General features: G+C 45.4%; 58 protein-coding genes (2 of these 58 running past the window's edge). 28 read left to right on the top strand and 30 right to left on the bottom strand.

Features of this window, described 5'->3' with window-relative positions:
* Nucleotides 1–676 carry the 3' portion of a GGDEF domain-containing protein gene (locus tag NL626_RS18165; protein ID WP_053303994.1) on the top strand. 422 nt of this gene lie to the left of the window's left edge, so only the last 676 of its 1098 coding nucleotides appear in the window; the start codon falls outside the window, past its left edge; the stop codon is at nucleotides 674–676.
* Between the two features lie 9 nt (nucleotides 677–685).
* Entirely contained in the window at nucleotides 686–1090 is a 405-nt protein-coding gene (locus tag NL626_RS18160; RefSeq protein WP_044129611.1) for a hypothetical protein, read from the top strand.
* A 94-nt stretch (nucleotides 1091–1184) separates the two neighbouring features.
* Here the strand turns inward: NL626_RS18160 and NL626_RS18155 are convergent, their stop codons facing one another.
* Both NL626_RS18155 and NL626_RS18150 read right to left on the bottom strand, forming a co-directional pair.
* The gene (locus NL626_RS18155; protein WP_025768751.1) at nucleotides 1185–1988 is read right to left on the bottom strand and encodes a Cof-type HAD-IIB family hydrolase; all 804 of its coding nucleotides are present in this window, start codon (nucleotides 1986–1988) and stop codon (nucleotides 1185–1187) included.
* A gap of 94 nt (nucleotides 1989–2082) precedes the next feature.
* The gene (locus NL626_RS18150; protein ID WP_253657609.1) at nucleotides 2083–2970 is read right to left on the bottom strand and encodes a LysR family transcriptional regulator; all 888 of its coding nucleotides are present in this window, start codon (nucleotides 2968–2970) and stop codon (nucleotides 2083–2085) included.
* Nucleotides 2971–3096: 126 nt separating this feature from the next.
* Here NL626_RS18150 and NL626_RS18145 point away from each other — a divergent pair, with 126 nt between their 5' ends.
* The 3 genes from NL626_RS18145 to NL626_RS18135 all read left to right on the top strand — a co-directional run bounded on the left by NL626_RS18145 (nucleotide 3097) and on the right by NL626_RS18135 (nucleotide 6374).
* On the top strand, nucleotides 3097–3963 hold the full coding sequence (locus tag NL626_RS18145) for an MBL fold metallo-hydrolase (RefSeq protein WP_253657608.1): 867 nt from the start codon (nucleotides 3097–3099) through the stop codon (nucleotides 3961–3963).
* On the top strand, nucleotides 3957–4577 hold the full coding sequence (locus tag NL626_RS18140) for a DsbA family protein (RefSeq protein ID WP_151515205.1): 621 nt from the start codon (nucleotides 3957–3959) through the stop codon (nucleotides 4575–4577). The genes NL626_RS18145 and NL626_RS18140 overlap by 7 nt, the downstream gene beginning before the upstream one ends.
* A gap of 117 nt (nucleotides 4578–4694) precedes the next feature.
* On the top strand, nucleotides 4695–6374 hold the full coding sequence (locus tag NL626_RS18135; RefSeq protein ID WP_253657607.1) for a pseudouridine synthase: 1680 nt from the start codon (nucleotides 4695–4697) through the stop codon (nucleotides 6372–6374).
* Between the two features lie 94 nt (nucleotides 6375–6468).
* Here NL626_RS18135 and NL626_RS18130 read toward each other — a convergent pair whose 3' ends face one another.
* The gene (locus tag NL626_RS18130; RefSeq protein ID WP_025768746.1) at nucleotides 6469–7809 is read right to left on the bottom strand and encodes an MATE family efflux transporter; all 1341 of its coding nucleotides are present in this window, start codon (nucleotides 7807–7809) and stop codon (nucleotides 6469–6471) included.
* 507 nt (nucleotides 7810–8316) lie between these two features.
* Here NL626_RS18130 and NL626_RS18125 point away from each other — a divergent pair.
* On the top strand, nucleotides 8317–9465 hold the full coding sequence (locus NL626_RS18125) for a GGDEF domain-containing protein (RefSeq protein WP_053308037.1): 1149 nt from the start codon (nucleotides 8317–8319) through the stop codon (nucleotides 9463–9465).
* Nucleotides 9466–9468: 3 nt separating this feature from the next.
* Here NL626_RS18125 and NL626_RS18120 read toward each other — a convergent pair whose 3' ends face one another.
* Entirely contained in the window at nucleotides 9469–9750 is a 282-nt protein-coding gene (locus tag NL626_RS18120; protein WP_154204117.1) for a hypothetical protein, read from the bottom strand.
* A gap of 132 nt (nucleotides 9751–9882) precedes the next feature.
* Nucleotides 9883–10167 (bottom strand): pyrimidine/purine nucleoside phosphorylase, encoded by a 285-nt coding sequence (locus NL626_RS18115; protein WP_005383244.1) that lies wholly within the window; start codon nucleotides 10165–10167, stop codon nucleotides 9883–9885.
* A gap of 328 nt (nucleotides 10168–10495) precedes the next feature.
* On the opposite strand from NL626_RS18115, the gene NL626_RS18110 reads away from it, so the two are divergent.
* Complete coding sequence (locus NL626_RS18110; protein ID WP_053304032.1) at nucleotides 10496–10999, top strand: DUF2850 domain-containing protein; 504 nt, start codon at nucleotides 10496–10498, stop codon at nucleotides 10997–10999.
* Between the two features lie 369 nt (nucleotides 11000–11368).
* Entirely contained in the window at nucleotides 11369–13915 is a 2547-nt protein-coding gene (locus tag NL626_RS18105) for a glycosyl hydrolase family 18 protein (RefSeq protein WP_253657606.1), read from the top strand.
* 168 nt (nucleotides 13916–14083) lie between these two features.
* Here the strand turns inward: NL626_RS18105 and NL626_RS18100 are convergent, their stop codons facing one another.
* Nucleotides 14084–14941: an alpha/beta hydrolase gene (locus tag NL626_RS18100; protein WP_017633823.1), complete on the bottom strand. Its 858-nt coding sequence runs from the start codon at nucleotides 14939–14941 to the stop codon at nucleotides 14084–14086.
* A 128-nt stretch (nucleotides 14942–15069) separates the two neighbouring features.
* Nucleotides 15070–15660, bottom strand: a complete 591-nt coding sequence (locus tag NL626_RS18095) for a TetR/AcrR family transcriptional regulator (RefSeq protein ID WP_047102492.1) — start codon at nucleotides 15658–15660, stop codon at nucleotides 15070–15072.
* Nucleotides 15661–15910: 250 nt separating this feature from the next.
* On the opposite strand from NL626_RS18095, the gene NL626_RS18090 reads away from it, so the two are divergent.
* Nucleotides 15911–16936, top strand: coding sequence for an acyltransferase (locus NL626_RS18090; protein WP_253657605.1), 1026 nt, complete (start codon nucleotides 15911–15913; stop codon nucleotides 16934–16936).
* Nucleotides 16937–17356: 420 nt separating this feature from the next.
* The gene (gene nhaD / locus NL626_RS18085; RefSeq protein ID WP_005383238.1) at nucleotides 17357–18787 is read left to right on the top strand and encodes a sodium:proton antiporter NhaD; all 1431 of its coding nucleotides are present in this window, start codon (nucleotides 17357–17359) and stop codon (nucleotides 18785–18787) included.
* 37 nt (nucleotides 18788–18824) lie between these two features.
* Here the strand turns inward: nhaD and NL626_RS18080 are convergent, their stop codons facing one another.
* The gene (locus NL626_RS18080; RefSeq protein WP_017821038.1) at nucleotides 18825–19220 is read right to left on the bottom strand and encodes a GFA family protein; all 396 of its coding nucleotides are present in this window, start codon (nucleotides 19218–19220) and stop codon (nucleotides 18825–18827) included.
* A 201-nt stretch (nucleotides 19221–19421) separates the two neighbouring features.
* On the opposite strand from NL626_RS18080, the gene NL626_RS18075 reads away from it, so the two are divergent.
* A complete protein-coding gene (locus tag NL626_RS18075) occupies nucleotides 19422–20030 on the top strand; it encodes a YitT family protein (RefSeq protein WP_005374427.1) in 609 nt (202 codons plus the stop codon).
* A 72-nt stretch (nucleotides 20031–20102) separates the two neighbouring features.
* Here NL626_RS18075 and NL626_RS18070 read toward each other — a convergent pair whose 3' ends face one another.
* The 3 genes from NL626_RS18070 to NL626_RS18060 form a co-directional block, all read right to left on the bottom strand.
* Nucleotides 20103–20921: a hypothetical protein gene (locus NL626_RS18070; protein WP_253657604.1), complete on the bottom strand. Its 819-nt coding sequence runs from the start codon at nucleotides 20919–20921 to the stop codon at nucleotides 20103–20105.
* Nucleotides 20922–21021: 100 nt separating this feature from the next.
* The gene (locus tag NL626_RS18065; RefSeq protein ID WP_005374431.1) at nucleotides 21022–21504 is read right to left on the bottom strand and encodes a methylated-DNA--[protein]-cysteine S-methyltransferase; all 483 of its coding nucleotides are present in this window, start codon (nucleotides 21502–21504) and stop codon (nucleotides 21022–21024) included.
* Nucleotides 21501–22868, bottom strand: a complete 1368-nt coding sequence (locus NL626_RS18060) for an AlkA N-terminal domain-containing protein (protein ID WP_215810137.1) — start codon at nucleotides 22866–22868, stop codon at nucleotides 21501–21503. The genes NL626_RS18065 and NL626_RS18060 overlap by 4 nt, the downstream gene beginning before the upstream one ends.
* 194 nt (nucleotides 22869–23062) lie before the next feature.
* Here NL626_RS18060 and NL626_RS18055 point away from each other — a divergent pair, with 194 nt between their 5' ends.
* The 3 genes from NL626_RS18055 to NL626_RS18045 all read left to right on the top strand — a co-directional run bounded on the left by NL626_RS18055 (nucleotide 23063) and on the right by NL626_RS18045 (nucleotide 24742).
* Nucleotides 23063–23266, top strand: a complete 204-nt coding sequence (locus tag NL626_RS18055) for a hypothetical protein (protein WP_017633816.1) — start codon at nucleotides 23063–23065, stop codon at nucleotides 23264–23266.
* Between the two features lie 327 nt (nucleotides 23267–23593).
* Nucleotides 23594–24037, top strand: coding sequence for a DoxX family protein (locus tag NL626_RS18050; RefSeq protein ID WP_005374434.1), 444 nt, complete (start codon nucleotides 23594–23596; stop codon nucleotides 24035–24037).
* 9 nt (nucleotides 24038–24046) lie between these two features.
* Complete coding sequence (locus NL626_RS18045) at nucleotides 24047–24742, top strand: pirin family protein (protein WP_206946709.1); 696 nt, start codon at nucleotides 24047–24049, stop codon at nucleotides 24740–24742.
* Between the two features lie 81 nt (nucleotides 24743–24823).
* On the opposite strand, the gene NL626_RS18040 is transcribed toward NL626_RS18045, so the two are convergent.
* Nucleotides 24824–25717 carry a LysR family transcriptional regulator gene (locus NL626_RS18040; RefSeq protein ID WP_005374436.1) on the bottom strand — a complete coding sequence of 298 codons (894 nt, stop codon included), beginning with the start codon at nucleotides 25715–25717 and terminating at the stop codon, nucleotides 24824–24826.
* Nucleotides 25718–25866: 149 nt separating this feature from the next.
* Between NL626_RS18040 and NL626_RS18035 the strand changes: the two genes are divergently transcribed.
* Nucleotides 25867–26220, top strand: coding sequence for a DUF413 domain-containing protein (locus NL626_RS18035; RefSeq protein WP_005374439.1), 354 nt, complete (start codon nucleotides 25867–25869; stop codon nucleotides 26218–26220).
* A 147-nt stretch (nucleotides 26221–26367) separates the two neighbouring features.
* On the opposite strand, the gene NL626_RS18030 is transcribed toward NL626_RS18035, so the two are convergent.
* Nucleotides 26368–26619, bottom strand: coding sequence for a DUF3081 domain-containing protein (locus tag NL626_RS18030; RefSeq protein ID WP_005374440.1), 252 nt, complete (start codon nucleotides 26617–26619; stop codon nucleotides 26368–26370).
* 374 nt (nucleotides 26620–26993) lie between these two features.
* On the opposite strand from NL626_RS18030, the gene nagB reads away from it, so the two are divergent.
* Nucleotides 26994–27794 (top strand): glucosamine-6-phosphate deaminase, encoded by an 801-nt coding sequence (gene nagB, locus NL626_RS18025; RefSeq protein ID WP_005374441.1) that lies wholly within the window; start codon nucleotides 26994–26996, stop codon nucleotides 27792–27794.
* A 90-nt stretch (nucleotides 27795–27884) separates the two neighbouring features.
* On the opposite strand, the gene NL626_RS18020 is transcribed toward nagB, so the two are convergent.
* Both NL626_RS18020 and gltS (NL626_RS18015) read right to left on the bottom strand, forming a co-directional pair.
* A complete protein-coding gene (locus NL626_RS18020; RefSeq protein WP_005374442.1) occupies nucleotides 27885–28751 on the bottom strand; it encodes a hypothetical protein in 867 nt (288 codons plus the stop codon).
* 154 nt (nucleotides 28752–28905) lie between these two features.
* Entirely contained in the window at nucleotides 28906–30132 is a 1227-nt protein-coding gene (gene gltS, locus NL626_RS18015; protein ID WP_025768732.1) for a sodium/glutamate symporter, read from the bottom strand.
* A 413-nt stretch (nucleotides 30133–30545) separates the two neighbouring features.
* Here gltS (NL626_RS18015) and NL626_RS18010 point away from each other — a divergent pair, with 413 nt between their 5' ends.
* From NL626_RS18010 to NL626_RS18000, 3 genes are read left to right on the top strand one after another with little or no spacing between them, the layout of a single operon-like run.
* Complete coding sequence (locus tag NL626_RS18010) at nucleotides 30546–30917, top strand: GntR family transcriptional regulator (RefSeq protein ID WP_213970792.1); 372 nt, start codon at nucleotides 30546–30548, stop codon at nucleotides 30915–30917.
* On the top strand, nucleotides 30914–31771 hold the full coding sequence (locus NL626_RS18005) for an ABC transporter ATP-binding protein (protein ID WP_213970791.1): 858 nt from the start codon (nucleotides 30914–30916) through the stop codon (nucleotides 31769–31771). Before NL626_RS18010 ends, NL626_RS18005 begins: the two co-directional genes overlap by 4 nt.
* Nucleotides 31771–32601, top strand: coding sequence for a hypothetical protein (locus tag NL626_RS18000; RefSeq protein ID WP_054576512.1), 831 nt, complete (start codon nucleotides 31771–31773; stop codon nucleotides 32599–32601). The genes NL626_RS18005 and NL626_RS18000 overlap by 1 nt, the downstream gene beginning before the upstream one ends.
* Nucleotides 32602–32701: 100 nt before the next feature.
* On the opposite strand, the gene gltS (NL626_RS17995) is transcribed toward NL626_RS18000, so the two are convergent.
* Complete coding sequence (gene gltS, locus NL626_RS17995) at nucleotides 32702–33937, bottom strand: sodium/glutamate symporter (RefSeq protein ID WP_005392050.1); 1236 nt, start codon at nucleotides 33935–33937, stop codon at nucleotides 32702–32704.
* Between the two features lie 862 nt (nucleotides 33938–34799).
* Between gltS (NL626_RS17995) and NL626_RS17990 the strand changes: the two genes are divergently transcribed.
* From NL626_RS17990 to NL626_RS17975, 4 genes are all read left to right on the top strand, one after another.
* On the top strand, nucleotides 34800–35594 hold the full coding sequence (locus tag NL626_RS17990) for a DUF4344 domain-containing metallopeptidase (protein ID WP_065275575.1): 795 nt from the start codon (nucleotides 34800–34802) through the stop codon (nucleotides 35592–35594).
* A gap of 24 nt (nucleotides 35595–35618) precedes the next feature.
* The gene (locus tag NL626_RS17985; RefSeq protein WP_031780806.1) at nucleotides 35619–36005 is read left to right on the top strand and encodes a thiol-disulfide oxidoreductase DCC family protein; all 387 of its coding nucleotides are present in this window, start codon (nucleotides 35619–35621) and stop codon (nucleotides 36003–36005) included.
* A 175-nt stretch (nucleotides 36006–36180) separates the two neighbouring features.
* Nucleotides 36181–37842, top strand: a complete 1662-nt coding sequence (locus NL626_RS17980; protein WP_021707578.1) for a methyl-accepting chemotaxis protein — start codon at nucleotides 36181–36183, stop codon at nucleotides 37840–37842.
* Nucleotides 37843–37964: 122 nt separating this feature from the next.
* Nucleotides 37965–38459, top strand: a complete 495-nt coding sequence (locus tag NL626_RS17975; RefSeq protein ID WP_020195057.1) for a peptidylprolyl isomerase — start codon at nucleotides 37965–37967, stop codon at nucleotides 38457–38459.
* Nucleotides 38460–38575: 116 nt separating this feature from the next.
* On the opposite strand, the gene NL626_RS17970 is transcribed toward NL626_RS17975, so the two are convergent.
* From NL626_RS17970 to NL626_RS17935, 8 genes are all read right to left on the bottom strand, one after another.
* Nucleotides 38576–39211 (bottom strand): DUF2268 domain-containing putative Zn-dependent protease, encoded by a 636-nt coding sequence (locus tag NL626_RS17970; RefSeq protein ID WP_213900001.1) that lies wholly within the window; start codon nucleotides 39209–39211, stop codon nucleotides 38576–38578.
* A gap of 68 nt (nucleotides 39212–39279) precedes the next feature.
* Entirely contained in the window at nucleotides 39280–40071 is a 792-nt protein-coding gene (locus tag NL626_RS17965) for a LytTR family DNA-binding domain-containing protein (protein ID WP_213966443.1), read from the bottom strand.
* A 15-nt stretch (nucleotides 40072–40086) separates the two neighbouring features.
* Nucleotides 40087–41109, bottom strand: a complete 1023-nt coding sequence (locus tag NL626_RS17960) for a sensor histidine kinase (protein WP_114320358.1) — start codon at nucleotides 41107–41109, stop codon at nucleotides 40087–40089.
* Nucleotides 41110–42456: a hypothetical protein gene (locus NL626_RS17955; protein WP_253657603.1), complete on the bottom strand. Its 1347-nt coding sequence runs from the start codon at nucleotides 42454–42456 to the stop codon at nucleotides 41110–41112. It lies immediately after the preceding gene.
* 45 nt (nucleotides 42457–42501) lie between these two features.
* On the bottom strand, nucleotides 42502–43287 hold the full coding sequence (locus tag NL626_RS17950; protein WP_253657602.1) for an outer membrane lipoprotein-sorting protein: 786 nt from the start codon (nucleotides 43285–43287) through the stop codon (nucleotides 42502–42504).
* Nucleotides 43280–44548: an ABC transporter permease gene (locus tag NL626_RS17945; RefSeq protein WP_213966440.1), complete on the bottom strand. Its 1269-nt coding sequence runs from the start codon at nucleotides 44546–44548 to the stop codon at nucleotides 43280–43282. Before NL626_RS17945 ends, NL626_RS17950 begins: the two co-directional genes overlap by 8 nt.
* Nucleotides 44536–45234, bottom strand: coding sequence for an ABC transporter ATP-binding protein (locus NL626_RS17940; RefSeq protein ID WP_253657601.1), 699 nt, complete (start codon nucleotides 45232–45234; stop codon nucleotides 44536–44538). Before NL626_RS17940 ends, NL626_RS17945 begins: the two co-directional genes overlap by 13 nt.
* Before the next feature lie 9 nt (nucleotides 45235–45243).
* On the bottom strand, nucleotides 45244–45912 hold the full coding sequence (locus tag NL626_RS17935) for a hypothetical protein (protein ID WP_253657600.1): 669 nt from the start codon (nucleotides 45910–45912) through the stop codon (nucleotides 45244–45246).
* Between the two features lie 392 nt (nucleotides 45913–46304).
* Between NL626_RS17935 and rodA the strand changes: the two genes are divergently transcribed.
* Nucleotides 46305–47387: a rod shape-determining protein RodA gene (gene rodA / locus NL626_RS17930; RefSeq protein ID WP_065275570.1), complete on the top strand. Its 1083-nt coding sequence runs from the start codon at nucleotides 46305–46307 to the stop codon at nucleotides 47385–47387.
* A 73-nt stretch (nucleotides 47388–47460) separates the two neighbouring features.
* Here rodA and NL626_RS17925 read toward each other — a convergent pair whose 3' ends face one another.
* From NL626_RS17925 to NL626_RS17915, 3 genes are all read right to left on the bottom strand, one after another.
* Nucleotides 47461–48177 carry a YebC/PmpR family DNA-binding transcriptional regulator gene (locus NL626_RS17925; protein ID WP_005374482.1) on the bottom strand — a complete coding sequence of 239 codons (717 nt, stop codon included), beginning with the start codon at nucleotides 48175–48177 and terminating at the stop codon, nucleotides 47461–47463.
* A gap of 135 nt (nucleotides 48178–48312) precedes the next feature.
* Nucleotides 48313–48522, bottom strand: a complete 210-nt coding sequence (locus NL626_RS17920) for a DUF3283 family protein (RefSeq protein ID WP_005374484.1) — start codon at nucleotides 48520–48522, stop codon at nucleotides 48313–48315.
* A 100-nt stretch (nucleotides 48523–48622) separates the two neighbouring features.
* Nucleotides 48623–50521 carry an ATP-binding protein gene (locus NL626_RS17915; RefSeq protein WP_017633805.1) on the bottom strand — a complete coding sequence of 633 codons (1899 nt, stop codon included), beginning with the start codon at nucleotides 50519–50521 and terminating at the stop codon, nucleotides 48623–48625.
* Nucleotides 50522–50589: 68 nt separating this feature from the next.
* On the opposite strand from NL626_RS17915, the gene NL626_RS17910 reads away from it, so the two are divergent.
* Nucleotides 50590–51345, top strand: a complete 756-nt coding sequence (locus NL626_RS17910) for an ABC transporter substrate-binding protein (protein WP_213903355.1) — start codon at nucleotides 50590–50592, stop codon at nucleotides 51343–51345.
* Nucleotides 51346–51413: 68 nt separating this feature from the next.
* Here the strand turns inward: NL626_RS17910 and ribA are convergent, their stop codons facing one another.
* Complete coding sequence (gene ribA, locus NL626_RS17905; RefSeq protein WP_017635221.1) at nucleotides 51414–52475, bottom strand: GTP cyclohydrolase II; 1062 nt, start codon at nucleotides 52473–52475, stop codon at nucleotides 51414–51416.
* 238 nt (nucleotides 52476–52713) lie between these two features.
* On the bottom strand, nucleotides 52714–52911 hold the full coding sequence (locus NL626_RS17900) for a PA3496 family putative envelope integrity protein (RefSeq protein ID WP_253657599.1): 198 nt from the start codon (nucleotides 52909–52911) through the stop codon (nucleotides 52714–52716).
* Nucleotides 52912–53272: 361 nt separating this feature from the next.
* On the opposite strand from NL626_RS17900, the gene NL626_RS17895 reads away from it, so the two are divergent.
* Genes NL626_RS17895 through NL626_RS17885 form a run of 3 tightly spaced genes read left to right on the top strand, consistent with a single transcriptional unit; the run spans nucleotide 53273 to nucleotide 55523 of the window.
* Nucleotides 53273–54121, top strand: a complete 849-nt coding sequence (locus tag NL626_RS17895; RefSeq protein WP_005374497.1) for an ABC transporter ATP-binding protein — start codon at nucleotides 53273–53275, stop codon at nucleotides 54119–54121.
* Between the two features lie 2 nt (nucleotides 54122–54123).
* The gene (locus tag NL626_RS17890) at nucleotides 54124–55056 is read left to right on the top strand and encodes an ATP-binding cassette domain-containing protein (protein ID WP_053350124.1); all 933 of its coding nucleotides are present in this window, start codon (nucleotides 54124–54126) and stop codon (nucleotides 55054–55056) included.
* Nucleotides 55056–55523, top strand: a complete 468-nt coding sequence (locus NL626_RS17885) for a hypothetical protein (protein WP_047102478.1) — start codon at nucleotides 55056–55058, stop codon at nucleotides 55521–55523. Before NL626_RS17890 ends, NL626_RS17885 begins: the two co-directional genes overlap by 1 nt.
* A gap of 289 nt (nucleotides 55524–55812) precedes the next feature.
* On the opposite strand, the gene NL626_RS17880 is transcribed toward NL626_RS17885, so the two are convergent.
* Nucleotides 55813–56142: the end of a replication initiator protein RctB domain-containing protein gene (locus NL626_RS17880; RefSeq protein ID WP_005374502.1), read on the bottom strand. 1641 nt of this gene lie beyond the right edge of the window; only the last 330 of its 1971 coding nucleotides appear in the window; its start codon lies off the right edge, out of view; it ends in the stop codon at nucleotides 55813–55815.

The following is a 56142-nucleotide window of genomic DNA, read 5'->3' as shown; positions in this document are numbered from 1 at the left end:
TAGCCAAGCTGCTGCTGCATTTTATCGTTCAACTCAAACACTATATTTAGGCTTAATAGACTTCGTTAATCAAAACTTCCGTCTAAGTAGTAAAGCTTATGAAGCACAAAAAGGTCAAACCCAGCGCTTAATGCAAGCACAATATATGTTGTTTGCGACGTTCGTTTTGTCGATTATCTCTCTAACTTATTTCTTTTATCGTGAATCCCATTTTCATAGAAAATTGGCGCTAAGCGACCCTTTGACGAACCTAGGGAACCGCAATGCACTATTCATTACCCTAAACAAATTTACTCAAGAAAAAAGGCCCTTTTCTCTCTGGATTCTAGATTTAAATGGTTTTAAAGAAGTCAACGACACACACGGACACCAAGTTGGCGACACTGTACTGCGGGAAATCGCTAGGCGGCTTAATTCTATGACACTCAATGATTTTACTGTTTATCGCATGGGAGGAGATGAGTTCGCGGTTATACTTGAAGGTGAACATCTCAATGAAGAGAACGTACGTGAGCAGATAAATACCGTCTTTGATGCACAAATATTAAACTCCGATAAAGTCTCAACACTTTCAACGAGCATGGGCTTAGCGCAATACCCTAAAGACAGTGACAATGTTGACTTTCTTATCAGCATAGCGGATAAGCGCATGTACAAAATGAAATTTCAACGTTAAACGGTATATATGATGAGAAAGTTCATGCAAGTACTGCTTCTACTGGCAGTCATTGCGGCAGGTGTGTTGGCTTGGGTATTTATTCCATCGCACGAAACCATCGGGCAAAAAACGCTTGAGCAGGCACTCAACGACGACTATAGCCTAGTTGGGCATCGAATCTACTCAACCGATCCGGATGCTGGCAACCGATTCGGCTACTTCGTATTGGCAACGGGCCAGAGCATTGAAGAGCAAGAGCCGTTTTTGGTCACTTCGGATCAGTTTATTCGCATGGAGCAAACGGGTGATAATACCTTGTCTGTGACCGTCAATGGCCGTATTTACCATTATCATAACGACTTGTGGGTGCCAAAATCAGACGGGAAATTGCAACACTTTTTAGTCAGCGCAACCGCCAAGTACGTACGCTAAAAACGGGAACATTACTCCCCCCCAAAAAACAAAGCCCCGCAGTGTATGCGGGGCTTTTTACGTGAAGAAGAAAATAACATCGAAAAAATGAGCGTTACTTCGCTAACACTTTCTCTTTAATCACTTTGAGTACCCCAGCCTCTTGGTTGCTTGGCGCAGAATAACGAGCAATTTTCTTAATCTCTTCGTGCGCGTTGGCAACCGCGTACGAATGCTCACTGACTTGCAGCATTTCAAGGTCATTGAGGTAATCACCAAACGTCATTGTTTCTGCCGGAGTAAAATTCATCGTCTCTTGAAGGTGCTGAATGGCCGCGCCTTTAGACGCCTCGGCATTCATCACATCCAGCCAAATTTTTGCGCTCACTACGACTTTATGCGTTGCGCCAAACTTCGTATTCATGGTCGGGAACAGGAGCTCTTCCGAACCGTCAAAGTGACAAATTGCTACCTTAATAAACTCGTCTTCGACCTCAAGCAAATCCGGCACATATTCACAGCGGTGGTAGTACTTTTGAAATTCTTCCAGCGATTGCTGATCATGCGTTTCGATGTACGCCGAGCGCTTGCCACACAATACGATGTTCGCTCCGTCAATTTCACGAGCCGCTTTCACAATCTCCGCCACTTCCGCTTTAGGAATGGTGCAACTGTAGAGCTCTTTGTCTTGGTACATCACCAAGGTGCCGTTTTCAGCCACATACAACAGTCTGTCTTTGATTGGCGCGAACGTGTCTCGCAGACTGTAATACTGACGACCAGACGCAGCGGAAAACAAAATACCTTGCTCTTCCAGTTGCAAAAACAGATCGAAAAACTCCGGATCCAAACGACCGTATTGGTCAAGCAATGTGCCATCCATATCGGAAGCAATAAATTTGATGCGAACTTGTGACATTAACTAAAACTCTAAATGACGCTGCGAAAATATATCCATGTAAGGTACAGGATCTTGTATGAATCTCAAGTCGGGATGACGACGCCTTTCGCTATTACCAAGGATGCTGTTTAAAGTAACCTTCACTGTGATCGATGAAAGCTCTCACCGCAGGAGACAAGTGTTTACGTGATGAATACAGCGCGTAAATGTTGAGATCATTTGGCTTCCAATCCGGCAACACCGACTCAAGCTGACCCGATTTGAGATAGATATTGCTCAAGTAAGTTGGCAACATCGAAATACCCATGCCTTGTAAAGCGCCATGCAATAACGCCGTGGCCTCATTGCTGGTTAGGCGACACTCAATTCCCACCGATTCGAACTGGTCGCCCTGAGACAAATGCCACACGTGGCGCTCAAAGTTTTTGTATCCCAAACAGTCGTGTGAAGATAAATCTCGCGGATGCGCGATCGCGTGGTGAGTTTGTAAATATTGCGGTGATGCTACCAACACCGATTCGCACACCGCAATCGGCTTACCAATCAAAGAAGGATCGGGATCTGACGCAATTCGGATCGCCAGATCGATACGTTGTTCGGTTAGATCACTCACTGAATCTTGCAGATCTATGTCGATATGCACTTTGGGGTGCTTTTGCATAAAACTGTTTACTACGGGGATCAACTGTGAGAATCCAAATGAAGTACTAGACGCAAGACGGATTTTTCCGGACAGCTCACCATCAGCGGCAATGTTCGACGTTAATGTATCGGCCTGTTTTAACCAGAGCTCAATCTGAGGCAAGCTGCGCTCCCCTGCGGTGGTGAGGGACACCTTGCGCGTGGTGCGGTGTAACAAACGAGTTTGCAACCAGTTCTCCATCGCCTCTACGTAACGAGTCACCATTGGCCGAGACATGTCTAACCGTTCTGCGGTCGCGGTAAAACTGCCAGAATACACCACATCCACAAATACTTTTGCTGCCGTTACTCTGTCCATACATTTGCTCGAAATAAGAAATAGTGATGCACATTATTGTGTATTTTTCCGAGCGTATCAATTTCCTAATATAGCTCCCGTTCCCAAGCCATGGTCGCTTGGCCCCAAATTCTTTAGGAGCTTATTATGAAAAAATTCACTTTGATTGCTGCATCCATTTTAATGGCAAGCCCTGTTCTAGCGGCAAACCACTCTCCCCTTACTCTTGAGGTTTACAACGCCGACGGTAACAGCTTCCACGTAAACTCAACCTTGGTATACGGTGAGACTGACGCCATGGTTATCGACACTGGATTCACCAAAGCTGACGCGATGCGCATTGCCGCTAAAGTTCTGGACTCAGGCAAAACACTTAAAACCATTTTTATCAGTCAAGCGGACCCAGATTACTACTTTGGCGCAGAGGCCTTACACCAACAGTTCCCTGATGCGCAGATCATCACAACGCCTGCGGTTCAAAAAATTATTAAAGAGAAATTGGCTGGAAAGCTGGCGTACTGGGGACCAAAGCTTGGCGCAAACGCACCGGTAAAACCAGTGATCCCTGTCGCGTACGATAAAGCATCATTAGAGCTAGAAGGTCATAAGATTGAAATCCGTGGTAACCATGGCACATCAGCACACCGCCCTTACCTATGGATTCCAGATAACAAAGCGATTCTGGGTAACGTAGCCGTGTACTCAAACGTACATTTGTGGATGGCAGATGCCGCAGACCAAACCGCCATCAATGCTTGGGAGCAGCAACTTAGCGAGATGCTTGCGCTTAAACCTCAAGTGGTCATTCCTGGTCACATGAAAGCAGGCACAAAGCTGAACGCAGACACCATTCGCTACTCGCAACAATACTTGCAGGATTTTCAGCAAACGAAAAAACACAGCAATAACAGCGCTCAACTCATTGACACCATGTCAGCGAAATACCCAGAAGCTCAATTGCCAATCGCGCTAGAAATCGGTGCAAAAGTGCATACTGGTGAAATGTCATGGTAACCGTGCATTACTTCTTCGATCCCATGTGTGGTTGGTGCTACGGGGCATCACCACTCATCGAAGCCTTGATGGACACCTCTCAATTTAAGGTAGAGCTTCATCCCGGCGGTATGATTGAGAAACGCGCGATTGAGCCTGAATTTCGTCAGCACATCATCAACAGTGACGCTCGTATCGCAACCGAAACCGGAGCGACGTTCGGTGAAGCATATCTGCAACGCGTGAAAAGCGAAGATGCGTTTGTTCTTGATTCTTATCTACCCACACAAGCGATCTTGAGTGCGGAGAAAATGGGCCTGAATCCATGGCACATGCTAAAGGCCATCCAATCTGCGCATTATCAGCTCGGGTTAAAAGTGAATGAAGCATCGACGCTCAAAGCCATTGCAGAATCGCTAGGTTTAACAAGTGATGCGTGGGAGCAAAACATGGCGTTAAGCGAAGCCGAACTAGATGAGAGAATTCGCTCTAGCCGACAATTGATGCGACAGTTACACGTTGGTGGTTATCCAACCCTGATTGCAGAAGTAAATGGCGAGTACTTGACCTTGCCGCACTCGACCTACTACGACAAACCGGCACAGTGGAAGCTTGCATTACGAAAACTGCAATAAAATCTTCCCCACTCGCTCTTGTCCTTAATCCAAGAGCGATTGCCAACACCGACATGGCAATCCTGACTCAAACAGGTACAATCCTCGCTCGAATTTTTACTCGCGCGGATACCCACCATGCACTCGCCTGAACATTGTTTTACTCGTTTTACTGCTGACACTTCTGATTATGAATTACCAACGCAGTTTACGTTTCCGTTCTACTACACGCCGCATCCTCTTTGCGTTATAGCCGCAAAGCAATTGCAACAGCATTTATTAGCGCAAACCGACTTCGAACACGATTTTGGTTTGGTTAATGAAGAAACGGGGCGAGGCAAAATGTTTGGCGTATTGCTGGTAAAAAGCCCTCAAGGCGAGCTCGGCTTTTTAAGTGCGTTTTCTGGCAAAATTGCTGACCAAAACTTGATTCCAGGATTTGTCCCTCCTGTGTACGACATGCTGACCGATGAAGGCTTCTTCCGCGCAGAAACGGATGCCATCAACGCCGCCAATGCGGAGTACAAAACCTGTGCCGCGAATCCGGAATTGGCAGATCTTAAAGCGCAAATACAAGCCGACCGAGCCGCTTATCAACAAGAAGAGCAAACACAGCGCCAAGTGATGATTGACGGCCGCGCCGCTCGCAAACGACAGCGTCAACAGGGCGAGCAAACACTCAATGCCGATGATCTCAAAATCTTGTTGGATGAGTTGGGTAAGCAAAGTGTCGCCGAGAAAAACGTTCTCAAATACTTAAAGCAAGCGTGGGATGAAAAGCTTGCAATCAAAGAAGCGCGCTTGGCCGAGTTAGAGCAGCAACTTGCTCATCTGAAAGAGCAGCGCAAAACACTCTCCAACGCTTTACAGCACAAACTGCATAAACAGTACCGCTTTCTAAACAGCCATGGCGAAACACGCGACTTGGTGGACATTTTTGCGGACACCACAAACCCAGTACCACCAGCAGGTGCAGGGGAATGTGCTGCGCCAAAACTGCTCCAATACGCGTTTAAATACGGATTCAAACCGCTGGCGTTGGCAGAATTTTGGTGGGGTGTGTCGCCAAAGTCTGAGGTTCGCCAACACAAAAAATTCTACCCATCGTGCAACAGCAAATGTCAGCCGATTTTAGGCCATATGATGCAAGGGCTGGATGTCGAACCTAACCCATTGGCGGAGAATTGGGCAGAAGACAAAGAGCTAGAGATAATCTACCAAGACGACGCTATGGTCGTCGTCAACAAGCCCTCGGGCTTACTTTCAGTGCCAGGTAAAACTATCAAGGACTCTGCTTATACACGCCTACAAGCGATGTACCCTGATGTGGAAGGGCCGTTTGTGATTCATCGCCTCGACATGGCGACCTCTGGCATTTTGGTGTTTGCCTTAACCAAGCGCGCGAACAAAAGTCTGCAAAAACAGTTTATGGCTCGCGACGTACAAAAACGTTATATGGCACTGCTCGAAGGCGTATTGACCGCGCCAGAAGGGGAAATCTCACTGCCAATGCGTGGTGACCCCGACGACCGCCCACGTCAACTGGTGTGTTTTGAACACGGGAAACATGCAGAAACCTACTGGCAACTGATTGAAGTCAAAGGTGGACGCAGCAAGGTATACATGTATCCGAAAACCGGGCGAACTCACCAACTACGTGTACACAGTGCCCATCACATGGGGTTAAACATGCCGATGGTTGGTGATGGTTTATACGGCGAAAAAGCGAATCGCTTACACCTGCATGCTGAGATGCTAGAGCTGGATCATCCATACAGCAAAGAGCGCATGGTGTTCAAAGCTGAGTGCGAATTCTAACGTCTTCCCGAGTTTAAATAACAAAAAGGCACTGACTATCAGTGCCTTTTTTTTCTAACACCAGAATAAGCGTGATGCGCGATACCGAAAACCGTTAGCTCACCTTAAACTTGGTCCACACCTGAGAGCGCCAACGTCTTGCCATGATGATACCACGTACCCATTCATCGAGTGCGATTGCCATCCAAGCCCCTAAAACGCCATAACCCAAGTGGATGCCAAAGATGTAAGAGAAAAGCACGCCTAGTCCCCACATACTCAAAATCCCCATTTGCACTGGGAACTTGATGTCACCCGCGCCTTTGAGCCCCGCGATAAAAATCAGGTTAAACACACGTCCGGCCTCGAGCAAAATTGAGCCCATGACTAACGAACCTGCCAATGCGAGTATCTCTGGTTGATCGGTAAATACGCGCAGAATCTCTTCTCTAAACAGGTAAATCAGTGTGGTTGCCGCCGTTGATGCCACAAATCCTACTAAGAAGTAGATTTGTACGCGTTTTAAAATGCTGCTCACCCAACCTTTACCGATGTAGTAACCAGTCTGAATTTGCGCTGCCTGACCAATTGCCAGCGCGAAAGCAAACGAGAAACGGGCAATGTTTTGCGCATAAGTGAAAGCCGCTAACGATGCCGTCCCCATTTGCACCACAAAATACACAATGCAGATTTGCGCCACGTTGTAAGACAGCACCTCACCCGCGTTCATGCCGCCGATTTTTAAGATCTTTTTGTAAATCTCTGCGGGCACTTGTTTCATGGTCGACATCGGTAGTTCAATGCTGCTGCGAGCGAGAATAAACCATAACATTAACGTACCGATGACTTGGCTGACGACGGTTGCTATTGCTACACCTTGCACACCATACACAGGTAAACCGAATGGCTGGTAAAGCGCAATATAGTTACCAATGATGTTGAACACACCCGAGATCAAATTCACCACCATTGGGGAACGTGAATAGCCATGACTACGCAGAATAGTTGTAAAAACAACGCCAATCGTAACGTTAAACGTCATCGCACCACTTATCAGCAGATATTCATGAGCGTACTGCTCAACTTGCGCTTCCAAGCCGTAATACGGGAGTAGATATATCGCACCAAGCACGGCAATCACACTCAATAGCACACCGACGAGCACAGACAACGCAATACTCGCAACACCAACGCTCACTGACTCTTGCTCGCGCCCAGCGCCATTGTATTGGGCAATCAAAATCCCCGTACCGCTACTGACAAAGGTCGAAACGATGATTAAAAAGAAGGTAATCTGCGTGATCACACCAACAGCGGATACGGCTTTGTCTGAGTAGCCACTCAGCATGAACACGTCACTGGTTCCTAAAGCCGTCCGTAGCAAAATTTCGACAAGAATTGGCCAAGCTAATGCCACGATGGACATTCGTTGGTTGATGTTTTGGCTTTTAGGCATGCTTGTAACCTTTCCTACAACTAAAAACTGCCTCACAATATTTGTGAAGCAGTTTAAAAATAGTGACTCGAACGAAGCTCGATATGAGGTTGTGATTTAGCGCGGATTCTAGTCGCATATTGGTCATAACGACAACAATATTTCGCCCTGTTTCGGAAAAATATTTCTAATGCATTTTCGAAACGACATATGCCTTGACGATACGTAGAGCAGAGATTGGTGAACAATACTCTCAATCAACGAGCACCGAACAGAATCAGGATAATCAATAGAAATATGTCTAACTAAATGCATTACTTTGAATTATCAGTCCAACCATATAGAGCCATGAAGAACCGTCATGAAAACCTGCATGCGCCACCATTCCTCTTTGAACACTCGCACCAAATCACACTGATGGCTTTGCACTAAAAATGACTGATATCACATTTGGAAACTTTGTTGTTCTATTTATCGCGAAAATACCGCCTAGAATAAGCGTACACGTTAATTAAGCAAGGATACGTAATGTCGACATTGGCTGGGGCGCGCTTAGAAGAAATGGCGGACATCCGCTCAACAAGAAAAAAGAAAATTGTCTTTTTATGCTCCAGTATCGCCGCTGCCTGTTTAACTTATGGTTCCATTGCTCAATCACTTGAGAATAACTGGGGTTTAAGCTTTTTCCATGCTTTGTGTGCCTTGGCATGCTTAGCAATCAGTTATGTAATAAAAGTCCAGCGGCACCATCAATACGCCGACTTATGGCTAAGTGCTGTCTTAATGTTCGAAGGGTTATTGTTACTTCTGTATAACGACGCTCCGTCAGGCAAAATGTTATGGCTATATCCTATTGTCGCCACTCTGGTATTAATTAATGAGTTTAAGGTCGGTCTGTTGTTCAGTGGCACCTACATTTTACTGATCTTTTTTGGGGTCGCTTTTTTAGATCGACTGCCAGCAGCCACAGAAATCATAGAGCGGAGATTGATGCTGACCCTGATAGCGACCGCGTTTGTGTGTCACACGTTCTCGTATTACTACACGAAAGTCCTCAATTACATTCAAACACTGTATCGCGAGGGGATTGAGGAGTTAGCATATTTTGACCAGCTCACTGGGCTTGCCAATCGCTGGAGCTTTGAGACTTGGGCGCGCGCAAAGCTCGATGAAATCAAGCACTCATCTGATGACAGCATCACCGCCTTGGTTTTTCTCGATATCGATAACTTCAAGCACATCAACGACACCTACGGGCACGATATTGGTGACCAAGTACTTCAAGCCTTCGCCACTCGATTAAAAAATAACATTCGCAACAAAGACAGAAAAACAGATAAACACGACTACTCCATCGCTCGATTTGCGGGCGACGAGTTTGTAATCATGCTTTACGATGTAAAAAGTAAAGATGACCTCGACAGCATCCTAAAACGGATCGTAAATCTGTTTCCGACAGGTTACCGAAGCTACGATATGATTAACGAGTTAACGATGAGTGTAGGTGCTGCTATCTATAAGCAAGATGCAAAGGATTTGTCTGAATTGACTCGATGTGCAGATAAAGCAATGTACGCAGCTAAACATACTGGTAAAAACCAGTACGCCTTTTATGAGCACTGCAATACGGAAGAACAGTCAACATCTGATGCACCAGCGGTACCAGAAGCTTGCTAATGACTAAGCGAACACATGCATCACCCAAAGCCCCACAACGAGGAATACGATTAACCACACTACTTGCAACGTTCTGTTCGGCTTGTCTTGCTGACGAGTGGGTTGATCTTTAAACGCACGGCCCTTCATTTTGCCCATTAAGCTCTTCCCTAGAGCACGTCGATAAAATTCACGTCTCTTATGAGCGGCGTTGGCAACTTCGGTAAAGCGCTGTCTTTGCTCATTGGTGAGATCTTTATCCTCGTAACGAGGAGGGAGATCAGAATGCTTGCGTTGTACTGCCATCACTTCCTCCCTGGTCGATGGGTACATTTTTATTAAGTATATACCCAAATAACCAAAAAGATGCGTTATAAGTGAAGCACATAGACGAAAAAACCACCCGAAGGTGGTTTTATGACGAGCAACAAATGAACGCTAGAAGTACTCACATAAATACGCAGTCGCTTCTTTCACTTGAAGCTCAAATGAAGAATTACCTTCCACTTCAAAAAACTCACCACTTTGATAAGTCGTCCAATCGCTCTCGCCAACACGCTTGACCACAAGCGCACCTTTTACAACCGTCATACGCTCTGGTGCTTGAGTACCAAACGTGTACTCACCAGGAAGCATCACACCAACGCTAACATCCTGATCTTTCTGGTTAAAGCCTAGTGATTTTACACTACCAGCAAAATAGCTATTTTCCTTAATATTCATTATTGGTTTCCTTATCAAAAGTCCGCTCTTTTTTACCTTGTTTCTTTCCGTTACTCAAGCTTTGAAAGCCATTAAACTCAACGTAATAACGCACATCCTTTGCTACTGAGCGAGAACCTCTTTTCGCGAGGATTAATCAGGCGACCTAAACCGAGCAAGAAAACCTGCGAAGTAATGAATGTGAGCAAACAACAAAACTATCAATAAGATGTGTATCTGAATGTAAAAGTGGACATTAGATCATAGTTTCGTCGTCTCAATGGCGGGATTGTTTGTTTTTAAAAAGGAAGGTTTCCACCATGTTAAAAAAGTGGAGAAAATTAGATCTATGACGGACTCGACTCGCCGAAGGCGAAAAGCACGACAAGAACCAAAACTTTCATTTTTGGCTCGCCACCAATCCAAAATCCTCAAGAGTACATTTGTCTGCTTCGGGATGGGTCTGTTGACGTTTTTTGGCTATCAAATCCACCTCTCCTATCAAGACCACATTGATCCGGAAAAGGTGTACGGCGAATGGATTGAGATTGGCGCGCCACCCTACCAAACAGAACGTCTCGTTTTCACTGAAGATGGGGTATACCGAAACCATCGACTTATTACGACGGAATTTGAATTCGATGGCAAGGTCATCACGTTGAATACCGGATTAGGAAAGACATCGTATCAGATCTCGGGCTCTCATCTTTCACCTCAAATACGCCGTATTGAGCCTCTTATTCCAGATCAGCGATTCATTCGTAAAGGATTTGAGCATACCGTTCAGGGCTCTGAAACCGGTGCAGCCTCTAAACGTCGCGCCGCGTTGAGTGAACACTTCAGCCGTGACTAATACGTCTTCACGGCTATTTTTCCTTTCAATTCTCTTTCTATATCAATGAAACAAAACCTTAATAAACAACAAAATAAGGCCTTCATCGCATTTAACTAACTCGTTACTGAGTAAACAATAATTTTAGTTTCTGCTGAGATTTTATAAATTATTGACTCAGTCTGACACTTTCTGTGTAACAGAGTGCGAGTTTTAGTTAAGTTCTCTCAAGTGCCTCGAAAACCGTCTTAATTTTTTTTGACGAAAAAAAACTCTCTGAAATGCTGAGTGTGATGCTTTTGCACGTGGAGTAAATCCAATCATCTTATCTGGTGCAAGAGCAGCCTATGTTCTAGGTAGAACATGAATCCAAGGATTGAGAGAGAAGTTATGATTCGATTTAACCTATGTGCAGCTGGAGTTGCTTTAGCGCTATCAGGCGCTGCAGTTGCGGCTCCAACCGCACCAAGTATCGATATGTACGGTTCCAACAACCTTCAGTTTTCTAAAATTGAACTCGCGATGGAAACCACGTCAGGCTACTACGACATGGTGAAATACCATGAGCAAGCGAAGATTACTGTTAAATTTAACCAGTGGAGTGGCACACCTGGTGACACTTACAACGTCTATTTTGATGGTGTAAAAGTAGCAAGCGGCCCTATCACTGGTAGCCAAACGACAGCTTCGTTTGAATACGGCCAAGGTGGCTTATACCAAATGGAAATCGAAGCATGTGATGCGACAGGTTGTGCGAAAAGCGCACCAGCTGAAATCACAATTGCAGATACCGATGGTTCTCACCTGAAGCCACTAACGATGAATGTTGATCCAAACAACAAAACCTACAATACCGATCCAAGCGTCGTGATGGGTACGTATTTTGTTGAATGGGGCATCTATGGCCGTGACTACACAGTCGATAATATGCCGGTCGACAACTTGACTCACATCCTTTACGGTTTTATCCCAATTTGTGGCCCAAATGAGTCTGTGAAGTCTGTTGGCGGCAACAGTTTCAACGCGCTACAAACTGCTTGTACAGGTGTGCCTGATTATGAAGTCGTTATCCATGACCCTTGGGCTGCTTATCAGAAGAGCTTCCCACAAGCTGGTCATGAATACAGCACGCCTATCAAGGGTAACTACGCAATGCTAATGGCATTGAAACAACGTAACCCTGATCTAAAAATCATCCCATCGATCGGTGGTTGGACACTGTCTGACCCATTCTTCGATTTCGTGGACAAGAAAAACCGTGACACATTCGTCGCATCAGTTAAGAAGTTCCTGAAAACTTGGAAATTCTACGACGGTGTTGACATCGACTGGGAATTCCCTGGCGGCGGCGGTGCAGCAGCCGATAAGGGCGACCCTGTAAACGATGGCCCAGCATACATCGCACTGATGCGTGAACTGCGCGTAATGCTTGATGAATTAGAAGCTGAGACAGGCCGTACTTACGAGCTAACGTCCGCTATCGGTGTCGGTTACGACAAGATTGAAGACGTAGACTACGCAGATGCGGTGCAGTACATGGATTACATCTTCGCAATGACTTACGACTTCTACGGCGGTTGGAACAACGTTCCTGGTCACCAGACTGCGCTTTACTGTGGTTCATTCATGCGTCCTGGTCAGTGTGACGGTAGTGGCGTTGATGAGAACGGCGAACCATACAAAGGTCCTGCTTACACAACAGATAACGGCATCCAACTTCTTCTTGCTCAAGGCGTTCCTGCGAACAAGCTAGTACTTGGTACAGCAATGTACGGTCGTGGCTGGGAAGGCGTAACTCCAGATACGCTAACCGATCCAAACGACCCAATGACAGGTACTGCTACAGGTAAACTGAAGGGCAGCACAGCGCAAGGTGTTTGGGAAGATGGCGTAATTGACTACAAAGGCATTAAGTCATTCATGCTAGGTGCAAACAACACTGGTATTAACGGCTTCGAGTACGGCTACGATGCACAAGCAGAAGCACCATGGGTATGGAACCGTACTACGGGCGAGTTGATCACATTTGATGACCACCGTTCAGTGCTAGCAAAAGGTAGCTACGCGAAGTCTCTTGGTCTTGCTGGTCTATTCTCTTGGGAAATTGACGCGGATAACGGTGACATTCTAAACGCGATGCACGAAGGTATGGCTGGTGGTGTGGTTCCTCAACCAAACCGTAAGCCAACCGCAGCCGCTGGCGCAGATCAATCGGTAACAGGTCCTGCAAATGTGGTTCTAGATGGCAGCCTGTCAAACGACTCTGACGGCACCATCGCAAGCTACGCTTGGGAACAAGTATCTGGCACAGCAGTGGTACTAACAGGTGCAAACTCAGCGAAAGCAAGCTTTGATGCAGCAGAAGTTACTGTTGAAGAGCAATTAACTTTCAAGCTGACGGTGTCTGATAACGAAGGTGCAACGGCATCTGACCTCGTTGTAGTAACAGTGAAACCAGCAGGTGTTGTTGACCCAGTGAACAACGCACCAGTAGCGCAAGTTGTTGCTCCAGCAACAGCAAACGCTGGTGACGTTGTGGTTGTAGATGCATCTGCGTCTAGCGATGCAGACAACGATACCCTGACATTCAACTGGACTCTACCTCAAGGTCTGAATGCAACGGTTGAAGGCTCTAAAGTCACGTTCACTGCTGCGGAATACCCGCAAGACACAAGCTTAAGCTTCACTGTAAGTGTGAGCGACGGTAAAGCGTCTTCATCGGCAAGCGCGACAGTGGTTGTTGCACAGCACGCAACCGATCCGAACCCTGGTACTTGTGACAACGCATGGGATGCGAGCGCAGTGTACACAGGTGGTAACCAAGTGACTCACGCAGGTAAAACGTGGGAAGCGAAATGGTGGACTCAGGGTGACGATCCTAGCCAATCTGGCGAATGGGGCGTTTGGAAAGAAGTTGGCGTAGCTAACTGTAACTAACTTCAGCCTTGCAGACGTTCTGCTAAATAAACAAAGGACAGCTTCGGCTGTCCTTTTTGGATTTAACCTCTTAACGAGAAGAGCAACACCAGAGACGAAAAAGTCTGAGGTGTTACTTTCAAATCGAATTAGCGCAAAACGGAGCGAATCAATCAGTAAAAGTAAGGGTTACCAAGCACTATCGAGCAAACGGTCAAAACTACTGAAGACTTGCTCACACTTCATCACTCGACCATGCCCCTGACCTTGTGTTGTCACTAACTCAACGTTTTTAATCTCTTCAGCCGCTTTTGCCGAGACACTGTATTTGGTGAACTTATCTTGCTCATCATGAATAATAATGGTGTGAGACGGACGCTCAGACAAACGCTTCATCGGATCAATGGACTGTAAAGGATAACCAAATTGGTCTTCAACTTCTGAAACCACAGCATTAAAAAGCTTCATCGAGTAACCGGAACGCGCAATGCTACCGAATAAGTTCTCTACGTAATTTAATACCGGAGCAATAAGCAGCAAAGGCTTGTTTTCTAATTTGCTGTGTCGGCACTCAAGAGCAGAAGCGGTGCCCATGCTGTGCCCAACTAGGCCAACAATATCCTCGACCGTATCCAACACATCTTCCAATCCTCTGACAAACCCCGGAATGTGCCCATACTGCCCCTCACTCTCACCATGTGCCGGATGATCGTACGCCAAAGCAGTAAACCCTTTCGACGCAATATGTTCCATCAGTGGATAAAACTGACTTGCCGTGCCAGACCAACCATGAGTTAGCACCCAAATAGGTCCAGAGCCCAAAGTATAGGTTTTGATGATGCCTGCATGCCCTTTAATTTCACCTTTGATAAGCCCTTGAGGTTCAATATTTTTAGGTTGCGTACGAGCCGGTGTCAGAAGAAGCTTGCGCGCGGTCTTCTTTGCATGTGACGGGGCCAGTGTATGGTGTAACCGAGTACTAATGTTCACCAAACTGCGCTTAATACTGAAACGTTGCGATGTATTAAAGTAAATTTTTTCACTCATAATCATGTCCTTAACTATCAGCTTTGCACAAAATAGAACGGTCGTGCTTTTTACGCTGATAAGAAAGAGCGAACTCAGCCGCTCTTTGTGATTTTATGTCTACGAATCTGGGAAGCGAATAACCGATATTAGCCTTTCCAGCGAGAAAATAAGTTGTCGATCCCTTGCCAAAACAGACGCAAGCTTTCTTGCTCACCTTTAATTGAGTAAAAAACATGCGCACTCAAATAGAGACCGTACAAATCAAACGTTGCTTGGCGTGTATCTAAGTCTGCTGCAAATTCTTGCTTCTCTTTGCCTTTCGTTATTTGGATCTCCAAATAGCTCAGCCAAGTGTCTATGGATTTACGCAGTCCGGCCTGAAGCGGGCAATCTTTATCTGCCGTATCATTCCAAGCGTCAAGAAACATACAACTTCCTTGGAATGCGTGATTCCAAGTCATCCAAGAGTCGAGCAACCCTCTAATTTTACGCTCGATATTGCCATCCCCGAGTTCTCGAGCAGGCTCAATAACCCGATCAGCGAACACTTTATTGGCGTGATCAAGCACCGATAGCTGTAAATTCAACTTCGAATTAAAGTGGGCAAACAGACCACTTTTCGACATACCGCATTGCTTGGCTAACTCTCCAATCGTAAGACTTTCTAATCCGTCTTCGCTGGCGATCTCAAAAGCCCGCTGCAGAATAAACTCTTTTGTCACTTTTCCTTTTTGCATAGTCTTATTTTTAGCACGATCGTTCTTTTTTGCAATCTCGAGTTAACTGGTCTAACCATTATTCAGTGCTATTTTCGACTCACGAATCAGGTATTGATTGCGTTAATAGGTTAATAATTAAGAAGTTTGAAGTAAGTCTTAATTTTCAAAACAGCTTCAATGTAAACGCAAGTCTGTTGACTTTTTCACGTATTACTTCAGTAACAACCTGCTATTTTCACCTAAGTTTTTTATTTAGGTAAACAATGTAATGGCAAAGAAACAAAAAATAGCCAGCTTAGAGTTTGCACGTATCATTGCGATGCTTGCGATTGTGGGTTTGCATTGCCAGATGGCACTGACGTACTGGCAGTGGAATGGGATACCATGGGTTGGCTATATGCTCAACCAACTGGCTCGTTTTGCTGTTCCGCTGTTCTTTCTCATCTCGGGTTATCTAATCCAGCCGAAGTTGAGTCACTCACCTATCGATACTCTTAAGAACTACCCCAAACCGTTAATGAAGGTTTGGCTCATTTGGAGCATGATCAGTTTACTGATGCCATTCCAATGGCAGACGGTCGCTGAGGCAGGGTATCTCGCCGAAAGGCAAGGTTATTGGGGGTACTTAATGTCAACCCCGATCAATTCACTCATCGAAGGCGGACTCGTTCATCTGTGGTTTATTCCGGCTCTGGTCATTGCCGTAGCGTTAATTGCCTTTCTCGTGCATATCAATATGGTGCAACTGATACTGCCAACTGCAGTATTGCTATACATATACGGGGTCTTTGCTGGCAGTTACGCGACCATTACCGACCTGCCAGCGCCTTTCTTTACTCGTAACGGGCCTTTTTTCAGCACGTTGCTAGTTGCTCTAGGTTATTTCGCACGAGAAGCGCAGTGGCGGTGGTCGAGAAACAATACGGTTCGATGCATTATTCTTGGTATGGCACTGCATTTTGGTGAAGCTTACTGGCTGATGCAACATGACATCGCTTTCAACTCGCACGACTTCCTATTCGGTACCGTTATCTGGGCTGTAGGTGTCTTTATGTGGCTTTTGGCTCACCCTCATTTTGGCGACATGCCTTGGGTCTTCAAACTATCTCCTAGCGTGTTAGGAATATATGTTAGCCATCTGCTTATCATAATTGTCATGATGAATGTCGCTGGATTTATCGGGCTGCAACACCTCGCGAAAGATGTGTTTATTTATCCTGCAACGATTGTTGCAACCATACTGCTTGTGAAAGCAATTGACGCTTCACCGTTGAAAAAATGGCTCCTACGCTAAATGCATTCAGCTCTAGATATAGCTAGCTTTAACTCAAAAGGGTTAGAGCTAGCCAGTTAAAAATGAGATTTCTCTCTCACTGACCAATTTTTGACTTTCTAATCCTTCAGAATTTGCTTTCACTCACAAAAAACATTGTTCATTTCCTTTAAATTGGCTCGACTATTACAACATTGCTCATTAAACGGAGGCTGTATGTGGGCAGGTCAAGGACTCGTTCCTTTTTTAGAGATTAGTCACTGGTTAACTTACGGTTTATATGCCGCTGCGGTTTTATTCGGCGCAGCAAGCATTGCGTCACTCAGAAAATAGTGGCGCACACTATCATTTCCTAACTCCTACTGTTAATTCGAGCTCTCTCACAACTAACTCATTCATTTGTGGCTAATATTTCTCCAACCAGACAAAGGAGAAATGTCTATGCCAATCTATCCAATTGTGGCTTTCTGCTGTTTGTTGTTCTCTAGCGCCACCTTTGCTGCATCAACCAATGAACTGAATCTTGTTAATTCTGGGGTCGGTTACGCGGCTCTGATTATCTTTTCGATCGCTTACATACTGGTTATGTTGGAAGAGTATCTGAAAATGAGAAAATCCAAGCCAGTGCTGCTCGCTGCAGGGTTAATTTGGATTCTGATTGGCTACACCTTTGCTCAGCACAACCAGCCTGAAATCGCCAAATCCGCACTAGAACACAACTTGTTGGAATATGCCGAGTTGCTGCTGTTTTTGCTCGTGGCGATGACTTACATCAACGCAATGGAAGAACGCAAACTCTTCGATGCCTTACAGGCGTGGATGGTTGGTAAAGGTTTTGGATTCAAAAAGTTGTTCTGGCTGACGGGGTTTCTCGCTTTTGTCATTTCACCGATTGCCGATAACTTAACTACAGCCCTTTTGATGTGCGCTGTAGTGATGAAAGTCTCTGGTGATAATCCTAAGTTCGTCAATCTTGCTTGTATCAACATTGTTATCGCAGCCAACGCTGGCGGTGCATTCAGCCCATTTGGAGATATTACAACCCTGATGGTGTGGCAGGCCGGTCATGTCAGCTTTGCTGAGTTCATTCCGTTGTTTGTACCGTCATTGGTGAACTACTTGGTTCCCGCATTTTTGATGTCACTTTTTGTTCCAAACACAAAACCGAATACGATTCACCAACACGTTGAGCTAAAACGCGGGGCAAGGCGTATTGTCGCGTTGTTCATTTTGACGATTGCCACCGCAGTCTCTTTCCATGCTATGCTGCACTTCCCACCCGTTATGGGCATGATGATGGGCTTGGCGTACTTACAGTTTTTCGGATATTTTTTGCGCCAAACTCTCAAACACTCACTCGCAAAAAAAGCAGCTATGGCAATTGCCAATGGCGATGATCAGGCATTGAAGCGCTTAGGCTCAGTGGTTCCGTTTGATGTGTTTCATCGTGTGTCTCGAGCCGAATGGGACACCTTGTTGTTCTTCTACGGTGTTGTAATGTGTGTTGGCGGTTTAAGTTTACTTGGCTACCTCGAACTGGTTTCAAACGTCATGTACACGCAATGGAACCCAGTCTGGGCAAACGTAATGGTTGGTGTCCTATCTGCAATCGTCGATAACATTCCGGTTATGTTTGCTGTACTGACCATGGAACCAAGTATGTCGATGGGCAACTGGCTACTGGTCACATTAACCGCAGGTGTCGGTGGCAGTTTGCTTTCCATTGGCTCCGCGGCAGGCGTCGCTTTAATGGGAGCCGCGCGTGGACAATACACCTTCTTTGGCCACCTAAAGTGGGCTCCCGTCATCGCCTTGGGTTATGCCGCCAGTATTGCGGTACACTTGTGGATGAATAGCGGCTTATTTACTTAAAAGCACCGATAATCAGGCACTTAAATCGCAATATAACCTAGCGGTCAGATGGATGGTTAACGCCATCCATCACTTCAATCGCTCCCAACTCATATGGGTTGACGCCCTCTAAGCAGCCGACATTATAGCCATACTCACTCGGGTCAGAACGACGCTGATGGTGCGTATAAATACCGCACTCGCCACAGAAAAAGTGCTTCGCAGTGTGTGTATTAAATTGATACTGCTTCAAGACGTCTTCGCCTTGCACAATACGAATACCGTTCAAAGGTACAGATGCGACAATCGCGCCACGACGTCGACACATAGAACAGTCACACCGTCTCGGCTTCTCAATACCATTGGGTAACGCCAGTTCCAACTCAACTTTTCCACAGTGACAACTCAGTCGATGTAATGTGTTGATTTGGGTGTTGCCAACTTTCTTAATCATAACTTTTCCTTGTTGTTTTTCTATCTGTGTACATTATGTTAAACAGGTTAATATCATCATAATCTCGTCCAAAAACTCGACATCCATCACTTTTCGCGACATTTTATTGGCCGATTTGTTAGTTGCTATTTTGGCGACTGTCTATCGCGTCCGTGAGACGTGTTATCTCCGGCGCGGTTTTTAAACCAAGGAAATTAATTTATGGACAAAGATCATAGCCTAAGAGAGAACCTCTTGGCTCTGACGCTCGGCAGTGCGTTGGTGTCACTTGGGGTGATATTTTTTAGCAAAGTAGGATTGCTCACTGGCGGTACGGCTGGTTTGGCGATCTTCCTAACCAAAGTGAGTGACTTCAGTTTTGGTCAGATATTTTTCGCTCTTAACCTCCCTTTTTATATTTTATCTGTGATGCGCATGGGTTGGCGCTTCACTATCAATACCTTTATTGCGGTTTCGATTGTCTCTTTTGCGGTCGATCATCTGCATCATGTGATTGAGATTTCACGAATCGAACCTTTCTATGCGGCACTTTTGGGTGGTGGGCTGATTGGAATCGGTATGTTGGTAATTTTCCGTCACAAAATGAGTTTGGGTGGCTTTAACATTCTAGCGTTGTACCTTCAGGAACGTTTTGGAGTTCGAGCGGGTAAAGTTCAAATGGCGTTAGATTGTGCCATCGTGGTGATGTCACTGTTCATTGTAGATGTGCACCTTATCGCTCTATCTGTTCTAGGTGCCATCGCAACGAACTTGATTTTGGCGATGAACCATAAACCAGGACGATACCAAGCAAAAGCGCAAGCAGCATAATCATCGCTGCATAGTCAACAACCCTAAAGCCCCCAGCCAGTCGCTCGGGGCTTTTTTCATTCAACGCTAAGATCACGTCAACGAGCTCGTTTTGCAGTGCTGCTGCATCTCTTCATCCAATTTAGCTTTATATTTCTGGCTAAGATGGAAGTGTACTTGCATCAACAAGTCATGTGCGTGGAACAGCTCAAACGCGTCGCTACCATTTTGCTGACAAATAGCCTCACAGCGCTCAGCATGCACTTTGGCTTCTTGCGGTTTATCCGCTTTAAGCAAGCTCATCGCTAAGCGATACTCTGCGCGCTCTTCTTGCATCCACCCCCCTGCCACTTTCCAATAGTCTAGCGCGAGTGTCGCTGCTTCTAACATCTTCGATTTTTCCATGCACGTGCGCTCAGCCAGCGCTTCGTACTGACATGCTAAGTTGTTCGCAGTGATCGCGATAGCGCGCGCTAATGGCCCTTCTGCATCGTTCGGCGTCATTCCTAACGCTGCCTTCACCAACCATTGACTCGCCAGTTCAAGCTGAACAAGTGCAGAAAGTTCATTCGAAATCAAAGCGTAAACTCGGCGTTGTTCTTGCTCTTCCAATAATTCCATATTGTCAGTGCCATCTACGAAATAGCGCGCAACGGCAATACTGCGTTGAAATGCCAAACTCTCGGCAACCTTGCGTTCATCAAAGTGATCTAAACAAGTAAGAAACTGTTCTGGGCACTGGAGATGCCCAATAGCGGTATGCAGCATCAATGCGAATATTCGCTCGATTTGGGTAACGTCTTCCACCTCGCTCAGAGCCGTTTCTAGCTTAGCATAAACTTGTTCGGGATTTTCCTCGTGATGCTGCCAACACTCACTCATGAAGGCATCAAAATCCGTTTTGAAAGGCATGTCCTTATTGTCCTTCTTCTATTCGTATAACGATTATGAAACTCTACACTATCGTTACCCCTGTGTAGCACGCTTAATCCCAATACGAGAATCGCCTCACTTAAAGCGGTGTACCTTGCTCCAGCGCGAGCAAACGTTGCTTGCGCTCCACTCCACCTGCATACCCAGTCAGTTTTCCGCTTTTGCCAATAACGCGATGACAAGGTACCACGATAGAAATCGGATTCTTCCCGTTTGCTAACCCAACAGCACGCACAGCTTTAGGGTTACCTATCGCATTCGCGAGATCTTGATAGCTCCACGTTTCCCCATATGGAATGGTCGTTAGTGCCTGCCAAACTTGATTTTGAAAATCAGTGCCTGTCGCTGCAAGGGGCAAGTCGAATTCGTTGCGCAGACCAGCAAAGTATTCATCCAGTTGGGTGACAGCTTGGCGCAAAACCGGATGCTGCTCGTCTCGCACCCCCAGCTCACTCGGCTTAGTGGTGCATGTTTCAAACCAAATGCCAAGTAAGCCCTCAGCGTTCGATTGGATAGTCACCGTTCCTAGTGGACTCGGCATTTCGGTATAAAATGTTTTCATGATTGATTCCATAAGTGAAACGTCGCGTAGCTTCCCCAAGGGGCCGCAGTGTGCGTATTCAGTGATGGGTAACGCTGCATCGCCTTTTTCACCACTAAGTCTTTATCTAGAAAGCAATCGGGTTGAGATTGCCCTCGCAGTTGAGCATAACTGACGGTCCAAGGTCCAATACCTTTCAAAGCTAGCCAGTGCTGGGGGTCAGCTTCTGAGTTGTCCTGCATAAACTGGGCGAAGCGCACTAGCGTCTCTTTACGGCTTTGCGGCATGCGCAAAAAGCTCACGTCGGAGTTCGCAATATCACTGGGAGTCGGGAAAAAACGTTTTTCTGACTCTCCGCTAAGTGTGGCCACCAATAAGTTAAGTTGACCAATCGCCGCTTTAACCGACACCTGCTGGCCTAAAATCGCTCTAACCCCTGCTTCCCATGCATTCCATACACCAGGAATACGAATACCTTTACTCGACACGAGCCCAGGCGCGACATACTCCAAATGCTGCTCAACAGTACAAATATCAGCGTCAAGATCGAACATACGACGAATGTCAGACACCAAGTTTTGCAGCTTCGTTACGTCTTCAATTTCAAACGCCAGTTCTAAGTATCCTTCATCTTTTGTCGCTTTAAACCAGGCTTTGCTGTTATCCAAAAAAACGTTGCGCTGATAACTCTCATCACTCACTAGCTCAACTCCCTCAACCGCTCGCAAACGATAGAAGTCCAACATGTGCGACCAATTCAACTCACCTCGATAAGGTAAGGCAATTCGATTGCAACCCGCACCATCAAACTCTTTACGGCGTACTTGAGAAGGCGTTAATTTGAGAAACTTTTGAAAAGCATCGTTAAAGCGGCGCGTACTGTTAAAACCTGATGCAAACCCCACGTCGGTGACCGACATAGAGCTGGAGTGAAGCAACTGTTTGGCGAACATTAGTTGCTGATATTGCGCATACTGCTTGGGTGACATACCTAGATACTGCTCAAACAACATACGTAAGTAACGGTCAGAAATCCCAACACGCTCAGCCAACTCAGACACCGAATGGTGATGCAACTCCCCTCTATCAATTAACGAAATCGCTCGTTGAAAGGTCGTCTCGACACCTTTCCATGCCCAAGATCCAGGCGCGCTATCAGGTCGACAGCGTAAACACGGACGGTACCCTGCTTGAAGGGCTTGCGTCTTATCAGCGAAATACTCAACATTTTCTTCTTTAGGCAAATTTGCCGGGCAAATCGGACGACAAAAGATTCCCGTTGTTTTTACCGCCACATAAAATCGCCCATCAAAACGACTGTCTCGCGCGACTCGCGCCTTGTGACACTGCTCGAAGGTCAGTGAGGTATGGGGGTGAATAAACATAGTGCTTTCCTTGCTCATGCCTTTTGTCATTTATTGTTCATAGGCATCGTTCAATATAGTGTTATTGTAGCTTGCTTAAGCGCCCACAATTAGCCATTTTCGGAACTCAATATTGAGATTTATTGGCATTAGCGCTTTTGTACACTAAAGTTAGATCCAGAACATCACAACAACGTCGGCTAAAGGGAATTGGCATGGACTTACATACTTGCGTAATTGTATTAAGAAACCAAAAGGTTATTACCAGTAAATCCGTAGATCATTCTATTGGAATTATCGAACGAGACTCAGATAACGAGATCTCAGAAATTCAGATTAATGCGACGGATGGACGTAATATTCGAACTTATCACTACAACAATGTAGAGGAGTCATTAGAGAGCTTAATGAACCTCTGACGGTTTTCTTTAACACACCTTTCTCCCTTGTTAAAAGCGAAAGCAATAGAGCACAGTACATGTGCTCTTTTTTTTTGTTTAACAGCAAAAATGTTTATCGAAAATAATGACAGACCTTGATTTAAAACAGACAATAATCGGCAAATAAACACCCAAATATAAAAATCAAGGCATTGATTTTTATAAATAAAAACCAATCATTCAATTTTTTAGAACGAGTTTATCAAAATCCTCCCGTTATTTTTATGTTCGCCTCTACCTAAACTGTTCTCAACAGCACGGGAGCACACGCTTCCCACTCATTGAAAAGAGTCAGAGGACAGAATCATGAAAGCACTATTACAGAAAATTACCACATCAAACGCAGGTTACAGCGCACTATCACTTCGCGTTCCAATCGGCATTATCTTTATGGCGCACGGCGCACAAAAACTATTTGGCTGGTTTGGTGGCTACGGGCTAGAAGGCACAGGTCAGTGGATGGCATCTATCGGTTTAGGTCCTGGCGTGCTCATGGCGTTACTTGCGGGCAGCGCAGAGTTCTTTGGCGGCTTGTTCATTTTACTTGGTCTGCTAACTCGACCAGCAGCGGTTGCTTTGGCGTTCACGATGGTGGTAGCGATATTCTCTGTCCACTTTGAAAATGGCCTATTCATGGCAAACAACGGTTACGAGTTTGGCTTAGCATTACTGGCAGCAAGCGTTTCTCTGGCGTTCTCTGGCGCAGGTAAAGCAGCGTTAGATAACTTTTTAAACAAAAAGCTCTCTTAAGGAGGCCTTATGATTACGGTAAGACATGCAGCAGACCGAGGTCGAGCAAACTTTGGCTGGCTTGATAGCAAACATACGTTTTCTTTTGGTAGCTACTACGATCCTCAACATATGGGCTTTTCTGAGCTGAGAGTCATTAATGACGATGTAGTCAAGCCTGGCGCGGGTTTTGATACACATGGCCACCGTGATATGGAGATCATCAGCTATGTGTTGGAAGGTGTTATCGCACACAAAGACAGTGAAGGTAACGTCAAAACACTACCTGCAGGTGAATTCCAACTCATGTCGGCAGGGAAAGGGATTTACCACAGTGAGTACAATGCATCGAACCAAGATACGCTGCGGTTTCTACAGATTTGGATTCAACCGAACACATTTGGAACCAAACCAGGTTATCAGCAAAAAGATTTTGGGCGCAATCCTGGGTTAACGACTATCGCAACTCCAACTGGAGAAAACGGCACGCTACTTATTAAGCAAGATGCGACTTTGCATCAGTTAATTCTTGAGCCAAGTAGCGAACTAAACTTTGAGATTGAGTCGGGCCGAAAGCTATTCATCCATCAAGTGACAGGCAGCCTTAGTGTCGACAATACCACTTTGACGGCTGGCGACGGCGCGAAGGTTGAACACCAGAGTAAGGTTGTTTTGCGCAATACATCAAACGAAAGCACAACAGCCCTGTTGTTTGACTTACCATAACTATCGATTCATCGAGATAAAAACAAAGCCGCCTTGATTTCTCAAGGCGGCTTTTTCGTTTTTCTGACTTTTCATTCAACGCTATTCGTCGGAAGTGCCAGAACCAATTTGCTGAAAACTGTAAGCGGTCAGTGGATCGATCTCTTTGACAATTTCTTCCACTTGCTTAATCGCGTCTACAGACGAGCTAGCTTTACGATAGCTCAAATAGATAGGGCGACACCAATCTTCTACTCCAGACACCTTGTGAAGCTGCCCATTAGCGATAAATGGCTCCACGAGAGAGATTGGTAAGTACGCGGCTCCACCCTTCTCTAAAATAAAGTCCAATGCGATACGCGCTGTTGAAGTGCGTAAATATGGAGCCGGAATCTTAGGGTGACGCTCAGAATGCTCTGAGGAGAAACGCGTCCCCCAGTCAACGTACACATATTTGTTTTCGAAAACGGTGTCTAAAGAATCTTTCTCAGTTGATACCAGAACGAGAACAACATCTGCCACTTTTTTACAGTTAAGCTCATCAGCTTTGATCTGATCGAACGCAAATGCCATATCTAACGTGCGCTCTAGCAAGCTACGACTGAGCATCTCACGTCCCATCACTTCTGCCATGAAGCCATAACCACCAAACGAATCTGTGACGACACTTAAACAATTCTGTAAATAAGCGTCCCAAATGTTTGGCGTGCCACCTAACGTTAGTTGCAGCGCTTTGCCATCTTCAAGCGATAATTCTAGCTTCGCTTGTTGCAATGTAGTGACCATTACCTCGGCATAGCTGATTAAGCGCTCACCTGCAGAGGTCAACTTTATGTTATTTCGATCACGAATAAACAATTGCGTATCGAAGTAACTTTCCAATTGTTTGATACGTGCGCTCACAGCGGCTTGGGTAATATAAAGGTTCTCAGCAGCACGTCCAAAGTGACGAACTCTTGCCAGCTCTAAAAATGTTCGAAAGACTTTTACATCCATAAACCATCTCCTGGTTAATATAAAACCAGATTAACAACTAATTAAAATCATGACGACAAAAAAGTTTTGTTTTTCTTTTGTTAGATTTAAGCCTAATTTTCGCCGTAAGTTCACTACATTCATCAATAACGGTTACAGAGGCTGTTGACATGTCTGACACTGAATTCCGTCATGGCAAAAAACGTTTTTACGATAACGTAAAATTCCCACGCGGCTTTGCAAAGTCTGGCGATTTTACTCTTTCAGAAGAGGAAATCCTAACAATTTATGGGGATACAATGCTTGGCTTAGAGTCAGGCGAATTAACACCTGAAAACAGCGAAGAGAAACACTTCATCAAGGTGTTAGAAAACCCGGGCAAAGCAAAAACAAAACTTGAGCGTACGTGGCTAAAGTACACCCAACTTGCTCGTGGTCGCAAGCGCTTCCATACGCTAAATGGTCGTAACAAGCCTGACGCCACAGAAGAATACATTGAAGAGAGTTTGGTTGAAGACGATTAATAACCAATAACCTAGTTCTAGCCTTTTTCTAGCAGTAGGCGAAAGCTCGTTTGACTTTACTGAGCGAGCAAGACAAGCTCATTTCTTCTCCTAAAGCCCAAGGGGGCATTCTCCCAAGGGCTTTTTTAATATTTGGGTGATGACCGTTTACTTGGCGAGCGTCGCAATCTTTTTCAGAAAGCTCTCTTTCAAATGCTCTTGGTCATATTCCAAGTGATAGGTGTTGTGGAAGCCAATTTTTAGCTCAACACCATTTCCTCTCAAGAAAACGTTGTACCCATCGTAGTCAGAAAACGCTTCTACACCTTCATACATTTTACCAAATTCGGTTGGCGTACCGTTGTTCATCACACATTCGTAAGCCTGTAGTACTTTGCTCGGATCTAACTCATTTTTCATACCGAATTCCTCACTGGTTTACACATTTCAATTATGGTTAAAGAATGAGCGCCATGCCATATCTAACCCATAATATTTGAAGTTCGTGTGCGATTTCGCACTCTGTAGGTTGTTAAAAAACAAGGTTAAGTGCGAAGGCAGAACTTAATTTAGATCATAAATTTTATCTATTGATTCGTCAGTTTCATAATGCAATTTCTTTGTAAAAAATCGTCTTATAAAAGCATTTAGATATAAAAATCGTCGACAAAACCAACATTGGTTAAAGAAAAAGCAAAATTTTGACCTAAAACAATAGCAGTTCGCCATTACTTATTTTATAATGCGAATTAATGTTTCAGTACATCGTCAATTCCAATAACTAGGGGCACAAAATGAGACTTATCCCGTTAACTCGAGCAGCACAAGTAGGTAAGTGGGCAGCTGCGCATATCGCTAAGCGTATCAACGACTTTAAACCTACTGCTGAGCGTCCATTCGTTCTGGGTCTACCAACTGGTGGCACTCCTCTAGCAACCTACAAAGCCTTAATCGAGCTTTACCAAGCCGGCGAAGTGAGCTTCAAAAACGTCGTGACTTTTAACATGGATGAGTACATTGGCATCCCTGCGGATCACCCAGAATCTTACCGCTCGTTCATGTACAACAACTTCTTTAATCACATTGATATTCAAGAAGAAAATATCAACCTACTGAACGGTAACACAGACGATCACGACGCAGAATGTAAGCGTTACGAAGACAAAATTAAGTCTTACGGCAAGATCAACCTGTTCATGGGCGGCGTGGGTAACGACGGTCACATCGCGTTCAACGAGCCAGCGTCATCTCTTTCTTCTCGTACTCGCATCAAGACCCTCACTGAAGACACTCGCATTGCGAACTCTCGCTTCTTTGACGGCGATATCAACCAAGTGCCTAAATACGCGCTGACTATCGGTGTTGGTACGCTTCTAGACTCAGAAGAAGTGATGATCTTGGTCACTGGCCATAACAAAGCTCAGGCACTTGAAGCAGCCGTGGAAGGTTGTGTAAACCACCTATGGACAGTTTCTGCTCTTCAACTTCACCCTAAAGCGGTGATCGTATGCGACGAACCAGCTCAACAAGAACTGAAAGTGAAGACAGTGAAGTACTTCTCTGAGCTAGAAGCAGAAAACATCAAAGGCTTTTAACCCATAGGATGGCAGCCTAGAAACACACTAAAAATACAAAACCCGTGTTGAACACGGGTTTTTTCTTATCTGAACAGCGGGCTTAAGTCGTCAATAAGCTTTAATACCAAACTGACGAAGACGCTTAGGAAGCACTTCATCCAACTTGTCTAGTTCACTCGGTTCGACTTCGATAAGATTGAAATGATGCTGCTCATAAACAGTACGAATGGTCTCACGGTCGGCCTGAGCCATCTCCCCATCGTCACTTCCCCAAAATTGCAAATAGACTTTGCCACCTGGCAAGTAAAAATCGCTAGTGACATCTTGGTCAATCGGCAACTGACGCTCATAAGCGTGCACAACACCAGCCAAGTACAGCCAGTTGTCGATGAGCAACTCCCCCTTAGAGCGCACGTAATGCCCATCTAATGTTCGGTGCTTGGCTTCAAATTTTTGGCGAAAGCTTGAGTACGATTTATCCGTAGAATGTGACTCCGCGTCTTGCCCTAAAAACTCAATGACAGACTGCTTAAGACGCTTGTTACGCAGCACCACATCGTGCCATACGACAAAGGTATTTTGTGTTTCTTTATCGGTTCTTTGCTGTCCACCAGCGCGCACACCAGCTTCAGTGACACTCCATCCCTCTTCGGATTTGGTCAACCAACCCAGTTCACTCAAAAGCTGATTCATGCGCTTCGCATTCAATTTCAGCTTTTCACCCAGTTGTGTCGCGCTCAATGTTTTCCCTGAGCTGGGAGTCAGCTCAATATGTAAGTTGGTCGGCCAGACGATGAACTGGCCAAATTTAGGGTGATCCACATACTCACCGCCAAACTTTGCCCCCTCTTCGGTCAAAATCCACTTTTCATCTTGGCGAACGATGTAGCCTGCACGTTTGAGATCGGCAAACAGCAGCTTAGCTTCTACCTTGCGCATTTTCGCTAATGCCGACGTCGATATTTTTTCAGACATGTGGGTACCTCATGCTGCTGCAAAATTGAACACTATGTCGTCATAGTAACGCATTGATTTCACGGCTTGAAGTCAGGCAAACAAGATTTCGTGTTACAAATAGCAAAGCCAGCGTATAGGTGCTGGCTTTGTTATTTCGGTAAAAAAGCGAATGTTATTTAATAAAAGCGATGCATCCTTGCAAAATCACTAAATTCACAATGTCGATGAAGAATGCACCGACAATTGGAACCACCATAAATGCTTGTGGTGATGGACCATATCGACTCACGATGGAGCCCATATTCATGACCGCAGTCGGTGTAGCACCTAACCCAAAACCGCAGTGTCCGCTAGCGATCACCGCCGCATCGTAGTTGCCTCCCATCATGCGGAATGTTACGTAGTAAGTGAACATCGCCAACACTGCCGACTGAATAGCAAGAATAATAAGGAATGGGATCGCAAGATCGAAAATATTCCACAATTTCAAACTCATCAAGGCCATGGCAAGAAATAGAGATAGTGCAACCGTGCCAAGAATATCAACGGTTTCTAAATCAACCTTGCGCGCCTTCGTCACTTCCATGATGTTAGTGATAACAACACCAATAAACAGCGCATAAACAAAATCGGGAATCATTAACCACTTGATGTCAAAACTGCTTACCCAACTCTCCAGATACTTCGCGCCTGTCACGCAAAGTAGAATGATGGACAAGCTTTCAACGACTCTTTTCGCTGTGACACGATCTTCCTCATGTTCGTTGTACGTCACCAGTTCAGGGAAACTCTGATGACTTTGATTGGTGCGTCCGTATTCCGATTCCAAGTTGTGTTTGTTTAGTAGCTTTTGTGCAACAGGGCTGCCAATAATCCCGCCCATCACCAAGCCAAATGTAGCAGAAGCCATTGCCACCTCTAGAACATTATGCAAACCATACATTTCTTGAAAAGTTTGCGACCACGCAGCTCCAGTTCCATGTCCGCCAGAAAGCGTAATGGATCCGGCGATCAACCCCATGAGTGGATCTAACCCCAACGCTGTTGCTAAGGACACGCCGACCGCATTTTGGATAAGAATGTAGACCGATGCCACAACTAGGAAGATGAAAACCTTCGCACCGCCTTTAATCAGTTGGGTGTAATTTGCCGCTAAGCCAACGGTTGCAAAAAACATCAGCATAAAGACGTTTTGCAGTGGTAAATCAAAGGAAACATCCACACCGTTTAAGTGCATCGTCGTGATGACGCAAGCGACCACTAGACCACCAACAATTGGCTCTGGAATATTAAATTTTTTTAAGGTTGGTAACTTGGTATTGATGAACTGCCCTAAAAACAACACGCAAATTGCGACGAGGAACGACTCCTGTGGGCCGATAGATATTACCTGATTCATGAGACCTCTTTACTCTACTCTTTCTCATTCATTGAGCACGCGCTCAACGTGAGATAGGTGCCTAAGCCAGTCAGATTGCCTCTCGAAACTTTTGTTTTCTAGGCCTCTTTGACCATCAATTCTCATCAAGTAAGAAATAGGCAGACCTAAAATTATGCTAATTATCATTTAATGAGAATATTCATTTAGAACAGGCGATAAATGTATTGATGGGAAGAGAAAAACAACACTTCTCAACTTATGAGAAGCGTTTAATTTCCATATTAAACAAAACCTCAAAACAACGACCACATAGGTGGATATTTAGAGCGAATGAGACAGGCGGATACACTAGGTTTTAAATTATTACTTTCTCTCTAATGCACTAGGTGTTATACATATATATAACACCATCTCAACCAAGAGATTCACTCATGACTAATTGGCATGATCGCCAACCGATATTTCGACAGTTGGCAGACCAGATCACGCAGCAAATACTGCAAGGTGTCTGGCAAGAAGGCGATGCTCTGCCCTCCGTCCGTAGCATCTCTGCAGATATGAAAATTAACCACCTCACCGTTATGAAAGGCTATCAATTGCTTGTTGATGACGGGCTAGTGGAGAAAAAACGCGGTCAAGGTATGTTTGTCGCTTCAGGAGCAAAGCTCAAATTACTCGCAGACGAGAGGGCACGTTTTCTTCAGCAACAAATTCCACAGATAGCCGACACAATACAGCGTCTGGATATGTCACTCGACGAATTCATTCAACAACTAAAACCACACTTGAAAGGTGACCAATGAGCGCATTAGTCAGTGTAAACAACGTCTCCAAGCAATATCAGCAACAAGGAGAAGCACTGCATGAAGTGAGTTTCGACCTACATGCAGGACAAGTACTTGGCTTACTCGGCCATAATGGCGCAGGTAAATCAACGCTTATTAATGCCCTACTCGGTGCACATGAATATCAGGGCACTATTCGTATCAACGGATTTGAACCCATTATGCAACGCGACAAGATAATGCAGAGCTTATCCTACATCTCGGATGTCAACGTTCTGCCAGATTGGATGACCGTTGCTCAACTGCTTCACTATACCGAGGGTGTGCACCCAGGGTTCAATCGCGCCCAAGCAGATACACTGCTTCGTCAAACGGACATCAAACCTCGTGCGCGTATCAAATCTTTATCCAAAGGGATGAAGGTGCAATTACACCTCGCGATTGTGATCGCGACCAACACCCAAATCCTCATATTGGATGAACCGACACTCGGGTTAGATCTCGTGTATCGCGAGACGTTTTATCGTCACTTATTGGAATGGTTTCACGACGGCGAGCGCGTGTTGATCATCGCCAGTCATGAAGTATCAGAGATTGAGCACTTGCTGACAGATGTTCTGATTCTTAAGCATGGTCGCCCCGTTCTGCAAACCTCGATGGACAGTATCAGTGAAGACTATTTCATTCTTGAAGCCAACGACGAGCACCGCACACAAATTGAAGCGATGAACCCACTCTCGTCACAAAAAGGCCTCGGTTCAACGAAATGGTTACTCAAAGCCCAGTATGCCCAACAAGCAGAAACAATGGGTTCCATCCATGGGGTGAAGTTAGCGGATCTATTTTTAGCATTGCAGAAGGAGGCAGAGTAATGCGTTCAGTTGTCGCGATGTTGCAAAAAGAGTGGTTAGAAAACCCTCTTGTTTTACGTATTCCACTGTTTGTGTTGGCGTGTGGAGTTATTCTCTTTGTGAGTTTGATGAGTAACGACACTCTACAACACAATATGTTTTTCCAAATGAGCTTTGGTGGCGATGTCAGTGACATTCACAAAGAGCTTGGTGATGATGTCAATATGTTGATTACCGGAGGAGCAGGGCTGCTGTCTATCTTGTTAGCCGTTCAGTACTTCCCAAGAACGCTACGCAAAGAACGGGCGGAAGGCAGCATTATGTTTTGGCGCAGTATGCCTGTCAGTGACATAAAAACCCATTTAGTGAAGCTAGGATTTGGCTTATTGGTGATTCCGCTCGTCTGCTCGGTGCTCGTACTCGCTGCAAATTTAATGTTGTGGTTGCTGAACATCTCTACTGATCACCAATTGGCTTTATTGTACCGCCAAGCCTCGTTAGGTTACGTGCTGCTGCATTGGGGAGAGTTTTTAATCAGAATGTTGTTCGCCGGTATTCTGCTGTTACCGCTGGCATTAACTGCGATGGCTATTTCACAAAAAGTGAACTCACCACTGGTCATTTTGTTTATCGCCATTTATGCGCTGCGTTGGATGCCTATCGCACTTTTTGGTTTCTACGGACTAGATCAGTTTTTCTCCGAAGTGCTTTACCTTCCGCTGCACGCCATTATTACACCAAACCCATTCAATGCCATTCCTCAAGCGGGTTGGTTAAACGTCGGCATTTACGCCTTCATTGGTATTCTTGGTTGGACAGCTAGCCTCAAGTTCAGCCGAACTATCCAATAATTTTTCGTTCAATAAACGACCAAACCAAGTCATAAAAAAACGGTCACAACCAGTGTTGTGACCGTTTTTATTTCGCCTCTAGGAGCTCATCCACTTAACTTTAACCAAGGAATGAAATGTAGCCTTGCAAGATAATTAAGTTGACGATGTCGATAAAGAAAGCCCCCACAATTGGCACCACCATAAATGCCTGCGGCGACGGGCCAAATCGGTTAACGATAGAGCCCATGTTCATCACGGCTGTTGGGGTTGCCCCCAAGCCAAAACCACAGTGACCACCCGCAATAACCGCAGCGTCATAGTTGCTTCCCATCACTTTGAACGTAACGTAGTAAGTGAAGATAGCTAAGACCACAGACTGCACAGCTAAAATGACCAAGAATGGAATCGCTAAGTCAAAGATATTCCATAACTTCAAGCTCATTAATGCCATCGCCAAGAACAATGACAAAGAAACGGTACCGAGCATATCGACGGTTTCTGCATCTAACTTACGAAGCTTGGTCACCTCCAAGAAGTTCGTGATGATCACACCAATGAACAGCGCATATACAAAGTCTGGAATCATCAACCATGAGATTTCATACGTGCTAACCCATTGCTCAACATACTTCGCCCCAGTAACACAGATCAGTAGGAAGAAGAGTTTCTCCACCACTTTTTTCGCCGTTACTTTATCTTCTTCATATTCGTTGTAGGTCACCAACTCAGGGAATTTTTCGTGAGTTTTGGCATCTCGACCACCACGACCATACTCCGATTCAATGCTGTTTTTTTCTACGAGGCGCTGCGCTACAGGGCTACCAATGATACCGCCGATGATCAAACCAAAAGTCGCTGATGCCATTGCAATTTCTAAGACGTTATCCAATCCATACACGTCTTGAAAGGTTTGTGACCACGCAGCACCTGTACCATGACCACCTGACAGAGTAATCGAGCCAGCAATTAACCCCATCAAAGGATCTAAACCGAGCGCCGCCGCAAGTGAAACGCCAACGCCGTTTTGTATGATGATGTAAAACGATGCGACAGCTAAGAAGATAAAAACCTTCGCACCTCCTTTCATCAACTGAGTGTAATTTGCGGCCAAACCAACTGTCGCAAAAAACATTAACATAAACGTATTTTGTAATGGCAAGTCGAACTCTAAATCGATGCCGTTGAAATGAAGAGCAGTAATCATGCAGGCTACAATAAGACCACCTACAATCGGCTCAGGTATGTTGAATTTCTTTAAAATCGGTAGCTTAGCATTAATAAAATGCCCCAGGAAAAGCACACTGATTGCGACCAAGAAGGACTCCAGTGCACCTACAGATATTAAATGATTCATATCGCCTCTTATTATTGTTCTCTTCATTCTCCGTAATGAATGAGTGTTAGTTTAACCTTCGTTCAATAGCAAATTTTCTCGCTTTATTGTTTCGAAAATACTCAAAAAGTTGGTGTAGATGCGCCTTAGGCTAGTTTAAGGGGCGCTCCTTAAGCGATGTGTCAGTTTTTACGCTGTTAGCAAGCCCTTAAATGTGAAAGGAGCTGATACAGCTCCTTCAAATGGCCCCTCGCAATACCTGTGCGTTATCGCTTGGGGTGTCGTGTTGTGAGTAAATTCTGGGTGACACTTTCTGAACCACTTCGGGCTCCCTTACTTAAACAGAATGTGTCAATTACTATCAAACAAAGTTCCTTCCCGTTGTAACCGCTAAACGCCGAGAGCGCGTTCAAAACAATTGGGTTTGCCTGTTCCTGTCGTAGCTTTTCAACTCTGGCTCATGGTGTATAAACGAGCCGAATCCAAGGAAACTCTCAGGCTGCAACAAACGTTTTCGTCACAACGGAGCAGGATTATAACATATCGCTGATAATTTTCTTCAATTCAGTGACATTCACCAACCCCATGGTTAAACCTTGCAATGATTAACTGCCTATTATCATTTTCACAGATAAAGATCGAAGCACAGTTACTCAGTAAGCTTCTTAGAATACGATGCATAGCTAATAACTTCACCGCCGTTCTTATCCAAGAGGTCTTGATAAACGCCCTAGAGAACCAAGCAGCCGAAATATGCGATGTTATCATGATTGCTTTTCGAGACCGACGTCCCGACTTTGGCTAATGAGTACAACCCCAACTATGCATCAGACAAAAACATGTATAATTTTTTATACAAGTTATTCAATAACAAGAGTCCCACATGAACATTCATTCGCTTTGCCCTGCGCTATTACTCAGCATAGCCTCATCAGCTACAGCAGCTGAAAACATTCGTATTCAATATTCTCCCGTAGAGACAACTCATGAAAAAATAGCCCAACAATCTATTCAAAGCAGCGATGTAAACACCATCTTTGCTGAGCTATCTCAGGCCTACTTTCCATTTGATAAAGCTCTCACGCTGGTTTACGGCGGAGAAGATGGTCCAATGTATGACCCTGATACACACACAATATACGTTCCTTACACTTTTTATTTGGAGTCGCTCAATTACTTCTCCAATAATCAGTATGAAGAACGCTTCGGAAAATCCCCAAAAACAGGGGCGCTAGATACGTTATTGCACACTTTACTTCATGAAGCTGGACATGCTTACATCGAAGATCAAAGCATCCCTGTTCTCGGAAAAGAAGAAGATGCGGTCGATAATTTTGCCACTATTTTAATGATTGACTTCCTAGAAGATGGCGCAGATATGGCCATTAGCGCCGCCGACATGTTCGCATTCGAATCCGACGACAGACCGGACTACTACGATTTTGGCGAGTACATTGACGAACACAGCTTTGATTTGCAGCGTTACTTTTCAACGTTATGTCTGGTGTACGGTAGTGATCCTGAGCAATACAAAGCCTTACTCGATGAAGTAGAAAAAGACTACCTGCGTGATCGCAAAGAGTTCTGCCAATTCAATTACGGCAACATTCGCGACAATTGGCTGCATTACTTGCAAAACAATGAACCAAAAGAAAATTCGCCACGTAAAAGCGATTAGAAAATCTCAAACAAGAAAACCGCAATGACAAAACTCACCATATTTTATGACGGAACCTGCCCGCTTTGTGCCAAAGAGATGAAGGCGCTAAAACAACGCGATGCCAAGCAGCAAATCAAAACCGTCGATATCTATAGTGATGCATTCGCAGATTATCCTCAGATCGATCCTGAACAAGCCAACACCATTTTGCACGCCCTCAACGAAAAGGGGGAGCTTCTGCTTGGGTTGGACGTGACTCATCGTGCGTGGCAATTAGTTGGTCGCGGTTGGCTCTACGCTCCACTGCGTTGGCGCCTCGTTAAACCTGTTGCTGACTGGCTTTACCTGAAATTCGCAAAGAATAGGTATCGCGTCTCATATTGGTTAACGGGGACTTCTCGTTGCAATAGTGGGTCGTGTTCACGTTAATTGTGATCCCGCTTAAAAATGCTACGACCTTCGTCTAGATTTACAAATTTCCAGTACTTCTGATTGAGTAACTCGGTTAATCTCTAAGCATTACAACAATAAGTATTAACACTTTTATCAGGCAAGCTTATTCAGCTTGTCACTTGTAACGCTGCGCCGAGAGAAGGACGTCTCTATGAATCTGACGATCAGAAAACGACTATATATCCTTTCAATAATTCCAATTCTAACTATGGCAATAGGCATGATGTGGTTCACCTACGTACAAACCACGGCCTACAACGAGCACGAGATTGAGCAAACTCGAAGTCGAATGATGGAGATGAAAAAAGCCGAACTCAAAAGTTACGTACAAATGGCGCGTTCCGCTGTCGAGCCGCTACTCGCACAAAATGCCCCACTGGAAGAGGCTCTGCCTATCTTGAAACAACTAGAGTTTGGTCAATCCGGCTACATCTTTGGTTATGATTCAAAAGGCGTTCGCGTCGTGGTGGGTAAAAACACCAAAGGCATCGGGGAAAACTTCTATAACTTGCAGGACAAGAAAGGCAATTACCTGATTCAGGATTTGCTAAAAAATGCCAAAACTGGTGAGTTCACGACTTATTACTTCCCGAAACTCGGTCAGAGTGAAGCACTACCGAAACTCAGCTACTCAGTCTTTATTCCTGAATGGGACTTGATGTTAGGAACGGGTTTCTACACGGACGATATCGACGCCATTGTGGCAGACATGGAAAAAGCCGCACACGAAGATCTCAACACCACACTAACTGCGATAGCCCTGTTTTGTGCCTCGATTACAGCGATAGTTGCAGTCTTTGCCGTGTTTGTTAACCGCAGCATCATGAAGCCTATTGAGCAGTTTGATGCTTCAATTCACTCTTTCGCGCAAGGCGATGCAGATTTAACCGCGCGCATGGAAGAATCGAGCGTGCCGGAGTTCACCCAACTTAGCCGTAACTTCAATATCTTCGTTGAAAGCCTGCAAGGCATCATCAAGAGTGTTAGCCATGTCGGACAAGAAGTGGTTTCAGAGACCAACGAGATGTCACAGCGTGCATCGCAAGTGGATGAGTTAGCTTCAGGTCAACGTGAAGAAACCGAACAGGTCGCTGCGGCAATGACCGAGATGACAGCAACGGCGCACGAGATTTCAAACAACGCTAACCAAGCAGCGCAATCAGCCAGAGACGCCGATGAAAACTCACAACAAGCAAAACACATTGTTGATTCAGCAGCAAACTCTGTCGAAGCGCTCGCTCTAGAAGTATCGGAAGCCAGCACAGTGATTTCTCGTTTAGAGAGCGATGTACAAAACATCTCTTCTTCGCTAGAAGTGATTCAAGACATCGCCGAGCAAACCAACCTATTGGCACTAAACGCAGCCATTGAAGCAGCCCGTGCAGGCGAACAAGGTCGCGGCTTCGCAGTCGTTGCCGATGAGGTCCGTAAACTGGCGAGTCGCACTCAAGACAGCACAGGCGAAATTCACCAAATGATTGAGCAGTTGAAGTCTGGCTCGGATGCAGCAGTGAAAGCCATGGGTTCAAGCCAAGCGCGTGGTGAAGCAACCGTTGAGGAAGCACGAGCAGCCTCTGCCGCACTGCAAGAAATCCAAGCCGCGATTGCTAACATCATGGACATGAACACCCTGATCGCAACGGCAACTGAAGAGCAAAGCCAAGTTGGGCAAGAGATTTCACAACGCATCGAAGTCATCTCTCAACAAAGCAGCCAATCGGCGCACCTTGCCAACCAAAACCGAGCAGGCAGTGGCAACCTTAACCACAAAGCTAACGAGCTGTACGACTTGGTCGGCCGCTTTACGGTTTAAAGCTTTCCTCACCCATTCACCATGCAAACAGCGACGCCAAAACGTCGCTGTTTTTATTTCTGCTATCCTCATACGACTTAGCTATAATGCCGCCAACTTAGCACCTACAAGGGCAAAACCAGATGATTATTATGACCACCAATTTCGGTGACATCGAGATTGAACTGAACCTAGAACGAGCGCCAGTTAGCTCAAAGAACTTCAAAAAATACTGTGAAGATGGCTTCTACAACGGCACCATTTTCCACCGCGTTATCGATGGCTTTATGATTCAAGGTGGCGGTCACACCGAAGACATGGCAGAAAAGCCAACGCGCGCACCAATCGCGAACGAAGCAAACCGTGGTCTTAAGAACCTTGTTGGCACTATCGCAATGGCGCGTACCGATGCTCCGCACTCTGCAACAGCACAGTTCTTCATTAACTTGGAAGACAATGATTTCCTAGACCACACCGCAACCACCAACCTAGGCTGGGGCTATGCCGTGTTTGGTAAAGTGACCGCGGGTATGGATGTCGTAAATCGCATCGCGAAAGTAAAAACGACCTCTAAGCTTGGTCACGATGATGTGCCATGCGATCCAATCATTATCGAGAAAGTGACGATCAGCGAATAAACCCATTCGCCTCTGCAGAGAAATCGTCGCTATAAACGAAGAAAGCGCCTAACGTCTGATGACCTAGGCGCTTTTTGTTTTTATAACTCGGCCGATTAGTTGGGCTTATAACGAAGTTATTGATAGAAAAGCTCAGCTTTGGCTCCAACCAAATCCAGTTCAGAGCCTTGAAAGTCAGCCAGATATTCAGCAACAAGGTTGTACCCAACCCAATACCCCATGTATTTCGGCCAGCGGCTTTCATCGCTGCCAAGAAAGTAAGCGTCGAAGTTGTAATCTAGGCTGGTCAACTTATCTTTCATCTCAGCGTAGAAAGGGCGCCAATCTTGATCTTTGATTTGCTCAAACAAGCTCGGAGTGACGCCGCCATTCACCTTACGTTCGAAGTGACAAGCTAACCCTTCCATAATCAGCACATCACCAAGTGCAACGCCATTCTCTCCGGCTCGCATACGGAACAGGTGATGCAACTCATGCGCTAACACCGCAGCTAGTTCTTTCTCAATAACGTTTTTAATATCAGCACGTTGAGTATCAAGCAGAATCTCTACACGATAGGCGCTTAAGCAATAGCCACCAATCCCCGTCTGCGGTACGTCATTGCGATCAAACGGGCTAATGGTGAGGTCAATGTTACTTAAATCAAAGTAACTAGAAAGTGGTGAGCTCAGATCATCAAGTTTCTGATGCAAATACTCAGAGATTGGAGACAGTTCTCCCGTCGCATTTAACAGGGTTACGCGATAACTCATTTATCTTCCTTGATAATGTGGGTTAAGAGCAGCGAGTTTACAGTGTAAAGAGTGAGCAGTTCTAGCGATTACATCCCTTTGAACAAACTTTGAGATGCACGGCTCACAGCGAGTTTAGTTTCTCCAACGTGAACAAACATTCTGCCAGCAAAGTCTTTGTTTACTTTGCTAATTTTGCACACTTGCACCACGCTTGAACGGTGCACTTGCCAGAACTGTTCTGGGTTAAGCTGCCCTATCAACTCTTTCAACGATGTACGAATCAAATACTCCTGCACTTTGCCTTGTCCTTGTTGGGCATATACAGAAACGTATTTTTCTTCCGCTTTGAAATACAACACATCAGACGTAGCAATCAGATGAATATCTTCCCCTTGCGTCGCTTTGATCCACTGAAGATATTGCGGCGTTTGTGGCGCGGATAATTGCTGCAACTGTTCTAACAGACTGCTCATCTGCACATTACTGCTTTCTTGTTCTCGCTTAGCAAGGCGTGCTTTCACTCTTTCACACGTCGTCAGGAGGCGCTCATCCGAGATAGGCTTGAGCAAATAATCGGCGGCATTTTGTTCAAAGGCTTTGATGGCGTAATCATCGTACGCAGTGACAAACACAATCAAAGGTGGATTGGCGAGTTGATTGAGTTTTTGCGCTAGTGTCATGCCATCCAGAACTGGCATACGAATATCAAGAAACGCAATGTCAGGCTGGTTTTGCTCAATGACTTGCAACGCTTGTTCACCATCGGCAACTTTGGCTATTACCTCTAGCTCTGGCCACACTTCAGCTAGGCTTTTATCAAGATGACGCCTCAATAGCGGTTCATCATCAGCAATAATGGCAGTAAACCCTGTATTCATTCCTTTCTTCCTTGATTACGATTCCATTGGCCAGCTCAGGCGAACACATACGCCACCCTGAGCAGACTCACTGATAGAAACCTCTCCTTGCCCGGCGAACAAAGCTTCAACTCGCTGCTTAAGATTACTTAAACCGACGCCTGACCCCATGTGCCCACTCACGTGATTTAAGCCAACACCTGTGTCTCTGACTTCAATCAGCAAGTTCTGTTGTTCGCGCTTAATCAGCAAACGGACTTCACCGCCTTCTCGCTTCGGCTCAATACCATGGATGATGGCGTTTTCGATTAAGGGTTGAAGCATCATCGGCGGTAACTCGGTTCTACCTAGTCCCTCTTCTACCTCAATTTTGTAACTGAGTCGGTCACCTAAACGGGTTTGCTGAATGCCTAAGTAAGCCTCAATTAACGCCGTTTCATTGTCTATGGTAGTTTGCTCTTCACGTGAGCTTTTGAGCGTTGCACGCAGCAGCGCGGTTAACTGTTCTAGCATCAGCTTAGCTTTATCAACATCTTGCGACATGAGCGCACTGATATTTGCCAAGGTATTGAATAAGAAATGCGGTTCAATCTGGCTTTGCATCTGCTTAAGCTGACTCAGCAACAGCGCACGATCTTGCTCTGCTTTCTCGCGTTTGATGGCTTCCAACTCTCGTTGAGCGATTGCATGTTGCTCGCGTGAATAGAAATAGAAAAAGCACATGGCACTGAATAACAACCCCATGAGTCCAACCGATAGCATACCTGAGATGCCGAAATATTCTCCGAGCCAAAACTGGGCGTTTACCACACCGAACAATAAGCAAGCCGTCAGCGAGATAGCCACTTCCGCCAAACGAGGAATGGTAGGAAACAGGCGGTCGACAAGCCATGAGAAGAAGATAGCCGAATAGCCAAATCCAAAACTCACCATAACATGAACGTAGAATGAGCCCCCCCAAACAGAAAGCGTCATTGCTGCGATAAAGAGACAAAATGCCGTGGTCACTAATAAGCTACGCGACCATCCACTTTTCACCACTGATTTTGCTGAACACATTTAGAATTTCCCTTTGATGTTAAAAACAATCATATGCTTATCATTGATTTGTACGTAAGCAGATTGGTCGTCTCCGGTTAAAAAGCGTGCGGCAACTTCCACTTCTACACTTTGATCGCCGGTATCAATCCATTGGTAGTTAAGCCACTGCGTGACAATCACACCACCATCTTGTGGCGCCAACATCACATCCAACGTAGGGGTTACATCACTTAGCCAGCCCATATCCGCTTTACCGTTCCATGCAGCCCACGCTTCCAAATCCCAACTCCAGTGCAGCATTACGTTATGCTGAACGATATTGGCGTGCTGAAACCCTTGGGCGTAGCTTGTCGCAAGTAGAGCGCTGCTAGCCAACAGAGAGTTGTTAGGTTCAGGGAGCTGAGAGAGTAATTCGCCACGCTCTATTGCTTGCTGCCATTCGCTTTTCGACCATGCACGACTGTCGTACCAATATTCAGCAATCACGTTGTGTCCGGCTTGGTTTGCCCAGTTCAATCCAATTAAGGCTTGAAATGCACTGCCCTGCTCCTCAACCAAAACGGGTCGGTAAAGATCCCCCTGCTGAAACTGATAGCCGACACTTTGCTTTTGCCACAGCATGGAACCGTGCATGGCGATGGATTCATCCCAGACCGCAATGGCACTAGCTCCAAGCAAACCTCGGCGCACATCATCGTAATAACCAATAAGTTGATACTCAGTGTCACCCACCAGCGCATAACGACGAATACCAATACCTTGTTGCTCTGCGGCTTGATCAAGTGCACTTTGGTCCTGTTGTCCCCAGCTTGAGTCCGTTGCAATCACCGTCCACTCGCCTGCCATATCGTAGTGTGAAAGTGAAAACACACCCGCGCCCTCTTCTGCGACTAAGCCAACCGGGTTTTGTCGATAAGGCTTAAACAGATCCAAAGGTCGGTAGCCATAACCCACGCCCCAATCCACGCGCAACTTACCTAAGCTCACATCAAGAGTGGTATCACCGACTTGCCACTCCCCTAGCCAAGCCAGCTCACGAATCAGCAACTGGTTATCAGCTTCACTCCACCACTCACTCTCTCCTTGTTGATTGAGGTACAAACCTTGGCTGTACAGAGCGAACAAACCACTGAAGTTCTGATAATTCACCTGCACATCCAACAGTGCATTAAGTGAATCACGAGAACTGCCCTGCGCCTGCATAAATGCGCTGTCACGCTGCTTGGCAGTTTCGTAACTGACAGCCCAATCCCACTCAAAACTCAGCTCATCATTGGCAAAAACTGGGGCTGCTGCGCCCACACACAATGAGGCAGCAATCAACAGACTGGTGCTTTTGTTAAGGTTAGGCTGGTGCGGTTTCATGTGACTTCCTTGCTCGTTTTCTTGGTTCTATTTACGGAATTCACGCTAAAGCTGAGTCGTATTGGCTTTAGGCAGATAGCTTGGGTTGTAGAACTTGTTATCCAGTTGCCAAGGCACGATTTCTTGGTACTCGATAACGGTCTTTTTGCTCGGCTGAATGCTATCAAGCAAGGTCATCTCACTGACGTAGTCTTCACCGTTGTCGCTTGCACGTCCGTATTGCGCTTGCTTGGCGAGTTTGCCCGAGCGCAAGTAGAGATCGGCTTTGATTGGAAACGCATCTTGCTCAGACAACCACAAATCGATCTTCTGATAGCTCGCCCCTTTGGTCTTCGCGGTTAGAGCAAGATGATAAGCCGCGACACTTTCTCCGTTCACCGAAACGGTTTCTGTCGCTTTCCATTCACCTTGATAATCTTGGCTCCACGTCAGGGTTGAGATGTCGCCGATAGACGCTTCCCCAAGCAGCTTTTGCATCGGCGTAATGCGAATCGGACGGCGGCTCTTTGGCATTTGCAGCCAGTAGTTGTCGCCCATCATCAACATCTTTTGCCCGGCTTCGACTGCCGATTTGAACACCACCAACGATTCACGATTTGGACGCGTGTACACGTGGTAGAGACGGGTTTTATATAATTCTTGGTCTTGATATAGGCGCACTAATGACACCACTTTGGAGGAATCATCTTGCAAGCGGTAGCTATCGGCTTTTTCAATCAATTGCGCGACTTGCTGTGCATCTAGCGCTATTTCATTCGCACTGGCATTCATGCATCCAACGCTGCTTACCATCAACAGTGAAATTGGTAATAGTGATTTGAAATTAAACATAAATCAGTGCCTCCGTAATTGGCTTGTTCACCCCTTTGCGTGCCGAGAAAAATGCCGCAACCAAACAAATCATCAATACTGCGAGTCCAGCTATAGCCACCAGCTCCCAAGAGAAGTAAATCGTTAATGGGTAACCTTCTGTGCGTCCTGGCGGTGGCGGCATTTGCACATCCACGACCATCAGTAAGACGGTGACTAGCGCCGTAAACAAAGCACCGATTAAGCTGCCAATCACGGCAAGTAACCCTGCTTCGCGCAAGAACCCAGCAATAATTTCGCGAGGGTAGCTACCAAGTGCTGACAAGGTGCCAATTTCACGGGTGCGTTCCGTTACCGACATGGTCATGGTGTTAAACAGGGCGACAAATACCACCAGTGCCATTACTGCCCCCATGATGCCGAAGATACGGTCGTACAAATCTTTCACTTTGAGATAGAAGAACGCGCGTTCTTGCCAAGGCGTAATCTCAATATCTTGATCACCAAAGTTCTGCTTTTGCTTACTCAGAACCGAAGCCACTTGTTGCTCGACTTGGTTAGTTAAACTGGTGTCGAACAGGAAGACAGATAACGCACTGACTTTGTCTGAACCGAGCAGCGATTGCGCGCTGTTGATGTGCACGTACAGCTGGCGTTTATCAAGCTCTGGTACGCCTGTTGAATAGATGCCACGTACTTTGAAGTCATACGCATTCAATGCGCCATCGGTAGTGGTCGCCAGCAAGGTAATCCAATCGCCAACGTGCACGCTTAGGTTGTTCGCCAAATCAACGCCGAGCATCACTTCTGGCTCTGCAGGGTCATAACGCGATGCATGAATGTTTGACAGCGTCTGCCCTTCACGCACATCCAAAAACGGCCCTTTCATATCGAATTCGCGCTCGTTCACGCCAATGCCGATAAAGATCGATGACTTGTTGCCGTTGGAAATCAAACCACTGAATTCAACTCGTGGCTGCACGCCTCGCACTTCATTCAACCCAATCAATTGCTTGGTGATGTCGTCGGCATGAGTTAAACCGTTACTCAGCGGCATCTCTTCTTCTTTGGCGAAATAACCCGGCGTGGTTAACGTCAGATGCCCCGTGTCACGTGCTGTCGATTCTTTCAAACTGTCGTAGGTGTAAAGACCAAAACCACCCGCACTGGTTAACGCAAACACCGCAATGGCGATGATCAGCATCGACAATAAACTGCGGCGGCGATTGCGTTGCAGATTCAACCAAGCAAGGCGAACCGAAACAGGAATTAGCTTGCCCATGAAACCTCCTCCACACTCGCGTGCGTTTGGGTGATTTTGCCATCCACCAACTCAATGGTTCGATCGCAGCGAGATGCCATACGAGGGTCGTGTGTAGCGACGATAAAAGTGGTGCCAAGCTCGTGTCCGAGCCCTTTCATAATGTCGATGACCTTGTTGGCAGTTTGGCTATCAAGACTTGCGGTTGGCTCATCGGCAATCACCAATGCCGGTTTGTGCACTAAGGCGCGTGCAATTGCCACACGCTGCTGCTGGCCGCCTGATAGGTTATCGGGCATGTGATGAATAAACTCGCCTAAGCCAACGTGCTCTAACATTTGTGTGGCGAGCTCGGTTTGTTCTACTTTTGAAAAGCCATTGAGATGTAGCGGATACGCCACGTTCTCTAGTGCCGTCATCACGGGGACAAGGTTGAATTTTTGGAACACAAAGCCAAGCTTTTCACGGCGCATTTTCGCCGCCTGCATTTGCCCAGTTGGGTATGGGCTGCCCGCAAATGTCACCTGACCTTGGTATTGAGTATCCAGCATGCCAAGCACGTTAAGTAAGGTGCTTTTGCCAGAACCAGACGGCCCGCACAATGCCACCATTTCGCCGACCAATACTTCACCAGACACGTCTCGCAATGCACGTACGGTTTGGCTGCCAAGGGCGTAATCGCGACTGAGTTGATTAAAAACGATCATGACGCCTCCCTAATACTTGGCTAGCAACGCTTTCGCGGTTTGCGTTTCTAGATTGCTGTCACCCAACTGCTCCATTTGCGCTAACCATGTTTTGGCTTGTTGAACGTCTTCAGCACGCAGTGCCGCTTCAATGGCGTAGCGATAAATCCACGAAGTAGCCGCGAAAGGTTGTTGACTAAAACTCGGCTCATCGAGCAATGAAAGGTACAGCTCGTAGCCGCTCTCAAAGTGATTGAACATATCTGGCAGAGAGGTAAAGGTAGTGGCTGCCATGGCAGTGGCCAGTTGGTATTCAGGTAAGCCTTGTAAGCGTTGTTGCTCTTGCAGTGGTACTGGCTGATTCGCCATTAAATCCAAACCTTTTTGGATTGTGGCAAGACCGCGCTCGGTGAACTTCATCTTGTTCCAAGGCATAAACGCCTCACGACCTTGCAACGTCTCCGCACTGCCTAAGTAAACCAAGGTCACCGGCGTTGCGCCCTGCTCTTCGAGTTGTTTGGATAATTCGCCGTAAACGGTATCAACTAAGCCAGAGTCACCCTGCGCAGCTTGGTTGAATTGACTGAGTGTGCGCTCGCTTGGATTAGCCAGAGCCAAATTGCTGCTGAGTGCAAATGCGGCGATAAACGTACTTGCCAGTTTAAGAGCTTTAATTGAGCGAGATTGAGAAACCATCATGTACTGTCCTTAGTTGAACGTGATTTGATGGTTTCAGATTAAGGGAGAAAATCGCACGCTGCTTTTGCATGCGACCAATGGCAGTTATGTGGAGTGAATGGTATTGAGAGAGGATGAATGACATTCACTTAAACAGAAAATACAATTCCGTTCATTCGTAACGCTACATTTTTACGGCAGTCACAATAAAAACACTGGCTTAAAATCTGAGGCTAGTGTATTTATCCATCCCACAACTACCCATAACAGACAGTGCGCACTCTCCTTTCTTACACACCTTTGCATGGTGTCTGTTGTTTCGAAATCGAGATTCTTAGCATCGGAATAGTTTGAACTCTTCGAGTTTTAGTTGTTTTCGCACTCAAAATAGGTGCGTTATTAGGTCGTTGAAAATGAATAAGCGTTATTTCCCAAGAGTTGATTTGCCACTACTCATGGCGATCATTCCGATCATGCTGTTAAGTTCGCTCACGCTCTGGAGTGCCAGTAGCTTTAATGAGGCGATGCTCTTCAAACATTTGGCGCGCTGCGGACTGACATTAGTTTGTATCTTGGTCATGTCCTCGATTCCAGCGTCCAGCTATCAGCGCTCAGCTCCATATCTCTACATTATTGCGGTTGCTCTGCTACTTGCTGTCGCTTTATTTGGTGATAGCACCAATGGCTCTCAACGTTGGCTCGATATCGGCTTCTTCCGCTTTCAACCGTCTGAGCTAATCAAACTTTCCATTCCAATCATGATCGCCTGGATGCTGCATATTGAAGGAGGTCGACCTGACAGTCGGAAAATTGCGTTTTGCTTACTTATTACAATGATTCCTGCCGGGTTAATCGCGCTACAACCGGATTTAGACGGTGCAGTTTTTACCATCATTTATGCATTGTTCGTTTTGTTTTTGGCTGGCATGAGCTGGAAAATAATCTGCGGGTTTATTGCGAGCATTTTAACGTTAGCACCTATTTTATGGTTCTTCGTTATGGAAACCTATCAAAAGAGCCGTGTAACACAGTTCTTGCACCCTGAGTCCGATCCACTGGGGTCGGGCTACCAAATAATCCAATCTTTGATTGCGATTGGCTCAGGCGGTATGAAAGGCAAAGGTTGGATGAATGCAACGCAGGGAACACTTGGCTTTATTCCAGAAAGTCATACGGACTTTATTTTTTCGACCTATGCGGAAGAATGGGGCTTTGTTGGCAGTTTAGTCTTACTCGCATTGTACTTGTTTATTACTGCACGCGTTATGTTGCTTGCATGTCAGTCTGACCACTTTTTTAGTCGGCTGGTAAGTGGCGCATTAGCGATGAGCTTTTTTCTGTATGCTTTTATCAATACGGGCATGGTGAGTGGCTTGTTGCCAGTAATGGGTAGCCCACTTCCCTTCTTTAGCTATGGCGGCACGGCGATGCTAACTCAAGGTATCTGTTTTGGTGTAATCATGTCGCTGTGTTATTCCAAATATCGTAACGCATAGCTCTGCTTGAGAAAAAGCGATCAAAAAAAGGCTTCCCTGAGGAAGCCTTTTTACAACGATATGAGCGAATTAATTACAGCTCTGCGTTGTGGTAAACCTGCTGAACATCATCACAGTCATCTAGAAGATCTAGGAATTTCTGGAACTTCTCAGCATCTTCACCCGATACAGGCGTATGAGTTTGCGGAACGAATGTGATTTCTTCAACATCGATCGTTAGATCTGGGAATGCACCGTTAAGCGCAGTTTTTGTTTTGAAGAATTCAGTGTGAGGTGCGAATACAGTGATAACACCGTCTTCTAGCTCAACGTCAGTAACGTCTACGTCTTCCATCATTAGCGTTTCTAGGATGATTTCATCATCGTCGCCTTTGAACTGAAATACCGCTTGGTGATCGAACATGTGAGAAACCGAGCCCTCTACACCAATTTTCGCACCGACTTTCACAAAGCATTGGCGTACATCTTGGAAAGTACGGTTGCCGTTGTCTGTTAGACAGTCAACGATAACGCTAGTACCGCCAGGACCGAAGCCTTCGTAACGTGCTGGAGTGTAGTCTTCACCACCGCCACCGTTCGCTTTGTCGATCGCTTTATCGATAACGTGCGCAGGAACTTGGTCTTTTTTCGCTTTTGCGATCAGGTGCTTCAAAGACAAGTTCATGTCTGGATCACCACCACCGTTTTTCGCGCACATGTAAATTTCTTTACCGTATTTGGAATAAACTTTAATTTTCGCGCCTGCAGTTTTCGCCATAGAGGCTTTGCGCACTTCAAAACTTCTTCCCATCGGGATGTCTCTCTAAATTCAAATTTAATGCGAAGGATTTTAGCAAAAAGCGAAACCTTTTCAATTTCGCTTAGCAAAGGAATAGGGAGGTTACCTCATTCGTCGCATTGGATTGAACCATTGCCACGGTTCGCGTTAAGCGACACCCATTACTCGTTTGTACTTTTCGACCGATTGCTGGAAAAACGCCTTTTCATCAGCATCGTTAATCTTGGACAACTGTTCTTCTATTGCTTCAGGACCAGATTTGGCCTCTCTGAGCTTCCAAACCAAAAACGACGCCTGCTTATCCAGTTCGATTTTGTTTTTTTCGTCAGGCGGCAATAGGGATAGATTAAACGACATTCACAGCCTCAAGGTACTTTAAATACTAGCCGGGCACTATATCACACAGAGTTACAATTACAGAATAGAAACGCACTTAACTTGATCGATTTCAAGTTAACTATTTAGGCACAGCGCTGATTTTCAGTGCTTTTGGTAAATGCTGTTCGAATATTTGTTGTAATCGAGTCTTGGTAACGGGTTTAGCCACGAACTCGTTCATCCCAACATCGAAGCAATGTTGCTGATCCTCTTTAATGACATTGGCACTTAGCGCAATAATTGGAACGTGTTTCCCCCACTCTCCCATTTTTCGAATTCGCTCCGTAGCAATAAACCCATCCATCACAGGCATTTGACAGTCCATAAAAATCAAATCGAAAGGCTGCTGATCACACAGCTGCAATGCTTCTTCGCCATGGTTGGCGACACTCACTCGCACACCCAGTTTTTCTAACATGATGCGAACTACCTTCTGATTGACGATGGTATCTTCAACAACCAATACCCAAGGTTTATCGTTATCTTGAGGGCTGATTTCGTTGTCTTCCGCTTTCGGGAAATCTAATACATTAAGTTGGTCGGTATAGGTCGATTGCGCATTTATTACAGCAACAGGAATCGAAAATTCAAAACAGCTTCCCAGCCCAAGCTCACTTGTTAGTTGTATTTCCCCTCCCATCAAGTTAACCAACTGTGCAGCTATCGCCAAACCAAGCCCTGTCCCACCATACTTTCTGGTGGTACTACCATCAGCTTGTTGGAAGCGTTCGAAGATTGCTTGTTGGTGCTCTTTCGCAATACCAATACCAGAATCCACAACTCGAAACCGGATATGAGCGGTCTCTCCATCAAGTCGAGATAACGCTACAAGAAGCTTCACATGGCCGCGCTCGGTAAATTTAATCGCGTTGCTCAACAAATTGTTCAGAACTTGTTTCAATCGTGTGGCATCACCTTGCACTTCCATTGGCAAGTGAGGATCAATATCGCTGAGCAGCTGTAAGTTTTTCTGCTTGGCTTTGACACTATGTAAACTGATGACATCGTCAAGTAGCTCGCGAAGATCATAGCTCGTGTATTCCAGCTCTACTTTGCCAGCTTCAACTTTAGAGAAGTCCAAAATGTCGTCGATGATCGTCATTAGTGAGTGAGAAGAACTGTCAATGATCTCTACAAACTCTTTTTGCTGGGGATCGAGGTCGGTGTCATTGAGCAACGACGACACACCAATAATGCCATTCATCGGTGTGCGGATCTCATGACTCATAGTGGCAAGAAACTCACTTTTCTTACGATTAGCGACTTCTGCCCTATCGCGTTCAGCCTCTAACTCAGTCTGGTGCTCTTTCACTTTCTCAACACTTCGGTTGTATTTCTCTGCCAAAACACTCACTTCATCAAAGCACCATCGTTTAGGGAGAGTCACTTTACTCGGCACTGTACCGCCACGAAAATCGCTCACCGCACCAGACAGCAATTGTAACGGATTGACCAACAAGCGAAACGCCACCCAAAGAACACCAATGATGAGGACAAGAATTTTGATCGCTTCTGTCGTAAGTAGAAAAAAGAACTGCTGCCAAAGATCTTCATATATCGCGCTAAGATCCGATTGAACCGTTAATATCGCGAGATCATACGTTTTATCGCCGACCCGATACTGCATCGGCCAGCTTCTCTCGACAACATCCTCAGAAAGCGCCGAACCTAATTCAATGATAACTTCGTCTTCACTAGCAATACGTAAGTAGTCCACCGAGGGCATACGCATTGCACCTTGAGCTTGTGTCAGCAACAGCTCCCTATCCTCTACCCATAAACTCGCAGAAAAGCTCGATAAATAGCTAGACTCAACCTGCTTTAATTCAACATCTAAATGGGCTAAATCTTCGTGAAAAACTCGATATAAGCTCACTGTAGAAATGATGACCGTAAAGATTAAACTCAACGTTAATACCGCCAACATAAGTTGGTTGCCGATACTAAAACGACGTTGAGATCGCTCTTTTTCATCCATATGAAACCGCTCCGATAAACTTGCGCTACTCTAAATATAGCTACGCACAAATAATAATCGAGGATACGATGAAAAGACTTCTACTTAGATTGGCTTTTAGCTTAATTGTTGTAAGTTCTCATGTGACCGCAAATCAAGTGAACTATTACGTCATTGCTGAACAAGCTCGACCATTTCAAATTGAACAACAGGGACAAATGCACTCCGGAATTGTGACCGATATCGTCAGCGCTATCTTCGCGGAGTCGGATTACCAAGTGAATTATCATACTTATCCATTTAAACGTATGATTTCCATATTGGAAGAAGGCGCTGAGCCAAACTGGTTAACTTATGGCAGCCCGAACTGGGGCAAGGTGCAATCGGAAAATTTATCTAAGGAGCCCATTTACACTGTAAAACATGTACTGGTGTCGAGTAGCGAGAAGCCTTTAGAATTCAAAAATATGGATACCATGCATGGTCGTTCTATTGTGTTACTGCTGGGGTTTGATTATCCAAATTTAACACCGTTCTTTGAAAATGGCAGTGTCAATGAAATGCGAGTAAAAGACTACAACGCCGCATACCGAGTGATAAGCCGAACCCCTGGAGACACGGCTTTTGTCGAGATGGAATCCCGAGTCCTATACAACTTAAAGCGACTCAATTTGCCGTTAGAGAATTTTCAGATACAGCCTTTCAGCTCGGTTATTCCTGACTACTCAATCTACCTGGCTTTTTCTCCTCAAATGCAACCAGAAACTCAAAATTACATCAATACACGACTCGTTGAATTAAAAGCCTCAGGAGAAATTGATGAAATCATTCAAAAGTATCAATGAATCACCTCATTAACAAAAACGCCAACGATGATACGTTGGCGTTTTTGTTTCTGGGAAATCTGTAGCACTTACTTAGTGTGGTTAACAAACTTAGGATCAAACATGTGCCCCAATTTACTCGCCTTGGTTTGCAGGTAATGTTGATTACTTGGGTTATTCCCTTCTTGTAATGGCACTCGTTCAATGACGTTAATATCAACCGCTTTTAAGGCGGCGAGCTTGCGTGGGTTATTCGTCATTAGACGCACAGCGTCAATCCCCAAATGCTCTAGCATTCCTTTACAGAACGCGTAATCACGCATATCAGCGGCAAAACCTAAACGCTCATTTGCTTCCACGGTATCTGCGCCATCATCTTGTAAGTGATAGGCACGAATTTTATTAATCAAGCCGATTCCACGCCCTTCTTGACGTAAATAAAGCAGCACGCCACATCCCTCTTTGACGATGTTTTGTAGCGCTCTATTAAGCTGAAAACCACAGTCACAACGCGTGCTAAATAGAGCATCTCCGGTAAGACACTCCGAATGCAACCGAATAAGTGGTGCTGCACTTTTTGTTGGCTCGCCATAGACCAGAGCAAGATGCTCTTTATTTGTCGCGGCTTCAATAAAGCCGTACATCATAAATGTGCCCCACTGGGTGGGCAATTTGGCTTTATCGATAAACTTCACGAGATTGTAAGGCTCAACATGTCTCAGCTCTGCTCGAACATTCATCAGAATCTCTCCTAGATGATTTTCTCCTTTACCATCTCCCCCGTCTCCCCAAAAGGCATCTTTATGAGAATGCTCTGTTAGGCAAGCGTTACCCGTTCTCATTAATTGCTGCGCTAATGGTGGATTTTGTAGAAACTTTTCCCTAACGATGAAAGCCATAACAGCCAACTTTATATCGTCCCAATCGCTTCTGACAAAGTGTTCGTATTTACGGCTTAAAGCAAACGCTTCATCAGGGGTGCTTGCGTGCTGAATTTTACTTTGCAACTGAGCATCGAGAAACTTTTGGGCTTGGTAATAATGTTCGCTGGTGGGCCAAGTTTGGGAGGAGATATTGACTGGGGCATGGCAAAAATTTGAGAGAAAACCGTGGGGCTCATCGGGCTCATAAAAAAGGATTTGATCAACCATACTTGCGCTCCTTGCTTTGTGGTTGCGATAATCAACAAAAAGCATATCGCTACTGATATATCTAGTAACACAAGGTCAGATTGTCAAACTTCTTCGGGACGGGACGTGAGTGTGAAACTCGTGCTTTTGAGGCGCAAGACAGGTAAATGGAGGTTTTGAATAAGAGAGTAATAGAGTGAAAAAATAAAAAGGGCAGTCCGTCGACTACCCTATGGGTTGCTAAACCAACCTGAGGCGATCAGTGTATCAAGCCAAGCTCCCTTGCTTCTTCAATGGTCAACCCACTTTCACGGATCTCACGTAACGCTTCAATGCGTCTTCTGGCTTCTGCTGATTTCACTCTTTTCTCTGGCTTCACAACGGTTTCCTCATCAGGTAATTCCCATTTGTGAGCGATGTTGGTCATCTCGTCATGGTCGATAGAATTAATGGACATATTTCCTCCGAACACACCATGTTTTCGATGCGTAATCTATAGCAAAACCGGAACAAGGTGGTAAGAAAAACTGTAGGGAAATGTGACCCCTCCCGCCCTTTCGTTAACTCCTTAATAGATTCATCATTTAAGTTTTGCCAAGGGACAAATTTACGATTAAATTTGAGTAATTCCCCCTACGAAAAGTGTGCTGATCTAGCTCTCAATTCTGCTCTTCTTTAGTTTTATCAACGACGCATTACACCACTTCCTGTTTAACCTAACTTTCGAGTCACTTCACTGATTCATAGCTTGATACTTTCTAAAAACCGCCACACCTGATAATGATAATAATTATCCTTTAGATTGATAAGGTGTTTATATGGATGGTATTAACTTAAGTCATGCATACCACAATGACCCGGTCATCCAGATCCGAGATTTGTGCGTCGATTACATCACTGATAATGGTGATTTTAATGCGGTAAAGTCCGTCAGCTTTGATATCGGCAAAGGCGAAGTATTTGGTCTTGCCGGTGAATCTGGATGTGGTAAAAGCACAATCGCATTCTCAATAAATCGTCTTCATAAGCCGCCAGCGTTCATTTCTGGCGGTAAAATATGGTTTGATGGCAAAGATATCCTTAGTATCTCAGACTCTGAACTGACCGCTCTAAGGTGGAGTGAAATCGCCATGGTGTTCCAGAGCGCGATGAACTCACTCAACCCTGTCTTAACGATACAAGAGCAATTTGCAGATGTGTTACGACACCATCAAGGCCTCACTAACGCTCAAGCAAAAGATAGAGCAGAAAAGTTGTTGGACTTGGTCAATATTCCTCGAGAACGCTTAGCAGAATATCCTCATCAATTTTCAGGAGGAATGCGTCAGCGCTTGGTGATAGCCATTGCTTTGTCTCTAAATCCAAAACTGATCATTATGGATGAACCCACAACAGCATTAGATGTTGTGGTACAGAGAGAAATTTTACAGCAAATTTATCAGCTTAGAGATGAGTTCGGTTTTTCAGTCCTCTTTATCACTCATGACCTGGCACTCATGAGCCAACTATGTGATCGAATTGCAATCATGCGTCACGGAGAAATCGTCGAAGTCAATCGAGCATACGATATACGCAATCATCCTCAACACCCCTACACGCAAAAGCTATGGGCTTCTTTCCCAAACATCCATGACGTCCACAAACAACCAGAGTTACAAGGAGCGTAACCATGAGCCAGCCTATCATCCAAATGAAAAATGTGATTAAAGAATTCAAAGTGGGCGGTGGTTTAGCGAAAGAGGAAACCTTTCGTGCGCTTCAAGGAGTGACTTTTGATCTGTACGCAGGAAAAACCTTGGCTTTGGTTGGAGAGTCAGGCTGCGGTAAGAGTACTTGCGCTCGTTTAATAACCAAAGTCTATCCAGCAACGCAAGGCGAGATCCTTTTCAATGGCACTGACATAAATGAGATCACGTCACGATCGGCTCTACAAGAATATCGCAGTAAAGTACAAATGGTGTTTCAAGATCCGTTTGGCTCTCTCAATCCAACTCATACCATTCGCCATCACCTAACACGTCCTTTAAAAATTCATAAACAAGTCAAAAACGAGCGCGACATCCCAGCCCGCTTGGAAGAGCTTCTAAAGCTGGTGGAACTACCTGAAGAGACATTGAATAAGTTCCCTCACGAACTCAGTGGTGGGCAACGTCAGCGAGTAAACTTAGCAAGGGCTTTAGCGGTAGGTTCGCAAATCATTCTTGCGGATGAGCCTACGTCTATGCTGGATGTTTCTATTCGCTTGGGAGTGTTGAATTTAATGCAACGAATGAAGCAAGAACTGGGAATTGGTTTTTTATACATCACACATGATCTGGCGACTGCGCACTACATCGCGGAAGAAACCGCAGTAATGTACAAAGGGCAAATCGTTGAATGGGGCGACACTCATTCAATACTTAAGAATCCGCAGCATCCTTATACTAAGCTGTTGATTTCTGCCGTTCCTGATCCTGACTTACCTTTTGGTAACTTAGTGAAAAATGAGCCAAACTATTCGATAGATGCCGATGAAATTCGTCAACGTAGCAGCATAATTGTCGACGAATTTGATCAAATAGGGCCAAATCACTATGTAAAACAATGGACTGAGGCAGCGTAATGGATTTGAGTACTTGGCAAGATCAAATCGCCATGTGGTACGAACAGCGGAAACATGATCAAGTAGAAAAATTGGAAACGATCTTATATCAGGTGCCTGATGACGTGTTTGGACCCGAATTGAGTGATCTTCAAAGTAAAGCGATTGCTTGCTGGTTGGATGGATGTTTACGCGTGTTTCAACATGCAAGCTACCAAGACCCTCAGAAAGCATATCAAACCTTGCTTTATACGAGTGCAAAGCTTGAACAAGCAGCATGCCAAGTCTCGACTGATATTCTGATCAAAGATTGGTGTTTGAGACGACTTCAGCATCTCACCGTTGTGGCGTTAGAGTTTTGTAATCAGCAGTGTGATCAAAACAAGTGGCAGGAACAAGCCCATAGCTTAATCGAATCACATGTTGCGTTGATGCGTTCATTACATTGGAATGAACCCAAGAAGCATGATCAAGGTTTACCTCATTAGTCCGGAAAAATGATCAAGGCTTAATTAGCGGAATTTTAGGCAAAAAAAAGCGAGTTTCCTGAGGAGAAACTCGCGAAGTCTATTCAGAATGAATGTAACAATATGAGCCAATCTATTAATCATCAGAAAGGACAAAAGGTTGTCTATTCGGGATAAATAGTAGTATTAGGCTTGGCTTCTAATGTCAGTGGTTTGTAAGAGTTAAGTCTGTTTTTTATCATCGAAAGACATTGTTACATTTCAAACCGATACATCACACCTATAGCTTGATACACATCAAGCGACACTTTTAAATCGCCATTTCATCCAAGGCACGAAATACCATTTCATCCATGTGACCATCGAAGATTTGACGACAAACTTTCCGACGCACCGCTAACCCCGCAATCAAGCGCTCGATGGTAAGATGCTTAACATCGTTCTGGGTGTTAAACAGCTCGACGGTTTTACTTAATGTCTCATAAGGAATCGGCTCATCCCCTACCCTTAGCCAATCGAGCTTCTCTATGTAATCTGAGCACTCTTCTTTGATTGAGGCATAGGAGTGCCCTGTCATCGCAGACAAAGCCGTTATACTGCGTTCTAGAGCCTCTGGTGAGGTATATTTAGATAGAGTAAT

This window comes from Vibrio sp. Y58_MX_L22, from assembly GCF_024181865.1.
Lineage (GTDB): Bacteria > Pseudomonadota > Gammaproteobacteria > Enterobacterales > Vibrionaceae > Vibrio > Vibrio alginolyticus.
Note: the sequence above shows the minus strand (reverse complement) of the source record. Positions and strands in the feature narration are given on the sequence as shown.

What these genes read in the sequence shown, in the direction of transcription:
- NL626_RS18160 (WP_044129611.1), top strand. Translation starts at nt 686, where the DNA reads ATGATGAGAAAGTTCATGCAAGTACTGCTTCTACTGGCAGTCATTGCG.
- NL626_RS18155 (WP_025768751.1), bottom strand. Translation starts at nt 1,988, where the DNA reads ATGTCACAAGTTCGCATCAAATTTATTGCTTCCGATATGGATGGCACA.
- NL626_RS18150 (WP_253657609.1), bottom strand. Translation starts at nt 2,970, where the DNA reads ATGGACAGAGTAACGGCAGCAAAAGTATTTGTGGATGTGGTGTATTCT.
- NL626_RS18145 (WP_253657608.1), top strand. Translation starts at nt 3,097, where the DNA reads ATGAAAAAATTCACTTTGATTGCTGCATCCATTTTAATGGCAAGCCCT.
- NL626_RS18140 (WP_151515205.1), top strand. Translation starts at nt 3,957, where the DNA reads ATGGTAACCGTGCATTACTTCTTCGATCCCATGTGTGGTTGGTGCTAC.
- NL626_RS18135 (WP_253657607.1), top strand. Translation starts at nt 4,695, where the DNA reads ATGCACTCGCCTGAACATTGTTTTACTCGTTTTACTGCTGACACTTCT.
- NL626_RS18130 (WP_025768746.1), bottom strand. Translation starts at nt 7,809, where the DNA reads ATGCCTAAAAGCCAAAACATCAACCAACGAATGTCCATCGTGGCATTA.
- NL626_RS18125 (WP_053308037.1), top strand. Translation starts at nt 8,317, where the DNA reads ATGTCGACATTGGCTGGGGCGCGCTTAGAAGAAATGGCGGACATCCGC.
- NL626_RS18120 (WP_154204117.1), bottom strand. Translation starts at nt 9,750, where the DNA reads ATGGCAGTACAACGCAAGCATTCTGATCTCCCTCCTCGTTACGAGGAT.
- NL626_RS18115 (WP_005383244.1), bottom strand. Translation starts at nt 10,167, where the DNA reads ATGAATATTAAGGAAAATAGCTATTTTGCTGGTAGTGTAAAATCACTA.
- NL626_RS18110 (WP_053304032.1), top strand. Translation starts at nt 10,496, where the DNA reads ATGACGGACTCGACTCGCCGAAGGCGAAAAGCACGACAAGAACCAAAA.
- NL626_RS18105 (WP_253657606.1), top strand. Translation starts at nt 11,369, where the DNA reads ATGATTCGATTTAACCTATGTGCAGCTGGAGTTGCTTTAGCGCTATCA.
- NL626_RS18100 (WP_017633823.1), bottom strand. Translation starts at nt 14,941, where the DNA reads ATGAGTGAAAAAATTTACTTTAATACATCGCAACGTTTCAGTATTAAG.
- NL626_RS18095 (WP_047102492.1), bottom strand. Translation starts at nt 15,660, where the DNA reads ATGCAAAAAGGAAAAGTGACAAAAGAGTTTATTCTGCAGCGGGCTTTT.
- NL626_RS18090 (WP_253657605.1), top strand. Translation starts at nt 15,911, where the DNA reads ATGGCAAAGAAACAAAAAATAGCCAGCTTAGAGTTTGCACGTATCATT.
- nhaD (WP_005383238.1), top strand. Translation starts at nt 17,357, where the DNA reads ATGCCAATCTATCCAATTGTGGCTTTCTGCTGTTTGTTGTTCTCTAGC.
- NL626_RS18080 (WP_017821038.1), bottom strand. Translation starts at nt 19,220, where the DNA reads ATGATTAAGAAAGTTGGCAACACCCAAATCAACACATTACATCGACTG.
- NL626_RS18075 (WP_005374427.1), top strand. Translation starts at nt 19,422, where the DNA reads ATGGACAAAGATCATAGCCTAAGAGAGAACCTCTTGGCTCTGACGCTC.
- NL626_RS18070 (WP_253657604.1), bottom strand. Translation starts at nt 20,921, where the DNA reads ATGCCTTTCAAAACGGATTTTGATGCCTTCATGAGTGAGTGTTGGCAG.
- NL626_RS18065 (WP_005374431.1), bottom strand. Translation starts at nt 21,504, where the DNA reads ATGAAAACATTTTATACCGAAATGCCGAGTCCACTAGGAACGGTGACT.
- NL626_RS18060 (WP_215810137.1), bottom strand. Translation starts at nt 22,868, where the DNA reads ATGTTTATTCACCCCCATACCTCACTGACCTTCGAGCAGTGTCACAAG.
- NL626_RS18055 (WP_017633816.1), top strand. Translation starts at nt 23,063, where the DNA reads ATGGACTTACATACTTGCGTAATTGTATTAAGAAACCAAAAGGTTATT.
- NL626_RS18050 (WP_005374434.1), top strand. Translation starts at nt 23,594, where the DNA reads ATGAAAGCACTATTACAGAAAATTACCACATCAAACGCAGGTTACAGC.
- NL626_RS18045 (WP_206946709.1), top strand. Translation starts at nt 24,047, where the DNA reads ATGATTACGGTAAGACATGCAGCAGACCGAGGTCGAGCAAACTTTGGC.
- NL626_RS18040 (WP_005374436.1), bottom strand. Translation starts at nt 25,717, where the DNA reads ATGGATGTAAAAGTCTTTCGAACATTTTTAGAGCTGGCAAGAGTTCGT.
- NL626_RS18035 (WP_005374439.1), top strand. Translation starts at nt 25,867, where the DNA reads ATGTCTGACACTGAATTCCGTCATGGCAAAAAACGTTTTTACGATAAC.
- NL626_RS18030 (WP_005374440.1), bottom strand. Translation starts at nt 26,619, where the DNA reads ATGAAAAATGAGTTAGATCCGAGCAAAGTACTACAGGCTTACGAATGT.
- nagB (WP_005374441.1), top strand. Translation starts at nt 26,994, where the DNA reads ATGAGACTTATCCCGTTAACTCGAGCAGCACAAGTAGGTAAGTGGGCA.
- NL626_RS18020 (WP_005374442.1), bottom strand. Translation starts at nt 28,751, where the DNA reads ATGTCTGAAAAAATATCGACGTCGGCATTAGCGAAAATGCGCAAGGTA.
- gltS (WP_025768732.1), bottom strand. Translation starts at nt 30,132, where the DNA reads ATGAATCAGGTAATATCTATCGGCCCACAGGAGTCGTTCCTCGTCGCA.
- NL626_RS18010 (WP_213970792.1), top strand. Translation starts at nt 30,546, where the DNA reads ATGACTAATTGGCATGATCGCCAACCGATATTTCGACAGTTGGCAGAC.
- NL626_RS18005 (WP_213970791.1), top strand. Translation starts at nt 30,914, where the DNA reads ATGAGCGCATTAGTCAGTGTAAACAACGTCTCCAAGCAATATCAGCAA.
- NL626_RS18000 (WP_054576512.1), top strand. Translation starts at nt 31,771, where the DNA reads ATGCGTTCAGTTGTCGCGATGTTGCAAAAAGAGTGGTTAGAAAACCCT.
- gltS (WP_005392050.1), bottom strand. Translation starts at nt 33,937, where the DNA reads ATGAATCATTTAATATCTGTAGGTGCACTGGAGTCCTTCTTGGTCGCA.
- NL626_RS17990 (WP_065275575.1), top strand. Translation starts at nt 34,800, where the DNA reads ATGAACATTCATTCGCTTTGCCCTGCGCTATTACTCAGCATAGCCTCA.
- NL626_RS17985 (WP_031780806.1), top strand. Translation starts at nt 35,619, where the DNA reads ATGACAAAACTCACCATATTTTATGACGGAACCTGCCCGCTTTGTGCC.
- NL626_RS17980 (WP_021707578.1), top strand. Translation starts at nt 36,181, where the DNA reads ATGAATCTGACGATCAGAAAACGACTATATATCCTTTCAATAATTCCA.
- NL626_RS17975 (WP_020195057.1), top strand. Translation starts at nt 37,965, where the DNA reads ATGATTATTATGACCACCAATTTCGGTGACATCGAGATTGAACTGAAC.
- NL626_RS17970 (WP_213900001.1), bottom strand. Translation starts at nt 39,211, where the DNA reads ATGAGTTATCGCGTAACCCTGTTAAATGCGACGGGAGAACTGTCTCCA.
- NL626_RS17965 (WP_213966443.1), bottom strand. Translation starts at nt 40,071, where the DNA reads ATGAATACAGGGTTTACTGCCATTATTGCTGATGATGAACCGCTATTG.
- NL626_RS17960 (WP_114320358.1), bottom strand. Translation starts at nt 41,109, where the DNA reads ATGTGTTCAGCAAAATCAGTGGTGAAAAGTGGATGGTCGCGTAGCTTA.
- NL626_RS17955 (WP_253657603.1), bottom strand. Translation starts at nt 42,456, where the DNA reads ATGAAACCGCACCAGCCTAACCTTAACAAAAGCACCAGTCTGTTGATT.
- NL626_RS17950 (WP_253657602.1), bottom strand. Translation starts at nt 43,287, where the DNA reads ATGTTTAATTTCAAATCACTATTACCAATTTCACTGTTGATGGTAAGC.
- NL626_RS17945 (WP_213966440.1), bottom strand. Translation starts at nt 44,548, where the DNA reads ATGGGCAAGCTAATTCCTGTTTCGGTTCGCCTTGCTTGGTTGAATCTG.
- NL626_RS17940 (WP_253657601.1), bottom strand. Translation starts at nt 45,234, where the DNA reads ATGATCGTTTTTAATCAACTCAGTCGCGATTACGCCCTTGGCAGCCAA.
- NL626_RS17935 (WP_253657600.1), bottom strand. Translation starts at nt 45,912, where the DNA reads ATGATGGTTTCTCAATCTCGCTCAATTAAAGCTCTTAAACTGGCAAGT.
- rodA (WP_065275570.1), top strand. Translation starts at nt 46,305, where the DNA reads ATGAATAAGCGTTATTTCCCAAGAGTTGATTTGCCACTACTCATGGCG.
- NL626_RS17925 (WP_005374482.1), bottom strand. Translation starts at nt 48,177, where the DNA reads ATGGGAAGAAGTTTTGAAGTGCGCAAAGCCTCTATGGCGAAAACTGCA.
- NL626_RS17920 (WP_005374484.1), bottom strand. Translation starts at nt 48,522, where the DNA reads ATGTCGTTTAATCTATCCCTATTGCCGCCTGACGAAAAAAACAAAATC.
- NL626_RS17915 (WP_017633805.1), bottom strand. Translation starts at nt 50,521, where the DNA reads ATGGATGAAAAAGAGCGATCTCAACGTCGTTTTAGTATCGGCAACCAA.
- NL626_RS17910 (WP_213903355.1), top strand. Translation starts at nt 50,590, where the DNA reads ATGAAAAGACTTCTACTTAGATTGGCTTTTAGCTTAATTGTTGTAAGT.
- ribA (WP_017635221.1), bottom strand. Translation starts at nt 52,475, where the DNA reads ATGGTTGATCAAATCCTTTTTTATGAGCCCGATGAGCCCCACGGTTTT.
- NL626_RS17900 (WP_253657599.1), bottom strand. Translation starts at nt 52,911, where the DNA reads ATGTCCATTAATTCTATCGACCATGACGAGATGACCAACATCGCTCAC.
- NL626_RS17895 (WP_005374497.1), top strand. Translation starts at nt 53,273, where the DNA reads ATGGATGGTATTAACTTAAGTCATGCATACCACAATGACCCGGTCATC.
- NL626_RS17890 (WP_053350124.1), top strand. Translation starts at nt 54,124, where the DNA reads ATGAGCCAGCCTATCATCCAAATGAAAAATGTGATTAAAGAATTCAAA.
- NL626_RS17885 (WP_047102478.1), top strand. Translation starts at nt 55,056, where the DNA reads ATGGATTTGAGTACTTGGCAAGATCAAATCGCCATGTGGTACGAACAG.